The following is a 56,108-nucleotide window of genomic DNA, read 5'->3' as shown; positions in this document are numbered from 1 at the left end:
AAGGGCGTCGCATCCAGATCGTTTTGGTAGGTCATCATGAAAAACTCTACTCCGGTTTTGCCCGGCCCTGTCAGGGTTCAGGTGTTCTTTTGTCTGTCATCCTAAGCGGAGCAGAGAGGATGAGCTGGAATGTGGGAAACGGTCTACTCTTTAGACGTGACAATCTTTTCGAAGTTCCACTTGCTCGTTCTCGCCGGCGTCTTCGCGGTGGTTCCCTCGTTGTGTGCACAGACCCCGGCGCATCTGAAGATTTTTCCGCTGTCTGAGGTGCATCGCGGACTGAAGGGGACGGCGTTCACGGTGTTTGAGGGCGTCGAGCCGGAGTCGATGGAGGTCGAGATTCTGGGGGTGCTGAAGGACAATCTCGGCCCTGGGCAGGACATGATCCTGGCTAGACTGCATGGGGCGAAGGCGGAGTTTACGGGAGTGGTGGCGGGGATGTCGGGATCGCCAGTGTACATCGACGGGCGGCTGCTGGGGGCGCTGAGCTATCGGATTGGGCAGTTCTCGAAGGAGCCGATCGCGGGGATTACGCCGATCGAGCAGATGTTCGAGGTACGGGATGCCGGTGCACTGCCTGGCGCGGGGAGCAAGGCTCCGATTACGGCGAATGGACCGCAGCTTCAGCCGATGGAGACGCCGCTGGTCTTTACGGGATTTACGCAGGAGGCGGTGGATCGTTTTGGCGATCGGTTTCGTGCGTTGGGGATGGTTCCGGTGGCGGGACTGGGTGGGTTGGATCCAGAGGCGAAGCAGCCGGAGCCCCTGGTGCCGGGGTCGGCGGTGTCGGCCGTGCTGGTGCGCGGGGACATTGCGATGACAGGGACATGCACGGTGACATATGTCGATGCGACGCAATTGCTGGCGTGCGGGCACCCGATTACGCAGTACGGCGCGGTGTCGATTCCGATGACGAAGGCGAATGTGGTGGCTACGCTTCCGTCTCCGCTGAACGCCTTCAAGATTGTGAATGCGACGGAGACGGTGGGGGCGTTTACGCAGGATCGGGCGTCGGCGATCTACGGGCGGTTCGGGCTGGCGGCGCACATGATTCCGGTGACGGTGGAGATTGCGGGGGCAGGACCTGCGATCCGAGCGCGGACGATCCACTTTGAGGTGCTGGACAACCGGCAGCTTACGCCGAACGCGATGCTGGTTTCGGTGTACCAGTCGCTGCAGGGAACGAACAACTCGGCGTCGGAGATCAGTTACCGGCTTACGGGCGAGATGCGCGTCTCTACGGCCAAGGGGGAGGCGCTGCCGCCGTTGCAGCTCGACGCGGAGATGGCACAGAACGACTTCAATCCGGCGGCGATCAATGCGGCGCTGTATGTGGGCGAGCGATTCGACAAGGTGTATCAGAACAGCGTGGAGCAGCCGGTGATTATGGGGTTGCGGCTGCATGTGGAGGCTGTGCCTACGCGCCGGACGGCGGTGATTGAGACGGCTCGGCTGAGTGCCCCGGAGGCTCGACCGGGCGATACGGTGGAGGTGGAGACGACGCTGCGGCCTTACCAGTCGGCTTCGCGGCTGGTGCGGTTGCAGGTGAGGATTCCGGCGGGGACGGCTCCCGGGCCGGTGCGATTGATGGTGTCGGATGGGGCTACGCTGGACCGTCTGCTGCTGCCCGCGGCGAGCGCGCAGCACCCACTGGCTCTGGCCGATACGATTGCGCAGATCAACCGCAGCCATGCCAACGACCGGCTGTACCTGACGATGCTGGAGCATGCTCCGCAGGCGGTTCTGACCGGAGGCACACTGTCGGCGGTGCCGCTCTCAATGGCCAACGTGCTGGAACCGCTGAAGGAGGGGCAGGAGATGCGTCTGACGGGCGAGAGTGCCGTTGAATCGTCGTCGATCGAGGTGCCGGAAGCCATTACAGGGTCAAAAGTGCTCACTCTGATCGTGCGATAGGTGACATAATTTTGGAGGAATCTCCCATTCGGCAGGAGAAGATACGGCGAATCCACACCCGGTCTGTTGTAGCATCTAGAAACAGGCGGCGCTGATGGGTTCCTTGTGCGCCGTCCAAAGGATTACCGATACTCATGAATGACATCCATGGCCTGGCAGTTCACGCGGCAGGCGCACACTTGCTTCCTTTCAAGTACGACGCCGGTGAGCTCAAACCGAACGAAGTGGCGATCCGCATCTCGCATTGCGGCGTCTGCCACTCCGATATCCATCTGATCGATAACGATTGGGGTATCAGCAAGTATCCGTTTATTCCGGGTCACGAGATCGTGGGCACGGTGACGGCGATCGGCGCGGACGTTCGCGACCGCAGGGTCGGCGAGCGCGTGGGCGTGGGCTGGCAGGCGGATAGCTGCGGGATCTGCGAGTGGTGCCGGCAGGGCGACGAACACCTGTGCGCGAAGTCGCAACCCACCTGCGTGGGGCGTCACGGCGGCTATGCGGACGGGATTCGCGTGAACAGCCGGTTTGCGATTCCTGTCCCGGAGGTGCTGGAGAGCGAGAACGTGGCTCCCCTGCTGTGCGGAGGGATTACGGTGTACAGCCCGTTGCGCAACCATGGCGTGCGTCCTTCGTCGCGGGTTGGCGTGGTCGGCATCGGCGGGCTGGGACACCTGGGCATCCAGTTTGCCAAGGCGTTCGGCGCGGAGGTGACAGCGCTTTCGACCTCGAAGGACAAGGAAGAAGAGGCACGGTCGTTCGGCGCGCACCACTTCGTGAATACGCGCGATACGGGTGCGCTGAAGGCTTTGGCGGGGTCGTTCGACCTGATTCTGTGTACGGTCTCGGCCGACCAGGACTGGCAGGCCTTCGTGAACGCTCTGCGGCCCAAGGGTACGCTGTGCGTCGTGGGAGCGGCGCCTTCGGCGATGCAGATTCAGCCGTTCTCGCTGATCGCGGGGCAGAAGGCGGTTTCGGGCAGCCCGACAGGAAGCCCGCGCGACTTGCACGAGATGCTAGACGTGGCGGCGCGGCACGGCATCAAGGCCATGACCGAGCGCTTCCCGATGTCGGCGGCGAACGAGGCGATCACCAAGGTGAAGAAGAGCCAGGTGCGGTATCGGGCTGTTCTGACCAACTAGTCTCCCAAAAAAGCAGAAACCCCGGGTTGGACATGCTCTTGTCCAGCCCGGGGTTTCTGCTTCTGCGGGCAGCGGGTATTACACTCAACAACAACATGACCCGAACCCTGACCGCCCTGGCTCTCATTACCCTTTCCGTTGCTGCAACCGCACAGGGCACCAAACTTTGGACGACGGACCGGTACGAGACGCTGGAGCGTGGCACGACCTCCGGGGTGGCGATCCGGAACGATGGGCGGCTGACGCCTGCTCCGGCTACGACGCTCGCGTTTACGTCGAGTGGGAACTACATCTGGTCGGTTGCGGGGGATGCGAAGGGGAACGCGTATCTCGGGATGGGGGGAACCTCTTCGGGCGGGGCTACCGTGCAGCGGGTTGCGGCTGACGGCAAGGCTACGAAGATCTTCGAGGGGAAAGAGCTTGGGGTGCAGGCACTGCGGCTGGCGGCGGACGGGACGGTTTACGTCGCGACCAACCCGGATGGCAAGGTGTACCGGGTTTCGCCTTCGGGCGGACCGCCGATCGTGGTGTTCGATCCGGCATCGACGGCGGAACACTCGAAGTATCTTTGGGATATGGCGGTCTCGGCGTCGGGGGATCTGTATGTGGCGGCGGGAGCTCCCGCCGCGGTGTATCGCGTGACGCAGAACAAGCCGGAGCTTTTGTTCAAGACGACGGACCAGCATATCCGGTCGTTGCTGCTGGCGCATGATGGACAGCTCTGGGCCGGGACGGATGGCGGTGGGGTGATCTATCGGTTCGAACCGAAGACGGCTGGCGCGAAGCCGTTTGCGATGTATGCGGCTACGGAGCGCGAGATTACGGCGCTGACGGAGGATGCGGCGGGGAACGTGTATGCGGCTGCGGTGGGGAGCAAGTCGACGTCTTCCCTGCCACCTTTGCCGGTGACCGGGGCGGTTGGGGTTACGATCAGCTTTGTGCAGCCGGGTTCGGCGGGCGCGGTGGTGGGGAGCACGGTGATTCCGGAGGGTTCGGTGCTGTACAGGATTGCGGCGGACGGGGCCCCGAGCAAGCTGCTGTCGCTGAAGGAAGACGTCGTGTACGGCCTGGCGGTGAAGGATGGGGCGTTGATCGCTTCGACCGGCAATCGGGGCCGGGTGTACGCGGTCGATCTGGGAGCGCCGGGGCGGTTCTCGGATATCGCTCACCTGGAGGCTTCGCAGGGGACGGCGCTGGCTACGGCCCCTCATGGCGATCTTCTGCTGGGGACGAGCAATTCGGGCAAGCTGTATCGGCTGGGCGGGGTGGCCAAGGCTCCGACGTATGTGAGCGAGGTGTTCGATGCGGGCGGGCTTTCGCGTTGGGGGCGTCCGGAGGTGAGGACGGACACGCCGTACACGCTTTCGCTGCGCGTAGGCAATGTTCCGAGTCCCGCGGAGGGGTGGAGCGACTGGATCAAGCTGGACGCGGGCGCGAAGGTTCCGAATGCCCGGTTTGCGCAGTGGAGGCTGGAGCTCGCCCCAACGACGGCGGTGGAGGCTGTGGCGATCAACTATCTGCCGCGCAATGTCGCCCCAGTGGTGGACGATATTGCGGTGCAGACGGGGGCTCGGGTGACTGCGAATCCCGTTGCGACTGTAACAACGGTGCAGATTCCTTTTCCGGCTCCGCCGGCGGCTACGGGCTTTACGGTGCCGATGACGGATACGAGTCCGCTGACGGGACAGAAGGATCGCAGCGCCATTACGGTGCGGTGGGCGGCGCACGACGACAATGGCGACGACCTGATGTTCGCGGTGTGGTTCCGTGGGGTGGGCGAGAACAACTTTCATCTGCTGAAGGAGAATCTTTCGGACCGGTTCTACAGCTTCGACGCAGCGACCTTGCCGGATGGGCCTTACGTCCTGAAGGTGATTGCTTCGGACGGGCCCTCGCATCCAGATCCGGAGACGCTGACGGCTGAGCGGGTGAGTGGGCCGTTCGTGGTGGATACGACGGCTCCGGTGGTGTCGGGGCTGAAGGCGACACGTGCGGCAAAGACCATTGCGGCGAGCTGCGAGGCAACCGATGCAACGAGCCCGATTGCGCATGCGGAGTACTCGCTCGATGCTGGGCCGTGGCAGTACCTGGAGCCGACCGGCACGCTCTCCGACGCGAAGCATGAGGCGTACGAGTTCTCGATCCCGCTGACGGACAAATCCACTTCGAGCGAGCATGTGCTGGCAGTGCGGGTTTACGACCGATACGAAAACATTGGGACCGCGAAGGTGATCGTCCGCTAAGCTGAAGAGGTGCGATTCGAACTCTTTCTTGCAGCCAGGTACCTGAGGGCAAAGCGGCGCCAGGCGCTGGTGGGCGTGGTGACGGCTATCTCCGTGCTTGGTGTGGCGGCGGGAGTGGCTTCGCTGATTATTGCGCTGGCGATTACAAACGGCATGCGGCGCGATCTGCAGGAGCGGCTGGTGGGCTCCACGGCGCATGTGGAACTGATGCGGCCGGCAGCGGATGGGATCAAGGACTGGCAGGATTTGCTGGCCCGCCTGAAGACGACCAAGGGCGTCGTGGCGGCAGCTCCGGGGCTGTACGGGCAGGTGCTGATCTCGCGAGGGGCGCGTTCAGGGGGAGCTCTGATCAAGGGCGTTCTGCCGGACGATGAGCGGACGGTGTCGGATCTTCTGCAGGCGGTGGCGCAGGGGTCCGCGAAGGAGCTTGCCCCGGTCGATGGGCCGCCTACCGGGAACGATGCCACGCCGCCGATTGTGATCGGGAAGGATCTTGCGGAGTCGATTGGGGCTCATCCCGGGGATACGGTGCTGGTGACGAGCCCGCAGGGGGAGTTGACGCCGCTGGGGATTGTGCCGCGGTACCGGAGATTTCAGGTGGTGGGGATCTTCGCTTCGGGGTTTTATCAGTACGACTCGACGTACACGTTTATCCGGCTGGCGGATGCGCAGCGGCTGTTCTCGGAGCCGGATGTGATCTCGATCATCAGCTTCAAGATCAAGGATCTGTACCAGGCGGCGAAGGTGGGCAAGGAGATTGAGGAAGCCGCGGGGCCGGGGTTTCAGACGACGAACTGGATGGAGCAGAATCGCGAGTTGTTCCGGGCGTTGAAGCTGGAGCAGATCGTCACGTTCATCGTGCTGGCGCTGATCGTGTGCGTGGCCGCGCTGAACATTCTGATCGCGCTGACGATGATGGTGATGGAGAAGACGCGGGAGATTGCGGTGCTGATGAGCTTCGGGGTGACCGAAGCGCAGATTCGACGGATCTTCCTATATCAAGGTTTTCTGATCTCGCTGACCGGCACGGCGATTGGGTTGGTTGTGGGGTATGCGCTGAGCTGGGCGGGTGGGCACTACCGATTTATTCCGCTGGACGCAAGCGTTTATTCGATCGCGTATCTGCCCTTTGCGCCGAAGTTTCTGGACGCGGTGATCGTTGCCGGGGTGAGTCTTTCCGTTAGTCTGATTGCAACGCTTTATCCATCCAGGTCAGCCGCCCGGGTACTGCCCGCTGAAGCCCTGCGCTACGAATAGGAGGTTTCCGCTTTGATTACCCTGCACGCCGTTACCGACTTCGCCCTATGCGTTGCCGCCATCATTGCGGGACTGGGGGCAAGCGGCAAGATGATCCAGATGACGCATGAGGTGAACCGCCGGCTGCCGGTAGACGACCGCCTGATGGAGGTGTTCTGGTATCCAGGGCAGGCACGCAAGGTGGCGACCGCGCATCGGCTTTTTTTTCCGGAGAGCAAGCTGCGAAATCGACGGAACATCTTCGCGGTGCTGATGGTGGTGTTCCTGTGTGCGTGGCTCGTGGTGGGTCAATTTTATTTTTAGGGAATCCAACGCATCTCCTAGCACGCACTGTCTTCGGCCAGACCATTCTGGCGGAGGGCTTTCGCGATTTTGACCTTGTCACACTTGCGCTGCATCTGATGTATTAGTCACCCGTCACCGAGAAAGGAGAACTTATGGCCCAACGTCTCAACTACGCAGAACTCATTCCTGAAGGGATGCGTGCGATGCGTGGACTGGAGCACTACCTGAACACGGGTATAGCGCTCGATCGCTGCCTGCTGGAGCTGGTCCGGCTCCGTGCCTCGCTGATCAACGGATGCACGTTCTGCATCAGCCTGCACAGCTATGAACTGGGGCGGCAGAACGAGACCGACGACCGCATTGGGCAGTTGGCGGAGTGGCGCAACTCCGATGTGTATACGCACCGGGAGAGGGCTGCGCTGGCGTGGACGGAGGCCGTGACGGATGTGCATCCGGATCATGTTCCCGATGAGGTCTTCGAGGCGGCGCGAGAGCATTTTTCCGATATCGACCTGGCAAACCTTACGCTGGCGATTGCGAGCATCAACGCTTGGAACCGCATGGCGGTTGCGTTTCGGGCGGAGAGGCCAGCGGCCTCGCCCAAACCTCCGGCAAGTTTGATTGGACAGACGAAGTGACGATGGCAGACAGCACGCTCGAACCCTTCCACGAAAGCCATGGTGTGCCTGTTGTTCTGCGAGCGACGGGGCTTACGAAGATCTATCCTGCGGTGACCGGCAAGGCGGGCGCTGAGGTGGTGCTCTTTCGCGAGCTGGATCTGACGATTCGCTCGGGAGAGATCGTTGCGATCGTGGGGGAGAGCGGAACGGGCAAGAGCACGCTGCTGCATCTGCTGGCGGCGCTGGACCGGCCCACGGCGGGCGCGATTGTGTGCGGGGATGCGGACGTGACGCGGTTTACTGCGGCGGAGGCGGCGCGTTATCGCAATCGCGATGTGGGGTATGTGTGGCAGTTTCACTACCTGCTGCCGGAGTTTACGGCGCAGGAGAACGTGGCGATGCCTCTGCTGGCGCGGGGGATGGGGCGGCCCGCGGCACTGGATCGGGCTGCGGAGTGGCTGGGCAGGGTGGGTCTTGGCGGACGGCTGGAGAACCGGTCGGGCGAGTTGTCGGGGGGCGAGCAACAGAGGGTTTCGCTGGCGCGAGCGCTGGTGACGGAGCCGCGCTTGCTGCTGGCGGATGAGCCTACGGGGGATCTGGATAACCGGACCGCAGAGACGGTGTTTGGGTTGCTGGAACAGCTTCATCGCGATCACGGGCTCACGAGTCTGCTGGTGACGCACAATCTGGAGTTCGCGAATCGATGCGACCGGGTGCTACGGCTGAGGAATGGGTCGCTCGAAGAGGCATCCGCGTAAAATAGCGGCATGCCTGAGTGTCCTCTGCTTGCTCCCGTTACGTTGACGGGCCATCTCGTGCAACTTGTTCCTCTGTCGATGGCGCATGAGGATGATCTGATCGCGGCGACGCGCGATGGTGAGCTCTGGCGGCTTTGGTATACGAGTGCGCCGGCACCCGAGCAGGTGGGCGATGAGATTGCGCGGCGTCTGGGGCTGCATGCGGCTGGGACGATGCTTCCCTTTGCGGTGATGGATGTTGCCACCGGCAAGGCCGTGGGGATGACGACCTATATGAACGTCGATGCGGTGAACCGGCGGGTTGAGATCGGGTCTACCTGGTACGCGCAACGTGTGCAGCGCACAGGGCTGAATACCGAGGCGAAGATGCTGCTGTTTGCGCATGCGTTCGATACGCTGGGGTGCATTGCGGTGGAGTTTCGGACGCATTTTCTGAATCAGCAGAGTCGACGGGCGATTGAGCGGCTGGGGGCTAAGCTGGATGGGATTTTGCGGAACCATTCACTGGCTCCGAACGGGACGCTGCGGGATACGGTGGTTTATAGCGTGATTCAGTCGGAGTGGCCCACGGTGAGGACGCATCTGGAATGGCAGATGGCGAAGCCTCGGTAGGGTTCTCCGAGGATGCGGTGGCGCAACGATTCCCTGCGGGAATCAGTCGACGATCCAACAGCGAAGCTTTTCGGGAGGGCTGAAGCCCTGCCCTTCCGTTTCCCGTCACGGATAGGGAATGCTCGCGCGGAAACCCACATCTCAGAGGCGAGATGTGGGCCGCCCGAATTTGGGGCGGTTCACAGACGTTGGTGTAGTTTTGGGGCTATTTGAGGCCGCGCTGTTTGAGCATGGGGGCGGCTACGGGATCTTTGCCTAGCCAGGTTTTGTACATGGCGTCGAGGTCTTCGGTGTTGCCGCGGGAGAGGACCATCTTCCGGAAGCGGTCGCCGTTGGCGCGGGTCATGCCGCCGTTGTCTTCAAACCACTGGTAGGCGTTGTCGTCGAGGGACTCGCTCCAGAGATAGGCGTAGTAACCGGCTGCGTAACCGGTGTTCCAGATGTGAGCGAAGTAGCTGGAACGGTAGCGCGGGGGGACTTCCTTGAGAGCCAGCTTCGTTTTTTCGAGAGCTGCTTTTTCGAAGGCGTCTACGTCCTGGAGCGGCAGGCCGGGTGCGAGGGTGTGCCACTGCATGTCGAGCTCGGCGGCGGCGAGGAGCTCGGTAAGCTGGTAGCCCTCGTTGAAGGTAGCGGCCTTCTTGATCTTCGCGGCGAGCTCGGCGGGCATAGGAGCGCCGGTTTTGTAGTGCTTCGCGTAGTTGGCAAAGACGGACGGGTACATGGCCCAGTGCTCGTTGAACTGCGAGGGGAACTCAACGAAGTCGCGGGGGACGTTGGGGCCGGAGAGGCTTGGGTACTCGGTGTTGGCGAAGATGCCGTGGAGGCCGTGGCCGAACTCGTGGAACATGGTGGTGACGTCGTCGAAGCTGATGAGCGCGGGCTCGCCGGGGGCGGGCTTGGCAAAGTTGGTGACGTTGTAGATGACGGGGATGGTGCCGAGGAGTTTGGACTGGCCGACGAACTCGTCCATCCATGCGCCGCCGTTCTTGTTGTCGCGCTTGAAGGGGTCCTGGTAGAAGAGGGCGAGGGTTTTGCCGTCGGCGTCGAAGACCTCGAAGACACGCACGTCAGGTTGATAGACGGGCAGGTCGTGGCGCTCCTTGAAGGTGATGCCGTACATCTGGTGGGCGGCGTAGAAGACGCCGTTCTCGAGGACGTTGCGGATCTCAAAGAAGGGCTTTACCTGGGCTTCGTCGATATCGTATTTGGCCTTGCGGACCTGCTCGGAGTAGAACTCCCAGTCGTAGGGTTCGAGCGCGAAGCCTCCGTGCTGGGCGTCGATGAGGGACTGGATCTCGGCGGCCTCGCCGTGGGCCTTGGCGGTGGAGGCGGGGACGAGGTCGTCCATGAACTTGAGGGCGGCTTCGGGGGTCTTGGCCATCTGGTCTTCGAGGGACCATGCGGCGTAGCTTGGCTTGCCGAGGAGTTTGGCTTTCTCGGCACGGAGTTGCGCCATGCGGGAGATGGTGGCGCGGGTGTCGTTGTCGCCACCGCGCTCGGTGCGGAGCCAGGAGTGCTCGAAGAGTTCGGCGCGGGCAGCGCGGTCGGACATCGACGCGAGGCTGGGCTGCTGGGTGGTGTTGATGAGCGGGATGACGTAGCCGTCGGTGGAGCGGGCCTTGGCGGCTTCGGCGGCTCCGGCGATCTGGGCATCGGTGAGGCCGGCGAGTTTGGATTTGTCGGCGGTATGGAAGGCCGCAGCCTTGGTGGCGGCGAGGAGCTTGGTAATAAAGGCGTTCTCGAGGGTGGACTCTTCCTCGTTGAGCTTCTTGAGGGCGACCTTGTCGGCGTCGGAGAGGTTGGCTCCGGCATGCACGAACTGGCGGTAGTCGACTTCGACGAGACGCTTCCCTTCCGGGGTCAGTTTGAGGGTATCGCGCTGCTTGTAGATCTTCTCGACGCGTGCGAAGAGTTTGGCGTCGAGGTAGATGGCGTCCTGGTGGGCGGCGAGCTTGGGGGCGATCGCCTCCTGGACCTTCTGGAGGGTGGGGTTGGTGTTGGCACCGGTGACGCCGTTGAAGACGGCCATGACGCGTGAGAGGAGCTGTCCGCTCTTTTCCATGGCGACGATGGTGTTCTCAAACGTGGGCGCGGCCGGGTTGGCGGCGATGGCCTGGATCTCACGCTTCTGCTGGGCCATGCCCGCTTCGATGGCGGGCTGGTAGTCCTCATCCTCGATCTTGTCGAAGGGCGGCGCCTGATACGGGAGGGTGCTCTTGGCGTAGAACGGGTTTGCGGGACTGAGGGTCTGTGCTTCTGCTGTGCCTGCCAATATGGTGCTCCCTGCCAAAATTACCCCCATCCACGAACGAAGACGCATCATGCTGTGCAACCTCACAGGGGTGATTGTAGAGCAATGGGGTGGTTACCAGTCTCCTCCGGCACCGCCTCCGCCGGAGGAGCCGCCGTCGAAGCCGCCAAAGTCGCTGCTGCTGGAGGAACTGGAGGAGTCGTTGCTGGAGGAGGAGGAAAAACTGCTGCGAGAGTCGTCCTCTGAGGGCATGGACGTAAGGATGGGCATGCCAAGGCTGTGTTTGACGGCGCCAAGGGTGGGTTGCCTCCGTCGCAAGCTGACCACGATCACGATGGCCAGGAAGACTCCCCCGCAGATGCCGCAGGCGAGAAAGATCGGCCAAACGGGCGGAGAGGGAGGGGCGGGAGGGGTGGGGGGAGCATCGGTGGGATTCGCGGAGATGGCGGCGGCGATCTGGTCGACGGCGATGGTGATGGCTTCGCGGTAGTGGGCGGTTTTCAGGAGGGGGACCATCGTGCGGCCGATGTCTCCGACCTTCGCGTCGTTGAGCGGTCCTTCCAGGCCGTAGCCGACGTTGATCCAGCGTTTGTGGTCGTCGATGGAGAAGAGCATGAGGACGCCCTTGTCCGTGCCCTTGCTGCCGACGTGCCAGGCGTCGGAGATGCCCTGAGCGAATTCCTGCGCGGTGTCGCCTTCGAGATGGTGGATCGTCACGACCGCAATCTGCATGCCGGTCTTCTGGTGGATCGCCGTACACTGGGCCTCGATCTGCGCCTTTGCTCCGGCGTCCAGCACACCGGCAAAGTCGCTGACGTAGCCGGTGGGTTTCGGCAGCCCACGTACGGTTTCGGCCCGGAGGGGGGCGGTCAGGACCAAGAGAATTGCCAGTATGCGCCACATGGCCCCCATCGTATCGCAGAACCCGTTATTCTAGAGAGCGTGGCTATCTCAGCAACCTCCGAGCAGATCGTCTCCGCCAAAGCGAAGACCCAGAAGGCACATACACTTCTGTCGGACTATGTTGTCCTTTTCAAATTGCGTGTCTCCGTGATGGTCGTGATTACGGCTGGAGCGGGTTTTTACCTGGGTAGCCTTCGGAGCGGGATTTCACCGTTCCACGCGGGACTGTTCGAGGCGCTGGCCGGGATTACGGTCGTGACGCTGGGTTCGAGCGCACTGAACCAGGCGCTGGAGCGCAAGACCGACCTGCTGATGCGTCGCACCGCCGACAGGCCGATGGCCGCGGGCCGGATTGGGCTGGCGCATGGGCTTACGGTTGGCTTTCTCGCTGTCTTTCTGGGGTCGCTTTACCTGGCGATCCAGACCAATGTGCTGACCGGCACGCTGACGCTGCTGACCGCGATCGCCTATGTGGCGATCTATACGCCGCTGAAGCGGGTGACGGTGATCAACACCTTTATCGGTGCGTTTCCGGGGGCGTTACCGCCGCTGATCGGCTGGACCGCGGTGCGCGGCGTGATTGAGTGGCCGGCTGTCGCGCTGTTCGCGATTATGTTCGTGTGGCAGTTTCCGCACTTTATGGCGATCGGCTGGATGTACCGGGATGACTATGCGGCTGCGGGAATCCGGCTGACGCCCACCAACTCCGATATTCGGTGGGCGGCGCGGTCGACTGTGATTCAGAGCTTGTTTTATGCGGTGCTGATGGTGCCTGTGGCGATCTGGCCTACGTGGCTGGGGACGACGGGTATGCCTTATGCGGTGATCGCGACTGTGCTGTCTCTGGGGTATCTGTACTACACGCTTCGCTTTGCCACGATTACACGGAATCCGGAGTCGCCGGAGAGTCGCAAGCTTGCGGTCGCGCTGCTTCGCTGCTCCGTGATCTACCTGCCGTTACTGCTTGGCGCGATGATGTTGAACGCGCAGGGCCGCCTGCTGTTTTAAGGGATGAGAGACTAAAGACACGCCATGACCAAAGAACGCACGCTCATTCCACCGAACCGGACGCATCCGTCGTTCATCGCGGCCATCATCGGCATCTCGGTGATCGCGAGCCTGTTTCTCGCGTGGCTGGTCTACTACCACCAGCCGAGCGATGTCGCCGGGACGCACCTGGCCTTTCTGCCTGCGCTGAACGCCCTGCTGAATACATGCTGCACGATCGCGTTGATCCTGGGGATACGGTACATCCGGCGGGGGGCTCTGGTGCAGCACCGCAACAGCATGTTCACGGCGTTCCTGTTTTCGTCGCTGTTTCTGGCCTCGTACATTACCAACCATGCGCTGCACGGCGACGCGAAGTTTCCGGGACACGGCGTGGCGCGGTTTGTCTATCTCTGGATCCTGCTGCTGCCGCATATTCTAGCTTCGGTGATCGCTCTGCCGATGGTGCTGATCACGTTCTTCTTTTCGTTGACGGGGCGGTTTCCGCTCCATCGGAAGATTGCGCGGTACACGTATCCGATCTGGCTGTATGTGTCGGTCACGGGTGTGATTGTGTATGCGATGCTGGCGGCCTACCGTTGACGATGCGCTCGGACACCCGCACCCTTCTTCGTACCGGACTGGGAATCTTCCTTGTCGGCGTTGTCTCGGCGGTGCTGATGAACTTTGCCTTCGGGGGCGTGACCAAGCAGGGTCCGCACACGAATGCCGGGTGGCTTTGCCTGATGATCGCGATGGGATGCCTGCCGACCGGAACGCTGACGCTTCTGCTGGCGCTCTTGAAGCTTTCCGGCGACCGCAAACGCTAAAACGCCCCTGAACGATGACGGTGTTGCAACCAAAACGGGATTTGGTGCGCCTCGCGACCGGTTTCGGCCCGATATTCTCAGCATCCCATCTGCTATCCTCAACCTCTAAACACGCAGTATCGGAGTATCCAAACATGGCAAAAGGCGTCAACAAAGTTCTTCTTCTCGGCAACGTCGGCAAAGACCCCGAGATGCGCGCTACCCCCGGCGGCATGACCATCGCCCAGTTCACGCTGGCGACTGCGGATCGCGCGAAGGATGCGCAGGGCAACTGGGCCGACAAGACCGAGTGGCACAACCTGGTCGCCTTCAATCGCACCGCCGAGGTCGTCCGCGACTACGTCAAGAAGGGCACGCAGCTCTTCATCGAGGGCAAGATCCAGACGCGCTCGTGGGATGACAAGGAGTCCGGCCAGAAGAAGTACCGCACGGAGATCCTGGTGAACGAGTTGACCCTTCTGGGCTCGAAGTCCGGCGGATCCGAGGGTGGAGGATCGTCGAGCTACTCGCGCTCCAGTTCCTCCAGCGGCGGTTACTCGCAGAGCCAGCCGGTCTCGGCACCGGATTATGGTGACACCGGGATTACAGACGACGATATCCCCTTCTAAAGGTCCGGATCAGCCGACTCTCCTCCCCTCGGATAAAAGCCGCGGGAGGAGAGTCGGCTTTTTATGTCAGGATACCTGCCCTGGAAGCCTCCTCCAGATAGGCAAACTCGGTTGCAATGCTCTTTCTCGTGCGTGAATATTACCGCACCCTCCCCTGCCAGCAACCTCCGGGTCTCCAACGCGCTAAACTAAGGCCTATGATCGACGAATCTACCTTCCGTCGTGAGTCCGACCGGGCTCTCGAAAGCCTCAAGCAGTCCCTGATCACCGCCGGCGACGCCTCGGGCATCTTCGAGTTTGAGGACAATAACGGCGTCATGAACATCATTTTTGAAGACGGGTCGCCGAAGTTTGTGGTGACACCAAATACTCCGATCCGACAGATCTGGATCTCCGCACAGGCCACCAGCTACAAGCTCGAGTTTGACGAGGCCACGCAGAACTTCATTCTTCCCAAGACCGGCGAGGCGCTAAAGCCGCTGACGCAGCGTCTGCTCCGGGAGCATCTGCAGGACGCGGAAATCATTCTCCCCTGAGTCGCTCTTCTGTCAGGAAGAGCGACAAAATCCTGTTATAGTCTCAACTTATAAGCAGCGCACAGCCTAGGCTCCCCCGAAACCGATCGCCCACCACGACCTGGAATCTCCTACTCATGCGCCAAACGATCTCCGTTGCCATCATCACCTTGAATGAAGAGGCGAACCTTCCCCGTACGCTCGCGAGCGTCGGTTTTGCCGACCAGATTGTTGTGATGGACTCCGGCTCGACGGATCGCACGGTCGAGATTGCAGAGTCCTTCCATGCAACGGTCGTGCATCAGCCGTGGCTCGGCTTTGCCGCGCAGAAGAATGCGGCGATTGCGCTCTGCACCGGAGACTGGGTGCTTTCGCTAGATGCCGATGAGGAACTTTCGCCTGAGCTTCAGACGCAGATCAGGACGTTCATCCCGACGAATCCGCGTGTGGATGCCTACTACCTGAAGCGACGGAACCTGTTTCTTGGCCGCTGGATGAAGCACGGAGGGTTCTATCCGGATCCGAAGCTTCGTCTGTTCCGCCGGAACGCGGTCGGGTTCGACCAGACACCGCAGTTCGGCGACCGGCTGGTTCATGAGACGATCTCATTTTTCGGGGCTTCGGACACGCTGGACTTCGATCTGATCCACCATGCCTATCCGACGCTTGAGGACTATATCGAGCATATGGACCGGTATAGCACGCTGGGGGCGCAGCACCTCCTGCTGAGTCACAAGGACTCGCGCAACCCGCTCGTCTTCTTTTTCAACGTCTTCATTATTCCGAACCTGACGTTTGTCTGGAACTTCGTCTTTCGCCTGGGGATTCTAGACGGGCGTGAGGGGCTCCTGCTGCATCTTTACCAGGCGACGTATACGAGCTGGAAGTACGCGAAGGCCTGGCAGATCGCACGTAAGACTTTGGACGAAGACGCTCGCTAACCACGGCTGCTCCGTGGCATACTCGGCATTCATGAAAAACTGGCTCCCAGTCGTCGTTCTTTCGCTCAGTGCTTCTGTCGTTTCGGCTCAGACCAACGTTACGGTCAACTGGGCGAAGACCATCGCAACCTCTCACGCTACGCCGACGCTTCAGGTTGTGGTGAACCCGCAGTTGCTGCGCGGGGCGAAGCTGCATGATTCCACCTTCTCCTCCCTGCATGCGCTGGGAGCGGACTATGTGCGGTATGTGCCCTGGCTGCCGTATCCGAAGCAGGCTGTTGCTGAGTTGCAGGCTCCTACGGCCAGTGCGACGTCGTGGGACTTTACGCATATCGACCCGACGCTTGATGACTTCATGCAGGCGCAGGCCGGGCACTCGGTGGTGATGAACTTCTCCACCATTCCGGCTTGGATGTACAAGACCGACAAACCGGTGACATATCCGGATGACCCGAACCAGGTGTTCTGGCATTACACGCAAGGCAACGATCTGCGGGATCCTTCGATGAAGGAGGCTGCGGCGTATTTTGCGCGGCTGGTGGCCTGGTACACGCAGGGCGGATTTACGGATGAGTTGGGCAAGCGGCATGAGTCCGGACACCATTATCACTTCGCCTACTGGGAGGTGCTGAACGAGATCGAGTTCGAGCACAACTGGACACCCGAGGCTTATACGCGCTTCTACGACACAGTCACGGCCGCGATCCACGCGGTGGACCCATCGATCAAGTTCATGGGGTTGGCGCTTGGCGCCCCCAGTACGCATCCGGAGATGTTCGAGTACTTTCTGAACCCGGCGAACCACCGTGCGGGCGCTCCGCTCGATTTCATCACGTATCACTTCTATGCCGAGCCGACGGCGGCGCAAGGTATCGGCGACTGGCAGTACACCTTCTTCGATCAGGCAGAAGGCTTTCTGCATACAGTGCGGTTCGCGGAGCTGATTCGTAAGCGGCTTTCGCCAGCGACGCGTACCGACCTGAATGAGCTGGGCATTATTCTGCCTGAAGACGGCAAGGAGATCGGCAATCCTGGATACGTTGCGCCTCCGCCTCCGGACGCTTACTGGAACCTGGCGGGGGCGCTGTATGCGTATCTTTACGTCGAGCTGGCACGGATCGGGATCGATGTCGTTGGCGAATCGCAATTGGTCGGGTATCCAAGCCAGTATCCGAGTGTGAGCATGATGAGCTACGCGACGACCAAGCCCAATGCGCGGTACTGGACGCTGAAGCTGCTGCACGACCACCTGGGCGACGGCGATCCGATGCTGGAGACCGGAGGAGGTTCCAGGGATCTTGCCGTTCAGGCATTTCTGCATGGAGGCCACCGCACGATTCTGTTTGCGAACAAGCGGAACCATCCGTTGCAGATCGCTTTGCCCAAAGAGGCCGCTCATGTGGCGTATGTGGCTCCCTCGACCGGCGAGGGGCCGGTCGGCGAACGGGACCTTTCCTCGCCGGCCCTGACCCTGGAGCCGTTTGAGGTCGCTATCGTGACATTGAAGTAGCGCCGTATACTCATCGCGTGATGCATACGACTCCAATCCGCGTGCTGGTGGCCAAGCCCGGGCTCGATGGGCACGACCGTGGCGCGAAGATCATCGCACGGGCGCTGCGCGATGCGGGCATGGAGGTTATCTACACCGGGCTGAGGCAGACGCCGGAGATGATCGTCTCGGCTGCGCTGCAAGAGGATGTGGACTGCATTGGGCTTTCGATTCTTTCGGGAGCGCACAATGCGATCGTGCCGCGGATTACGGCGCTGCTGCGCGAGGCGAAGGCGGAGGACATTCTGCTGGTTCTGGGAGGCACGATTCCAGAGGCGGATATCGCGGGGCTGAAGGCGGGTGGAGTGGCGGCGATCTTCGGGCCGGGCACACCGCTGGAGACGACGATTCAGTTCATTCGCAAACATACGAAGCCGCGTACGCTGGCATTTTGAGCAAGGAAAAGCGGCCACCGCGCGGTGGCCGCTTTTTCTTCGATGAGAGTTACCAGGGCAGCGTGTCCTGCATGTGGAAGAAGCCGCCGCTCGGGCCGTCTTCGGGCAGGGTTGCGAGCCAGACTGAGGTCTTGGCACCGTCGGGGATCTCCATGGGTGCGGCGTCGGTGCCCATGTCGGTCTTGACCCAGCCTGGATGGGCGGAGTTGACCTTGATGCTGGTGCCGGAGAGTTCGTGCGCGAGGTGGATGGTGAAGGAGTTCAGCGCAGCCTTCGAGGTGTCGTAGGCGAAGGTCTTGGCGTCATAGATCGGCGAGCCCTTGGTGGCGTGCAGGGTCAACGAACCGAGAATGCTGGACAGATTGACGATGCGGCCGGCGCTGCTCTTCCGGAGCAGGGGCAGAAGGGCCTGAGTGAGCGCGATCGGTGCGAGGACATTGGTCTGGAAGGTCTGCGACAACATCTCCTGACTCGTGGTGCTGGTGCGGTTGCTCAACCCCATGCCATCCAGCAGGACTCCTGCGTTGTTGATGAGGATGTCGAGCTTGCCGAATTCCTTCTCGATGTAGGCCGCAATCGCCTCGCGATCGCCTGCGTTGTCGACATCGATCTTGACAGCACGCACATCCAGCCCGGCGGCCTTCAGCGGAGCCGCTGCGGCTTCGCCCCTGGCCAGGTCGCGTGAGCCCAGCAGGACGGTGATCCCCTGCTCCGCGAGCTGCTTCACTGTCTCAAGACCAATCCCTTTATTTGCCCCGGTTACTAGCGCTACGCTCATTGCCTGTCTCCTTGTGCCGTTCGAAAGCGGCTACAGAGATGGGATGAGAGCGGCGCGAAAACGCTCCGCATATTTCTCCGGGAGAGAGCGCTTTTTCATGTCCTTGCCGACGACGACGTGGACGGTATAGCCCTCGCAGAGGAGGGTCTCGTCCGCAAGACGCACAATCTCATAGCCAAACTTCACGACAGCGCCACGAGCGCCGGTGACGCGCGTGCGTACGATGAGTTCGTCGTCGTAGCGGGCCGGTGCGCGATAGCGGCAGTTTGCCTCGACCACCGCGATGCCGCAGCCTTCTTCGCGCTCCATCTCCTTGTAGTCGAGGCCCATCTGCCGCATCAGCTCGGCTCGTCCTACCTCAAACCAGACAAGGTAATTCGCGTGATAGACCACACCCATCTGATCCGTCTCCGCATACCGGACGCGGATACGGGCCTCGCCGACGACTGCATGTTCACTCATCCGTCGATTTTACCGAACGTTCCCGCCTAGCCCCAGACCGGCTTCCGCTTCTCGAGGAACGCGGCCACGCCCTCCTTGAAGTCATGGGTACAGCGGGCTTCGGCGTTGGCTTTCATGGACGCTTCGAGCGCCGCATCGAGCCAGGCCTTGTTCTGCGCGGCCAGCAGGGCCTTGGTCGCGCGCATGGACTCGGGACTGTTCGCTACAAGCGTCTTCGCAATCTCAGCTACGCGGGAGAGTAAGGCCACGGGTTCGACGATCTCCGTGACGAGCCCGAGCCGGAAGGCCTCTTCGGCGGCGAAGAGTCTGCCGGTCAGAAGAAGGTCGCGCGCGCGCTTCTCGCCAATCTGCAGGATGAGATAGGCCGAGACGAGGGCGGGCACGAAGCCGATGCGGGCCTCGGTGTAGCCGAACTTCGCCTCGGGTACGGCGAGGGTGAAGTCGCACATCGTCGCAAGGCCTGTGCCGCCGGCGAGCGCGAGCCCCTGCACCGCCGCGATAGTCGGCTTGGGGAGTTCGTACATGGTCCGAAACATTGCGGAGATACGGGCCGCGTCCGCGGTATGCTCGGCTTCGGTCTTGTCGTTCATCCCTTGCAGGGACGCGAGATCCAGTCCGGAGCAGAAGGCGTCACCCGCGCCGGCCAGCACGACGACACGGCAGGCGGGATCCGACGACGCATCGTGGAGCGCGCGGATGAGCGCCTCCTGCATCTCGACCGTGAGAGCGTTCTTGCGATCCGGCCGATTCAGCGTAATCGTCCGAACACCTTCGGTCTCATCGACCAGGATCGTCATTGCACTTTAGCTCCAAACTTCTTTTCGATATCTTTGGCTGCGGCCAGGAGCCCGTCGAGAGGGCGCATCGGGCCGATCTCCGCGCCGAGGGCCTTCAGCTCTGCGATCAAGAGTTCGGTGGGCAGATTGCCGACCAGGGCATCCTGCGCGAAGGGACAGCCGCCAAAGCCGCCGATGGCTCCATCGAAGCGGCGGCACCCGGCGTTGTATGCAGCGCGGACCTTCGCGGCGGCATCGGCCGGACGCGCGTGGAGGTGTACGCCGATCTCGACGCCATCGTGCACCGCGAGGACATCGCTGACGACATCGGCGACGATCTTCGGCGTGGCGAGACCGACGGTATCGGCGAGTGAGATCTGACGGACGCCGAGGTCGACCAGGAGATCGCAGGCCGCTACGACCTCGTCGATATCCCACGGGTCGCCGTAGGGGTTTCCGAAGGCCATCGAGATGTAGGCGACGGTGTCGATGCCCTGCTTGTAGCCGAGCGTCCCGATCGCCTCAAGGGCTTCGAGCGCTTCTTCCGGGGTCTGGCGCTGGTTGCGTTCGAGGAAGGTGGGGGAGACGGAGTAGGGGAAGCCGAAGGCCTGCACGGACTCGGTCTTGATGGCGCGTTCGGCGCCCTTCTCGTTGACGACGATGCCGATCAACTCGACGTCGTCGGGGGGATCCAGATAGCGGAGGACGACCTCCGAGTCGGCCATCTGCGGGACGGCTTCTTTCGAGACAAAGCTGACGGCGTCAATGTGCTTGAAGCCGGCGGCGATGAGGACGCGCAGGTAATCGGCTTTTACTTCGGGGGGGATCGCTCCGGGCAGTCCCTGCCAGGCATCCCGCGGACACTCCACAATCTTGACCAACTCCGTCATCCTCTCTCCGTAGACCACCGCACTACTATCTCATTTCAACGCCTGGTATGGCGACGGATGGCCCAGAAGATGTCGACAAAGAAAGACGACAAACACACCAAGACTGTGAGGACCCAGCAAAGAGCGATCACTCGTCCTGTCAGGGTCGTTTCCGGTACCCAGTCGCATGGAGTGAAAGCAACGAATCCATCCCGTGCAGGCACGGAAGCCTTCGCTGCGATCGGATGAGTCTTGCGGTATGTATCGCAGGGCTCGTTCATGCTTCGTGCTTCAAAATACAAAGGCACAAAGAGCAGGGCCGAGAGCACGAAGAAAAGGATCGTCTGCCTGGATAGAAAACCGAATAGGATCACTGTTCTCAGATAGCTCAAGGTATTCTTTCACTCTTCCAACCGCCGCTGCCCTCGCTTGAGCCGGCGCCAGTTCACAAAATCCCCGATGCCTCGCATCAGGAAGGTTACGACGAACGCGCCTTCCGCGATGCACGCCGATTGCATATAGATCGTCTGCCGGGGATACCATTCCGCGCATGGGACGGCGACCGACTCGGCGCCCATCTCGACGGTCTGGGTCGGCTCCTCTTTCGTATCGCCATGCAGATAACGATAGCAACTGTCCGGGTGCCATGCGTCCCACATCGCGATGCCGCTGCCCAGAAGCAATGCGAACAGAAATGTCCATAGCGTGATGCGCGAGATCATGTCTGCATCACTCCGGGGTTGTACGTTGGCACATCGCTGTTCAGGGACGCGGCTTCGAGAGCCGTGATCAATACCTCGCGGGTCTTCGATGGATCGATCAGGGCGTCGATCCAGAGGCGAGCTGCACCGTAACGGGGATCGGCCTGGGCGTCGTAGCTGGCTTTGATCTCTTCGTAAAGAGCCTTTTTTTCATCTTCGGTGAGGACCTTGCCGCCACGCTCCATCTGCGCGGTGCGGATGCTGGCGAGCGTGCTGGCGGCACTGGCGCCGCTCATGACGGCGTAGCGCGCCGTGGGCCAGGCAAAGAGGAAACGGGGGTCGTAGGCCTTGCCGCACATCGCGTAGTGGCCTGCTCCGAAGCTGCCTCCAAGAATGACGGTGATCTTGGGGACGACGCTGGTGGAGACGGCGGAGACCATCTTCGCGCCGGCCCGGATGATGCCCGACCATTCGGCGTCCTTGCCCACCATGAAGCCGTTCACGTCATGCAGGAAGAGGAGAGGTACGAGGCTCTGGTTGCAGTCCATGATGAAGCGGGCGGCCTTCTGGGCGGCGTCAGTGTAGATGACGCCACCAAACTCGGTGCGTTTGGTTCCGGCTGCGGGGCCCATCGCGACGGTGGTGCTCTGGTTGCTCTTCTGGTTGGCTACGATGCCGACGGCGCGGCCGCCGATGCGACCGTAGCCGCAGACGAGCGTGCGGCCGAAGTCGGCCTTATACTCGTCGAACTCCGAGCGGTCGAGGAGGCGGGCGAGGACTTCGCGCACGTCGTAGATGTTACTTGCGCCCGGGACTGGATCGAGCAAACCGAGGAGGTCTTCGGCCGGGAAGGCCGGGCCATCCGTGGAGGGGTCGAAGGGAATCTGCGAGAAGACGCCGTGGGGATCGCGCTTGCCAAGCTTGCCGACGAGAGAGCGGATTCTTGCGAGGCAGCTTGCGTCGTCCTTCTCCTTGAAGTCGACGGTGCCGGAGATCTCGGCGTGCATGGAGGCACCACCAAGTTCTTCAGCGCCCGTTACCTGGCCGATCGCGGCCTGCACCAGGGCGGGACCGGCGAGGAAGAGGCCTGAGCCTTCGGTCATCAGGACTGTGTCGGTCATGACCGGCAGGTAGGCTCCGCCGGCGACGCACATGCCCATGATGGCGGTGATCTGGGGGACGCCGAACGAGCTCATCACGGCGTTGTTGCGGAAGACGCGACCGAAGTCGTCGGTGTCGGGGAAGACCTCGTCCTGGAGGGGGAGAAAGACGCCGGCGGAGTCGACCAGGTAGATGGTCGGGATGCGGTTTTCGAGGGCGATGGTCTGGGCGCGGAGAACCTTCTTGGCGGTCATGGGAAAAAAGGCGCCGGCCTTCACGGTGGCGTCGTTGGCGACGATCATGCAAAGGCGACCCTCTACTCTGCCCAGCCCGGTGACGACTCCGGCGCCGGGGGCTCCGCCGTACTCGGCGTACATGCCGAAGGCGGCCCAGAGGCCGAGTTCGAGTAACTCTGTGCCTTCGTCGATGAGGCCGGCGATGCGCTCGCGGGCGGTCATGCGGCCCTTGGCTCGCTGTGACGCGGCGGCTTTTTCTCCTCCGCCTTGCCGGATCGTGGTCTCCTGCTCCGCGACGGCTCCCATCAGAACGGCCAGTGCCGCTTTGTTCGCCGCAGCCTTCGCGGCAGTCGGATCAAGCTTCGAACTCAGTGCATTTTCAAACGACATTCGTTTTAACCCCGGAAACTCGCGAAGCATAGCATGTCCCTTTTATACTCGGCTTCATGTACGAGACGCCGGCCTCGCACCCGAAGAAACACCACAAGGCCAGTTGGATTCCGACCGTAGCTACGGTCTACTCAGTGGTATGGTTCGAGGCTTCGCGAAATAACTACGCTCATTACGACGTTACCTTCTCGTATCGCGTGAACGGCGAACTGGAAACCGGCCACTTTACCGATTACACCAGTGAAGCCGACAGCTACCTGAAACGTGGTGATGAGATCGAGGTGCTTTACAACCCTGCGAATCCTTGCAAGACGTATTACCCATACGTCCACACCGCTACGAAACGCCGCTTGATCGCCTGTGGATTAGGCTTCGCACTCGGTGCGGTCGCGCTCATTCTCTCTCTGTTGCATGGGAAGTCCGGCAGGTAGCGAGACTGCTACCCCAGGACCATCCGGTTCAGCCACGGCAGATACACCACCAACATGACGATGATGCCCATGAGGCAGGCGAGCGCGAAGCTGTGCAGGAAGACGAACCGCAGGATGGTTCCTTCCTTACCGTAGATGCCGGTGGCGGTGCTGGCGATCACGACGCTCTGCGGCGCGACCATCTTGCCCATGACGCCTCCTCCGGAGTTGGCCGAGGCCATCAGGGCGGGTGAGATGTGCAGCTGCTGGGCAGTCAGCTTCTGCAGGCTGCCGAAGAGCACGTTCGAGGAGGTGTCGGAGCCCGTCGATGCGGTTCCGAGCCAGCCGACGAGCGTTCCGAAGAAAGGGTAGAGGAGGCCGGTGCGGGCGAAGGCCAGGCCGAGCGTCGCGTCCAAGCCGCAGAAGCGGGAGACGAATCCAAGTGCCATGAGGGCCGCGATCGTGATCACAGTAAAGCGGGTGTTGAGCACGGTCTGCCACAGGACCTCGCCCACCACCTTGACCGGCAGGCGCATGGCAAAGGCGGCGATCAGCGCGGCGATGAAGATGCCGGTGCCGGTCGCGGAGAGCCAGTTGAAGGCGAAGACCGCAGCCTCTGCCGCGGCGGTGGGGACGGCTGGGGGCATGCGGAACACGACGTGATCGAGGCCGGCGATGACCCAGCGGACGGCGCTGAAACCGTCGAGCCAATGGCCGAAGGCCGGCGTGCCCCAGATGGTGACGCAGAGCATCAGGATTGCCCAGGGGGTGCCTGCTGTGAGCACACGCCTTCCCTCCCCTGCGGTCTTGACCACAGCGTCGCCTGTGACGTCTTCGCAGCGGGCGTTCAGGATCCGCTTCGGCTTCCAGACACGCAGGAAGAGGATGAGGGCTGCGATCGAGAGCAGAGAGGCGCTGAGATCGACGAGCCACGGGCCGTGGACGCGGGCGACAAAGAGCTGCGTCGCCGCAAAGGTTCCTCCAGCGACGAGAGCGGCAGGCCAGACTTCCAGCATCGCTTTGAAGCCGGCGAAGGTCCAGATGACCCAGAAGGGGACCATGACGCAGAACGGCACGAGCAGGGCTGCGATCACGCGGGTGAGGATGAGGGTGTCGATGCCTGTCACGCCGTGGAGGGCGGTGACCGGAATTCCCAGCGCGCCGAAGGCCACCGGAGCTGTGTTGGCCAGAAGAGCCAGGCCTGCAGCTTGCAAAGGCGCGAAGCCCAGGCCGAGGAGGAGGGTGCTGCAGACCGCTACGGGAGTTCCAAAGCCGGCGGCGCCTTCGAAGAACGCTCCGATTGAAAAGGCGATGAGCAGGAGCTGCAGGCGGGAATCGCCGGTCACGTTCATCAGGCAGTCCTGAAGCATCTGAAAGCGTCCGGCGCGCACGGTAAGGCCGTAGAGGAAGATGACTGGGAAGATGATCCAGAAGATGGGGAATAGACCGTAACCCGCGCCGTATGCTGCTGCCTCCGCCGCGAGCTTTCCGGGCATATGAAAGGCGAGCATGGCGACCAGAAGTACGGTTCCAAGACCCATGAGAGCCGAGAGGTGGGCCTTCATCCTGACGACCGCCATGCAGGTGAGGAGCACAAGGAGAGGAAGCGCGGCCAGCGCGGTCGAGACAAGCCAATGCCCTGCCGGATCGTACCGCTGCTGCCAGACCGGAAGCTCCAACGCCAGACAAAATGTATTCATATCGATGCAGGCTATTATCGGGGGACACGGCGGGTCTGGCAAACAGATAAACTGGAATGAAGCCCATGCCTCTCCAAGACCAACTCGACCGCATTACTCAGAACACACGGGCTCTCGTCCAGGCCGAGCGCCTCGCCGTCTCCGAAGCCGCTACCGCCGCACTCTTTCAGACCGGCATTGAAGACCGGATAGCCCCTGTAGGTTCCATTGCTCCCACGTTCACGCTTGCGGACGCGCTGACCGGCAAGCCGGTTCACCTGGCCGATGTGCTTTCGCTGGGACCGGTGGTGTTGAAGTTCTTTCGCGGGCGCTGGTGTCCTTATTGCGTGACGGAGCTGGAGATCTGGCGCGATCTCTATGCCGACGTGCGTCGTCGCGGGGCGTTTCTGCTGGCGATCTCGCCCCAAACTCCGCGGCAGAACGACTTTACGCTGCAACAACACGAGCTGCCGTTTCCGATTCTGTCGGACCCGGGCGCGCAGGTCTCGCATGCTTACGGGCTGGCCCATACGATTCCCGTCCCCCTGCGGAACTACTACCGGTCGATCCTGGTCAATATTCCTTTTGCAAATGCAGGCCTTACGTATGACACAGCTACAGAGGCCAGTTGGACGCTGCCCTTGCCGGCTACGTTTCTTGTCAGGCAGGACGGTACGATCGCGTTCGCCGAGGCGCATGCGGACTTTCATGTGCGGCCTGAGCCAGCGGATGTGCTTGCACTCCTCTAAACGCAGAAGAGCCCGCTCCGGAATCGAAGCGGGCTCTGATTGTCGTTCGCGAGCGAGGTCTACTTATTCGCCCGGTACTTCTCGATCAGACGGTTGGTCGAGGTGTCGTGCTTCAGCTCTCCTGTGCCTTCGAGCTCACCGAGGATGCGCGTTGCCAGCACTTTGCCCAACTCCACGCCCCACTGGTCGAACGAGTCGATGCCCCAGATCGTTCCTTGCGTGAAGACTGCGTGCTCGTAGAGAGCGATCAGAGAGCCAAGCACTGCGGGTGTCAGCTTTTCGGCCAGAAGGATGTTCGATGGGCGGTTGCCCTCGAAGACCTTGTGCGGCACCAGAGCTTCGGGGACGCCCTCTGCCTTGACCTCTTCGGCGGTCTTGCCGAAGGCCAGGGCTTCGGCCTGCGCGAAGACGTTCGCCATGAGCATGTCGTGGTGGCGTCCGAGCGGGTTCAGCGTCTTGTAGAAGCCGATGAAGTCGCAGGGGATGAGGCGCGTTCCCTGGTGAATGAGCTGGTAGAACGAGTGCTGGCCGTTCGTGCCGGGCTCGCCCCAGTAGATCGGGCCGGTCTCGGTTTCGACGTGCGTTCCAGCGAGTGTGACGTGCTTGCCGTTCGACTCCATCGTCAACTGCTGGAGGTAAGCCGGGAAGCGCTTCAGGTACTGCTCATAAGGCAGCACGGCCATCGTCTGGGCATCGAAGAAGTCCGTGTACCAGACGGTCAGCAGCCCAAGCAGTGCGGGCAGGTTGTTCTCAAAGGGCGTGGTGCGGAAATGCACGTCCATGGCGTGGAAGCCGGCGAGCATCTCCCTGAAGGCATTGGGGCCGATGGCTACCATGGTCGAGAGGCCGATGGCGGAATCCATGGAGTAGCGTCCGCCGACCCAGTCCCAGAACTCGAACATGTTCGCCGTATCGATGCCGAACTTCGACACCTCCTTAGCGTTGGTTGAGATGGCGACGAAGTGCTTCGCGATTGCGGCATCGTCCTTGAGCGAGGCGAGGGCCCACTCGCGAGCAGAGTGCGCGTTGGTCATGGTCTCGAGGGTCGTAAAGGTCTTCGAGGCGACGAGGAAGAGCGTCTCATCCGCGCTGAGATCTTCGACCGCTTCAGCAAAGTCCGTGCCATCCACGTTCGAGACGAAGCGGAAGATGATGTCGCGCTGGCTGTAGTGCTTCAGAGCCTCGTACGCCATGACCGGACCAAGATCGGAGCCGCCGATGCCGATGTTCACGACATTCTTGATCTTCTTGCCGGTATAGCCCTTCCACTCGCCCGAGCGGACACGATCGGCGAAGTCGGACATCTTGTCCAGCACCGCGTGTACCGGCGGAACCTGGTCCACGCCATCGACGAAGATCGACTCGCCCTTGGGAGCGCGCAGGGCTACATGCAAGACAGCGCGATTTTCCGTGGTGTTGATCTTCTCGCCGGTGAACATCGCTTCGATGTGCGTCTTCAGTCCCGACTCCTCTGCCAACTGCACGAGCAGCTTCAGCGTCTCGCCGGTCACGCGGTTCTTCGAGTAGTCGAGGAAGAGGCCTGCCGCCTCGGCCGTAAACTTCTCACCACGCGAGGGGTCTTCGGCGAACAGCGTCCGCAGATGCACCTCCTTCATCGCTTCCGCGTGCTGTGCCAGGGCCTTCCATGCCGAACGCTCACTCAGGGGGGTCGCTGCTGTCGTCATTCCGTTGCTCCTTGAATCGTTGTACATCTTCACCAGACTACTATCCCCGCCCCCAAAGGGGTGTGAACGACCCATCATTCCGGGCGATCTTGTGTTGAGGAACTCCCCGCTCTCCGAGGCAGGGCGCGGGGGAGACGGCCACGTCTTGCCAAGGCCTGCCTGTGCGTTTATCGTAGTAAGTGTCCGGCTACCGAACCGGGCACCCCAACAGGGCCCAAGCAGTCCCACCGCAAGACCGAACCAGCAAGGAAGCAAACGGATGCCTCTCCCCCTTACGCCCGCCGCTCCCACCGCAGAGAAGCCAGAGCTCCCCGCACCTCCAGCAACGCCTGCAAGCTCACTCGACGTTTACACCGGCGACCCGAACTTCATGACGTCGCTTGCACGTGGATTGATCGTCATCCAGGCCTTTTCACAGGCCACGCCGCAGATGACCATCTCGCAGCTCTCGGTCAAGACCGGTCTTTCGCGCGCCGCAGTCCGCCGCTGCCTCTACACCCTTACCAAGCTTGGATTCGCCGGCGCTGAAGATGGTTCGCGTTATTCACTGCGTCCGCGCCTGTTGACCCTCTCCCAAACGTACACGACGTCGAACTCCCTCTCGAGTGCGGCGCAACCTATCCTGGAGCGCATGTCGGCAACGCTGCGCGAAAGTTTCTCGGTGGCCACGCTGGACGGGGATGACATCGTCTACATCGCCCGAACCGCGGGCACGCGTGTGATGGCTGTCGACCTGCACATTGGATCGAGGCTTCCCGCCTACTGCACCAGCATGGGACGCGTTCTGCTCGCTTACCTGCCGCCCGATGAGCTAGAAACGTATCTGGCCCGCGCCGTTCTGACGCCGCACACCACCCGGACCATCACGTCGGTCGAGAAGCTGCGTCTGGCTCTGCGCAACGTGCGCCGCAACGGCTATGCGCTGGTCGATCAGGAACTGGAAGTCGGGCTTCGCTCGCTGGCCGTGCCGGTGTATGGGCCATCCGGACGGGTCGCCGCCACGGTAAACCTCTCCGGCAACGCGCCACGCATGCCGGTGTACGACATGCAGACCCGCTTCCTGCCGTATCTGCGCAACGCCGCGCTGGAGCTGGGAGCGTTTCTACGCTAGCCTTTCAAGGCAGAAGCGAGACGTGCGCTGCGACGATGCGCCAACCTTCCGGCAGCCTAACCCACACCTGTGACTGACGCCCGCGAACCAGCTTCGCGGGCGTTTCGCGTTCGAACTCCAGTGTGACGCTGCCGTAGTCTTTACCGAAGGTGACGATGTCCAGCCGGACGACCTTCCGCATCAGTCCCACGGCGGGTCTTGCCTTGCGAAAGGCCTCGATCTCTTCGATCCCGTAGAGGTTCTCGGTTGCTCCGAAGCGCATCGCGAACTCCGAAGCCCAGAACATCTTTGTCAGGATTTCGACATCATTCTCCACCAGCGCCGTCTCGTACAGCGGATAGAGCGCTGCAAGCTCCGCGTGGACTTCAGGGTCGTTGACGATCAAAAGAGGCTCCTCTCGGGCAGAATGGACTTGGCCAGCGCCGCGCTTACCGTCACCATGGGCCTGTTGACGACCTGGCTCAGACGCAGCTTCATCGCCACCGAGCAGAGCACATAGGCCTGCACCGGCTCGAATCCCCAGCGCACCACCAAAAGATCGATCATCCGCGATGTGGCGGCCTGTGCCGTAGCGAAGGCGTCGGTGCCGGATTCAACCACCACCCAGGCGGGACCATCTTCACCGGTGCGCGGTGCGGCCTCGATGACCGGACCGGCCAGTGTCTTGTTTTTGTGCAGCGCAAATCGCAGCGTGACGTCCGCCGGGCACTCCATGCCGTTGATGCAGACCTCGCCATCTCCCTGCGCGGCGTGGGCATCGCCGCAGGAGAACAGGGCGCCGTGGACCATCACGGGCAGATACAGCGTGGCTCCGGCGCTCAGCTCGCGCACATCCATATTGCCGCCGAAGGCTCCGGGCGGGCGCGTGCGGAACTCACCGGCGTCTGCCTGGGCGACTCCCATGACGCCGCAAAAAGGACGCAAGGGCACGACCGCAGGGGCGAGCGAGCGTGAGACGTCTCCCTCCAGATGCCAATGGAAGAGATAGGGCTCGGTGAAGCGCTCGTCGAGAAATCCGAGTCCCGCGATGACGCTTGTCCAGGCCCAGCCCTTGTGCGCGACATCGAGCACATCGATCTGCAGGACGTCGCCGGGTTCTGCCCCTTCGATCAAGACCGGGCCGGTCAGAGAGTGGATCTTGGTGCGGTCAATGGCGAGGAAGTCCGCTACCGTCGACCCCGGTTTGACCTGGCCGCCGCTGGCGTCGGTGCATTCAAAGAGGACTGTGTCGCCCGGCGCGATGGACAACCGGGGCAGCAGGTCCTTGTTCCAGACGGAGTGTGTGGGTTCCGCCGCGAGACGATGCGTCGTCAAATCGCCACCACCATCTGGACCTCGACGAGAGCATTGCGTGGCAGCGAGTTCACGCCGATGGCGGCTCGGACGTGCTTCCCTGACTCACCGAAGACCTCCTCGAGAAGATCGGAGAAGCCGTTGATCACCTTTGGAGGATCGGGAAAGCCATTCACGGCGTTCACATAACCGTTGACGCTGACGACCTGCTTGATCAGGTCGAGCGACCCCAGATGCTTCTTCAGCACGGCAAGCTGCGCGAGGGCGCAACCCCGCGCGGCGGCGTATCCGTCTTCGACAGTCTTATCCGCTCCGACCGTGCCGGTGATGACCCCGTTTTCGTCCTTCGAAATAACGCCCGACAGATAGACCAGGGAGCCGACGGTCTTCGCCGGGATATAGTTCCCTCCCGCCGACGACGTCGCCGGTAACACCAAACCTCGATCCGACACTACTTTTTCAAACGACATTGCGATCTCCTATGGCTCCGTACTCTATCACGGCGCAAAAATCTCTATGGCCCGCCTGCGACTTCCCGGCTACTATGCCTTATGGAGCGACAATGGAGCCTTTCCCACCTGCCTGCGTTTTGCGTGCTGCTCCTCTCTGCCTGCCTTCCGGCCTTTGCCCAGCGTCTTACTCTGCAGCCGACTCGGCATTCCCCCGACGATCTTGAGGTTACAGGACTTACGCTTTCGCCCGGGTATCTGACACGGGCTGCGTTGCTGCGTCTGCCGCAGTCCACCACCATCGTCGACCACGATCCCGACTTCCCCGGGCTCAGCTTCCATGTGAGCGGCGTGCGCCTGGAGACACTGGCCAAAGCTCTTGGCGTTCCAGCAAAAGACGATCTTATCGACGCCCAGTGTACGGACTTCTACCGCTCCCATTATCCGGCGGACTATATTGCCCGACATCATCCCATCCTGATCCTGAGCATCGAAGGCAAAACCCCGGCGGCTTGGGCCAAGGCGGCCCATACGGACGATCCTGGCCCTTACTTCGTCGAGCACGCGGACTACACTCCGAGCTTCCAGGTCCTGGGCCATAGCGATCAGCGGCAGGTTCCGACCAACGTCGTTCGTCTGAACATCTCTTCCACGGAAGCCACCTACGGCCCCATCACACCGCCTGGGCCGGCAACGCAACAGGTGGATCAAGGGTTCACGATCGCCAAACAAAACTGCCTCCGTTGCCATGCCGAGGGGTCGGTCGGGGGAAGGAAGTCTCACTTTACCTGGCAGATGCTCGGCGCGATTGCAAAGAATAGCCCCAACGACTTCTCACGATACATCCTGAACCCCACCAGCGTGAACACAAGCGCCACCATGCCGGGCAATCCTTCCTACGATGAAGCTACCCGCGCCGCTCTCACCGCTTACTTCCAGGCCATCGCCCAACAGGAGCCCACACGCCGATGATCCTCCGTCTCTCGAAGTGCATCCTTCTGGCCGGCGTCTCGTTCTTCTTCACCCTGGTCGTCTTCAACAATCTCGCGGACTACAACGCCAACTACCAGTTCGTCCGCCACATCCTGATGATGGACACCATCTTCCCCAACAGTCCGAGCCTGTGGCGAAGCCTCCAGAGTTCCACTCTCCACACGCTCTTCTATCACTCCATCATTGCCACGGAGGCGGTCATTGCTCTCGTAAGCTGGTGGGGAACGATCAACCTGCTCCGTGCCATCCGTGCGACACCCGCCGCCTTCCAGCAGGCGAAGTCGGTGGGCACCGTGGCGCTGACCCTGGCTTGCAGCCTATGGCTCGTCGCCTTCCTGACGGTGGGCGGAGAGTGGTTTCTCATGTGGCAGTCGCATGGCTGGAACGGGCAGGAAGAGGCCTTCCGCATGTTCACAATCTGCGCCTTCGTCCTTGTCTACCTCACCTTGAGTGAGCCCGAGATCCGCCTATGACGCTGAAGCCCATCGCCTTCTGCCTACTCGTTGCGCTTACCGGCTGTAAGCCCAAGCCGCCCGCGAACGGTCTGCTTCCGATCACGCTCCAGACCGACTGGTATCCGCAGCCGGAGATGGGTGGCTTCTACGAGGCGCAGCTCCAGGGCCTGTACAAACAGGCCGGCCTCGACGTCACGATCGCTCCGGGTGGCCCGACAATCGTCGGCGAGCAGATGGTGGCGACCAACACCGCGCAGTTCTCGATGGGATCGTCGGACAAGGTGCTGACCTCGGTGTCGCAGGGGATTCCCCTCGTCGCCGTGGCCGCCACCATGCAGCAGGACCCGCAGGCGCTGATGGTGCATGCTGCATCTCCGGTGAAGACCTTCGCGGACCTGGAAGGCAAGACGATCGCTGCGAAACCGGGATCGACATGGTTTCAGTATCTGCTCAGCCGCTTCAACCTTAAGAACGTCCGCGAGATCCCCGCTACGTATTCGGTGGCGAACTTCCTGCAGGATCCGAACTATATCCAGCAGGCGTTCGTGACGTCCGAGCCCTACTTCGCCAACAAGGCGGGATCGCAAGTCCGCACGCTGCTCATCAGCTCGACCGGCTACCAGCCCTACCGCGTGATCTACACCTCGCGACGGTTCCTCATGCAGCATCCCGACGCCGTGCAGAAGTTCGTCGACGCCTCCATGGCGGGATGGAAGGCGTATCTCGCAGACCCGGTGCCGGTGGATGCCGAGCTCCAGAAGCTGAACCCCGCGCTGAATATCGAACAGATGAAGTTTTCCGTGGAAACACTGAAAGCAAACCACTTCGTCGATGGAGATGGCACTCCGGACTCGCATCTCGGCCACTTTACGCACCAGCGTTGGGACGCCCTCTATCAGCAGCTCCTGGACCTCAAGGTCATCACGCACCCCATCGACCCAAGCACCGCGTACGTGACGCGCTTCGCCCCCTAAACGCAACCAGGTTCGTGGCTCCCCTCTCACCGTCCGCTCACGGGCGGCGTGCTTTTTCGTCTTACAAGCAGACCGCGAGATGCGTCTTCGACGAAATCGACACAATATTTTCGTGAAGAGAACCCGCAATTGGAAAAACAGCGTCTAGACTTGTGACACGCTGAGCGGGTCGAAACAAGTCACCTATTTAGAAAAGGATGCGTCGCTATCTATACTGCACAGCCGCCCGCCCACAGAGGCTCCCCGACGTCTTTCTCGCTTCGCTACTGCCTCCTTGTCGTGATTCTCCCGCTTCTTGCGATTCCGGCCTTCATCGTTCTCGGCCGGTCGGATTTTTTCCTTCACCACGGTGCCAGCGTCTGGGTTCAGTCCAACGATGCGGTCTTTGACATGCACGACCGTGACTGCGACGTTCTCGTCTTCGGCGATTCTACCGCCATGACGGGCATCAACCCCGATGTGGTCCAGAGCCACACGGGCTACAAGACCTGCAATATCGCCGTGACCAATGCCGTCCTCGCCGTCACGAATAACCTGGCGCTCGATTCGTTCCTGGCACACAATGCGCGGCCACGGATTCTGCTGGTGCAGCTCTCTCCCGACGACTTCCAATCCTCCAGCCACTCCTGGCACCAGACGATCTACGCGGAGGGCCTGCTCGAGCTGCTTCGGCATGGTGCGCCCTCGGTCGTCCGTCGCACCCTCGTGACCCATCCGCAGGAGGCCGTGGCCTTCGCCGGGTACGCGGCTGGTTTTACCGCCTACTATTCCATCAAGGACGTCTGGTTTCACGTCACCCATCTTCGCTCGGAAGAAGACAATGTCCGGGTACGCAACGGCTTTTTTACCCCACCAGCCAAAGCGCGTACCTTCTGCGATCCCAGCGAGGCCTTCGCCGATCCGACCGAGGGAGCTTTCTCCCGCTCCATGGTGCAAAAGCTTCGTACGGATTACGGGGAGCGCAGTGGCCTTGTACTCGTGAACGTTGCGCCCATTCCCTCCTGCGACCAGAACCTGGCGGCCTATGAGGCCGAGTTGGATGGTGTCACCAGCAACTCGCTGCTTCCGTTGCCGATCGGTCTGTTCAACGACGGACGTCACTACACCGCGATGGGTTCGACCGTTGTTTCGCGCCTGATCGCCAACGAACTCAACGAGCAGGTCAGCCAGAACCCCGACCTCGACGAACGCGTCTTCGAAGGCTCCGTCAGCCCAGCTCTGCGCCGGACGAGCTATAAAGCTCCCGGCAAATCGCCCTCTCCCGTGCGGGAACACCGCCAGGGAGAGTAAGGACGAGCTTCACCAACGGAAGATTTTCAGTCCTGCTTCAAAACGCCATGCTCTTCAATTCTTTCAAGTTCATCTTCGCCTTTCTCCCCATCACCATGCTGGGCTTCCATCTTCTGGGCCGGTATGGGCGGCGTCCTGTCATCCTGTGGCTGGCGGTCATGTCCGTGGTCTTCTATGCCGTGTGGAACCCGGTGTTTGTGCTCTTCCTGCTGGGCTCCATCATCGTCAACTATCTGGTGGCCCGTCTCATTGCCAGATCACCGGATGGCTCACCAGCGCGCCGCCGGCTGCTTGCTGTGGGCATCGTCCTGAACCTGTTGCCGCTCTTCTATTTCAAGTACCTGTTCAAGACCCTCCTCCTGGCAAACTGGCTTCACCTGAGCCACGCCACGCCGCATCCCATCCTGCTTCCGCTGGGCATCTCGTTCTTTACCTTCACGCAGATCTCCTACCTGGTCGACCTTGCGCAGGGACAGGCCGAGCGGCAGGATTTTCTCTCGTACCTGCTCTTCGTCACGTTCTTCCCGCACCTCATCGCCGGGCCGATCCTCCACCACAAGGAGATGATGCCCCAGTTCGGCCGGGAAGAGTCCACGGGAGCCCCGGCACGGCGCTTTTCGCTCAACCCGAACGACGTCTCGCTTGGTCTGACCTGGTTCCTGATGGGTCTGACGAAGAAAGTGCTCATCGCCGACAAGCTGGCACCCACGGCCAACCTGGCCTTCGCCCACGCGGGCAAGCTCGATGCCGCCAATGCCTGGACCGGACTGATCGTCTATTCCATGCAGCTTTACTTTGACTTTTCGGGTTATTCCGATATGGCGCTTGGACTTGCCCGCATCTTCTCTATCCGCTTCCCGCTGAACTTCGATTCGCCCTACAAAGCAACCAGCGTCACCGAGTACTGGCAGCGCTGGCATATGACCCTGACCCGGTACATCACCCTGTATCTTTACAACCCTCTGCTACTGGCTGTGCAGAGGCATCGTTTGGCAACCGGCAAGAAGATCTCGCGCAAGGCCCTCGCGACGCCCGGAGGCTTCGCCGCGATGGTCGCCTACCCCACCCTTGCCACGATGCTGGTCACCGGGCTCTGGCATGGCGCGGGGCTGCAGTTCCTGATCTTCGGCCTCATTCACGGCGTGTATCTGACCGCGAACCAGGCGTGGCGCCACTTTCGCCGTAACACCGCACCTGCCGAACAGCCTATGGGAATCCTCAGGCTCAGCATGATGGCTGGCGTGTATCTCCAGGTATCCTTTGCGCTTATCTTCTTCCGGTCAGACTCGCTGCCAGCTGCTTTCGGCCTGATCGGCGATCTTGCGGGCCACCACGGGCTGGGTCACGTCGGCTCGCTGCTCGAAGGTTCGCTGGCCTTTGCCCTGTTTCCCATCGTCTGGTTCTTTCCGAACACGCAGCAGATACTGGGCCAGGAGACCGGCCCTCACGGCTTCTCGCCCGTTGCCGGAGCAGCGGACGGCATGAATCCCGTGCCCGCACCGACCCTGCTCCGCAGCTTCCGGTGGGCTCCCACGCTGAGGTGGGCGCTAGTTATGGCCGTACTCTTCTTCGCGGTCCTCGCAAACCTCGGGACGAACGCGCCCTTCCTCTACTTCCAGTTCTAGGCGATAAAACGGGCTCACGGGAGACCGTGAGCCCGCCACTCCAGCAAGGCAGTCTTACGCCTCCGGAGCCACGCACCGCACGAATCCAGCCGCTCCCGAGACGGTCACCGTTCCGATCGGGCAGATCACGGCTTGTCCGGGAACCAGCTCAACCTCGGATCCATCCGCGCCGTGGACGACCGCCTTGCCCGACAGCCCCACCAGACAGCCGATGCCGGCAAATTCGACCACTGTCTCCGCGACGATCTCGAACCGATCCACGACGAAGTACCGCTCCTCGATCAACCGGACGAATCCATCCATCGGCCGCGGAGCCCGCTTTCCGGCGGTGGTCTTCAGCTTCGTGACCGCCAGTCCCTGCTCCAGGTGCATCTCACGGGGACGCCCGTAGTCGTACAGCCGGTAGGTAATATCGGAGGTCTGCTGCACCTCGAGCAGGGTCACGCCGGGCCCGATGGCGTGGACCGTGCCCGCGTCGACGAAGACCATGTCGCCGACGGAGACAGGCACCATCTCAATGAGGTCTTCCATCGTGCCGGCAGGACCGGAGGCGCGAAGCTGCTCGAGGGTAACGCCAGGCTTGATCCCCAGGGCGACGGTCGCACCTGGATCGGCGTCGAGCACATACCAGCACTCGGTCTTACCGCGCGCCTGCCCGATCGCCTGGGCCTCGGCGTCGTTGGGGTGTACCTGTACGGAGAGCTTCTCCTCCGGAAAGAGAATCTTCACCAGCAAGGGAAAGTTCGGCGCTACTTCGGCCAGCATCTTGCCTCTGTCGTCGCCGGTCAGGATGACGGACTCAGGACCGCTGAGCCATGCCTCACCGATCAGTTCCTTTACCTCTACATCGGGATACCACGGAGCCAGCGTCCGCCGCCCCCAGATACGTTCACTGAACTTAGGCTCAAGCCGAAACGGAGTGTTTATCGAAGTCATATCTCCAAGGATACAACCGGCGCTAGTCATCATCGTCCTTCCTGGGCTTCTTCCTCTTCTCCTTGAGCATCGCCGGCGCGGCCTTGTCGCCCATGGCATCCTGCCAGAGGATCAGGTTCAGCTTCTGCGTGTCCGCCCGGTCCGCGTGGCGGAAGTCCATCTTCGCCGAAGCCTTCTGCCCGGCCTCGGCAACCGCTGTCGCCGCCTTCGCAGGGTTAGCCGTGTAGATGAGGTGGTTGTCCCGGTTGCGCCAGTCCACCTCAAAGGGAGGCTGATCGCCCGCACCGGTAAACGCCGTCGACATGAGCGACGCAAAGGCGTCGTTGTTGTTCATCGGAGGCAGGCCGAGCACAGTCTCCATGGTGCGGATCATCGAGACTGTTGAGTAAAAGCGGCTATCGACCATGGGAGCCTTCTGCGCGTACTTGCTCACAATCAGCGCCACGCTGCGGTGCGCGTCGACGTGGTCGGCACCGGCCTGCGCATCGTCCTCCAGAATGAAGAATGCCGTGTCGTCCCAGTAGGGCGAGTGCGATACGGCGGCGACTGCACGCCCGATTGCCAGATCGTTGTCCGCGACAGAGCTCTTCGGGGTGGGTCCACCCGCGGTCGTCCCCGCGGTGTGATCGTTTGCCAACCGGAGCATCACGAAGTTCGGCATCGTGTCGTTCCCTGCCTTGCGATCCGCGACCCACTGTTTGAGGTGCCGTTCAAAGACCTCAGCGCGAATCTGGTCCGGGATGCGCAGATTGAAGTCCGGCTGCTCCACGGCGAAGTGACCGACAAGCTCAGGCTTCGTCGCCTTGTTGGAGGCCATCAGTGGAATAGCCCACGGCCACTTGTTCACGCCGCCGCCCCATGCCTCCGGCATGGCACCCCCCGGCTCAACCTGGCTTGGGCTGCATGCGCGCATGGCGCCCGGCATGGCGCCCGCCTGCGGATCGACCGCCCTGCTCCAGTTCTTGTCGCTGCAGAAGATCGAAGAGATGTATTCGCCAAAGTGGTAGAGCGTCTTTCCATGCGCCGCCAGATTGCCCCAGAGATATCCGCTCTGTGGTTCGTTCACATCCGCGATCTTCTGCTCCAGCGGATAGCCGTCGGCGACCACACCTTCATAGTCGTAGGTGCGCGAACTGCCTCGATAGCTCTGCTGCCACGTCTTCTCCAGGTAGTCCGTCCCAATGGCGGCGTTCGACCAGACGTGCCCATCGCCCGACACCTCACCCGAGTCAAAGAAGTTGTCGTACACGCCGAAGCGCATTGCCATCGCATGCTGATTCGGCGTGATGTCCTCGCCGTACATGGTCAGCGATTTATCGCCGTTGCCCACCGGGAGATCGCCGAACTCCTGGTCGTACGTGCGGTTCTCCTTGATGATGTAGATCACGTGCTTGATGGGATTCGTCCCTGCGTGAAACGGAATGGTCTCGGCCGCAGCCTTCAGCTTGTTGGAGGCGACGACCTCGGCGGTATACGCCGGCAGCTTCGCCTCAGCAGCCTTCAAGTCAATCGTCGCCAAAGAACCATGCAACAGCGTAGCGATGTAGGTGCCTGGGCCTGGCCTGACCGGCTTCATGCCCGGAACCTGCCGCTGCGGAAAGTTATTTGGGCCGGTACCGCGGCCCTTGTCGGTCGCGAGGTAGAGCGTCTCGCCCGTGCCGGAAGAGACGGTAGCAAGCGACATCGGCATCCACTCCGTGGGGATGAAGCCCATCGGCTCAACCATTCCGTGCGACGCCGCCTTGCGTGTCATCTTTGTGGCGTCCAGCACAGCCACGGCGTCCGAGCCGAGGTTCGCGGCGTAAACTCTCTTTCCATCCGCCGACACCGCCACCGCAGAAGGCTCCGCTCCGAAGTACGTCTGTCCGGGAAGGCGCAGGTCGAAGAATCCGCGCGTGGCAAACGCCCCCTTGGCCAGGTCGATGACCCCGACCGCATCGCGATTGGAGAGAGCGACATAAAGCGTGTTGCCGTCAGGGCTCAGCGCGAGGTCGCAGGCGTGGGAGCCGGGCTTCACGGGATTGAGAGGCTTCAGCAAATCCACCTTGCGCCCCACCCGCTTCTTCTCAAGATCCAGCTCGACGACCTCGCTCGCGTTCCAGAGCGCGACGAACGCTCGCTTGCGATCCTTCGAGACTGCCAATGCAATCGGGAACGTCCCGGGCACCGCATCACTCTCGGAGAGGTCAAACCGATGCGTGATCGCTCCGGTGGCGGCTTCGATCATCAGGACGTCGTCCGACAGGTTATCCGCGACCAGAAGGGTGGAGAGATTTCCATCTCCTGGCAACACCGCAATCGCTGCTGGAAAAGGCACACCCATCGCTCCGTCCACACCACCGATCAGCTTGGTTCGCCGATTGCCGGTAAGCTTTTGTAAGGGAATAGGCAGAAACCTCTCCGGCGTCACCTTTCCCGCGTCGAAGCCGTAGACAACCACACCGCTGCCGGTATTGTCTTTCCCGTCGCCTACGGGGTTGGACGTCGAACCCATGCTTGCGTAGAGGTGCTTCCCATCGAGGCTGAATGCAAGGCCTGAATACAGAGTCTGCTTCGCCTTCTCGGGTGTTCGGGCATCCGGAAAGTCCTCGATCTTGCCCGTCTGCGTGTCCAGAACGGCGATCGACTGTTCGTACTTCGATTCGTACGCGCCATACCCCGCGTTGACGGTGACCACATACCGTTTGTCGGGCGAAACCGCCATCGACATCGGCAGAGAGTTGATCTTCTGCGGAGCCCCCGGTACCACGCCAAGCGTCTTCGAGCTGGGCAGGTCAATCTCGTGCGCCTGTCCGTATAACGAGGGTGTGAGAAAGAGCGCGGCCAGGGCGAGTGATCCGGGAGAGAGGGTTCGGACGGAGATCATGCCAAGTAAGGTATCAAAGCGACTGTAAGGGACCATTACAAAAGTCTTACAACGGGCCCTCTCGCATCCTGTTAGCGTTGTCCTCAGCAGTACATGAGGACGAAGAAAACAACTATGAGCCCTACACTGACGACCCCCGGTAAGAAGCAAGAGACCCAGTTCGAGACCCCAGAGCAGATCGCCGCAATGAGCGAGTTCAACAACACCACCACCCGCGTTCGTGGCGTGGCCTTCGACGGCAAGAGCGTGCAGACCATGGCCGGCGTCAACGTCGCCCAGGAGGTTGCCAAGAAGGTGAAGCAGGACCTGCGCATGGGCCGTGAGCACCAGCAGGGACGCGTCAACTGGATCACGACGATCGCGATGGGCTTGTTCCATGTCGGTGCCATCGCTGCTCTCTTCTGCTTCTCGTGGAAGAACCTGGCCGCCTTCTTCATCATGTACTTCTTCGCGATCAATGTCGGCATCGGCATGGCCTACCACCGCCTGCTGACCCACCGCGGCTACAAGGTTCCGAAGTGGCTTGAGTATTTTGTAACGGCCTGCGGCTGCCTCGCGCTTGAGGGTGGACCGATCTTCTGGGTGGCCACGCATCGCGTGCATCACCAGAACTCCGACCATGAAGGCGACCCGCACACCCCGCAGGACGGTACCTGGTGGGCACACGCCGGCTGGATCCTTTCGGGCCGCGCCATGCACTCCGAGACCGCTCTGCTGGGCCGCTACGCTCCTGACCTTACCCGCGACAAGGGTCACGTCTGGCTCTCGAAGTATCACTATCTGCCGCTTGTTGTCACCGGTCTGGCGCAAATTGCCATCGGCTGGGCTCTGACCGGCCACTTCCTCGGTGGCATCACGATGATGCTGTGGGGAACGTTCCTCCGCGTTGTGGTTGGCCTGCACGCGACCTGGTTCGTCAACTCTGCGACGCATCTCTATGGTTCCAGGCGCTTTGAGACTCGCGATGACTCGCGCAACAACTGGTGGGTCGCGATCCTGACCGGAGGCGAGGGCTGGCACAACAACCACCACGCCCATCCAGTGAGCGCGCGTCACGGTCTCGCCTGGTATGAGTTCGACATCAACTACTACGGCATCTGGCTGATGGAGAAGATGGGTCTCGCGAAGAAGGTTCAGGTCGCGAAGTTCGATCCCGCCGACCCTAAGCCCGCTGGCGCCAACTAAAGAAAGCACTTAGCAAAGAAGCGAGCCGCACCGATCCTCATCGGCGCGGCTCGTTTTCTTTGCTACGATGATCCATCCAAGGAGCCGAGATGAACACCTTGTTTGCGATCGTTTTGCTGGGCGGGCTGATAGGTCAGGATCGCCCGAAAGAAGCTACAGGCCTTTGTAAAGACGGGACTTACACCACATCCGCCGTGAAGACAGCGGCGTGTCACGGGCATAAGGGGATCCACACCTGGTATGCGGATGCTCCAGCCTTAACTCCCTTCGATTCAGGGCGATCTGGCATTGCGGAGGAACGGGCAAAACTGCTTGCGCAGCCACCCGCTGCCGGCGGCGGTCCGGGGCTGGTGTGGCTGAATGGGACGGGCAAGGTGTATCACTGTCCGGCGTCGTCTTTTTATGGAAAGACGAAGACAGGGTCGTACGTAACCGAGGCCGATGCGAAGGCGAGAGGGGCTCATCCGGCGCGCAACAAGCCTTGTGTTTAGAGGAGCTTACTTCTCGTCGCCAATCCCCGTGTAGAGGGTGCTGGCCGGAGCGCCGCTGGGGTTGGCGAGGGGGAGCTTGAGTGTCATGGTCGTTCCGAGGCCTGGGCCGGGGCTTTGGGCTGTGACGTTTCCGCCGTGCTGTTTGGCGATCGTCTTGACCAGGAAGAGGCCCAGACCGGTGCCTTTGATCTTGTTGAGCGAGCGTCCTGGGACGCGGTAAAACCTTGTAAAGATGCGCTTTAGCTGTTTCGACTCGAGACCGACCCCCGTGTCGGTCACCTTGAGCGACATCCAGGTGTAACGGGTGATGGAGAGGGAGACGCGGACGTGCACGCCGTCGGGGGAGTATTTGACGGCGTTGTCGAGGAGGTTGCGGATGGCGGTACGGAGGTCTTCCGCGATGCCCTGGACGTAGAGCCGGACGGCTCCGGAGGTTGGTTCGAGGATGATGGCGTCGTGGGGCAAGTGGTTTCTTTGCAGTGTGATAGCGACACAATCGGCGACCAGCGGCTCGACTTCGAGGACGGCCCGGTTCTGCTGGCGCTGCCGCTGGCCTAGTTCGCCGGCCTTGAGGACCTGCTCTACCGTGGCTAGGAGGCGCTCGGTGTCGGAGAGCATGATGCCGTAAAACTCCTTTTGCTGCTCGGCTGGAACCTTGCGGCGCTGGAGGGTTTCGAGGTAGAGGCGGATGGAGGCGATGGGGGTTTTGAGCTCGTGGGTGACGGCGTTGAGGAAGTTGTCCTGGCGTTCGTTGCGGCGTATCTCTCTGATAAGAAATACCGTATTCAGGACGACGCCAGCGACGAGGACGGCAAAGAGGATGATGCCGACGACGAGGTAGGCGACCTGGCTCTTGTGCAGGACGATCCATCCGACGTTCAAGGTGATCGTCAGGCCGGTGAGGAAGACACCCAGCGTGATGAAAAAAGCGATCGCACCGCGTCGTCGGTTGAAGTTCATGTTCCGAAAAGTATAGCGTCTTCGGGGTTTGTGGTTGATTCTGGGTGCTTGTGGTGATGTTCCGGTTTTCTTTGGTTTTTGTGCCGGTTTCTTGTGGAATTCCCTGCGATTTTCCGGGCCGTAGAACGTGGGCAAATGTCTGGAAGATGTGGTTCTCGCACTGGATTTTGCGTGGATGGTGCGAGCTAGGGCTTAAGGTCTAGGTTTCGCTCGGCTTTTGACCGGCTTGCACTAAACTTAATGGGTTGATGACCTGCGGCGATTCCCTCGTCGTGGGCTTTGGAGGCTTTGGTTTATGTCCGTGATGCAGACATCGCACCCTTACCCGCACTGGATGTTGCGGGAGATCCATGAACAGCCCGCGACCCTGACTGCTACGCTGGCCCGGTATGTTGCCGACGGAAGGTTTCGCGAGGACACCTGCGGGCCTCTGCGGGCCTGGCTGAAGGATGCGGGCAGCGAGATCGTGATCTGCGCGAGCGGATCGAGCCGGCACGCCGGGATGGTTGCCGAGATCCTGATTGAAGACGCGAGCGGGATCGCCGTGGACGTCGAGTACGCGAGCGAGTACACGTACCGGGCCGAGCGCGCGGTGAAGAATGCTGCGGTGATGGTGGTGTCGCAGTCGGGCGAGACGGCGGATACGCTGGCGGCGCTGCGTCGCGCGGTGGGAGCCGGCCATCCTACGCTGGCGATGACCAATGTGGATGGGTCGACGATGGCTCGGGAGGCTACGGCTTCGTTTCCGACCGAGGCCGGTCGCGAGAGGGCGATTCCGGCGACCAAGAGCTTTACGGCCCAGTTGTTGAATGTGTATCTACTTTCGCTGCTGGCGGCCGAGGCCAAGGGTACGGAGCTGCCTACGGTCGGGCTCGAGGAGCTGGCCAAGGTCCCGGGGTTGATTGCGGAGCAGCTTGCGGGCTGGGAAGAGAGTGTCCGCGAGGTTGCGGCACGGTACAAGGAGGCTACGAGCTTCCTGTTCCTGGGACGTGGCGTTCACTATCCGGTGGCGCGTGAGGGGGCTCTGAAGCTGAAGGAGTCGGCTTACCTGCATGCGGAGGGGTATCCGAGCGGCGAGCTGAAGCATGGACCGAATGCGCTGGTGAGCGAGGGGATTCCGCTGGTGATGCTGGCTACGGTGGATCGGCAGGATGCGGGTTCCATCGAGCGCTATGAGAAGGTCGTAGCCCTGATGGAGGATATGCGGAAGCAGGGTGCGGATATTCTTGCGATCTGCAACACGGCCGATGCGGTGGTGGCTAGACTGGCGACCAACGTGATTGAGGTGAAGGAGACGCGCGAAGGGCTACTGCCCATCTGCGAAGTGGTGCCGCTCCAGTTGCTGTCTTACTTCATGGCGATCAATAACGGGATCGATGTCGATCATCCACGCAACCTGGTGAAGGCCGTGGTAGCCGAGTAAAAGCGCGTTCACGGATATTAAGGGATGAGGTTGAGACGAAGGCTTCCGCCCCAGGGTGGAAGCCTTCGTTTTGTGGCGAGAGATGCCGTTTGTCAGGGTGCCTCAGGAGTTTTGTCTGTCCCGCAGCAACTTTTCCATCTGCGCTGCGGGCAACGGTTTGGAAAAGAAGTATCCCTGTCCGTAGCGGCAGCCGAGGCCGATCAGGCGGTCCCGCTGTTGCGCGGTCTCCACGCCTTCCGCGATGACGCACATATTGAGTGAGGCACCCAACTGGATGATGGAGCGAGCAATGGCGAGGCTCTCTTCACTCTCTTCGAGGCTGCGGACGAACGACTGATCGATCTTGAGCGAGTGGAAGGGGAGTCGATGGAGATAGTGGAGAGACGAGTAGCCCGTTCCGAAGTCATCCAGATCGAGACGAACACCGAGACCCCGCAGCGCATCCAGCTTCTGCTTGGCGAGCTCCATATTTCCGATCAGGGCGCTCTCCGTGACTTCGAGGGTGAGATTGGCAGCGACACTCGATCGTTCTTCGAGGACTCTCCGTATGGCCTCGAGGAGGGTTCGATCCTGGAACTGCCGGGTGGAGAGATTGACCGCCATGTTGGTGGACGAGGTGACGATCCCCGCTTCCGTCCACGACTGGAGCTGACGCATCGCTTCCTCGAGAGTCCACTGTCCAATCTCCACGATCAGTCCATTGTTCTCGGCATTTGGAATGAACTCAGCAGGTGAGATCATGCCCCGGGTGGGATGACGCCAGCGCACCAAGGCTTCAAAACCCGATATCTGGCCGGTGCTTAGAATGACTTTCGGTTGATAGTGGAGGAGGAGCTGCTGCTCGGTGACGGCGCTGCGCAGATCCGACTCCAACTCCAGCCTGCGCTGCGTGCGCTCGCGCATGTCAGCCTGGAAGACGATGGGCGTCTCCGACTCTGCATCCTTGGCCTGATGCATCGCGACATCGGCATCTTCGACGATCCGTTCGGCGCTCGTATAGTCGCGTTGACACATGACGATCCCTATCCTGGCGGTGACGGAGAGGGTTTGTCCTTCGGACTCTACGGGAGCACTGAGGATCACCTGAAGGAGGTTCGCATAGGTGACGACATCCTCCACGTCACGCACGCCTCCCAGCAGAATGGCGAACACGACACCGCGCATGCGTGCCACCACGCTGAGGGAGGTGAAGTCGTCCGCGGGCGCCACGATGCGATTGGTGCCTGAGGGGGAGAATCCGTCCTGGATGCTATTGCCGGCAAGGGTCTCCTGCAATCGGCGGGCGATCTCGACCAGGATCCTGTCCCCTTCCCGATGTCCGAAGGAGTCGTTGATGTGCTTGAAGTGGTGCATGCCGATCTTGATGAGGGCGAACGTTTTGTTTCTCGGGCTCTCCGCATCGAGCCGATACTCGAGGTGTTCCAGCAAACAGCTACGCGTGTGAAGACCGGTCAGGGGATCGACGCAGCGGTATTCCGTGATGTCGCTCATGGAGCCCGTCATGCGGATGATTGCGCCGTCCTGGTTGCGTACGATGTTGCCTCGGCTGCGCATCCAGTGCCATGTGCCGTCTGCGTGCGCGATGCGATATTCTCCCTCGAAGTCGGAGTCGTGGCCACTGGCGAGGATGGCTCCCTCCCGATCCCGGCGCAGGGCATCTTTGGGATGGAAGCGATCGAACCAATGCGCGATGTCGCCGAAGTGTTCGACTGCGGGGAGACCAAGAATCTGTTGCCAGCTCGCGGAGAAAAAGGCCTTTCCGGTCTGTACCTCCCAATCCCAGATGCCGTCCCGGAGGCTTGGCGTCGCGAGGCGGTAGCGTTCTTCCTTCAACCGGGTTGCCGATTGCAGCGCATGTGCCGCCGTCACATCGCGGAAGAAGACGACGAGGCCGTTCGTGGCGGGATGAATGGAGACTTTGAACCAGGTGTTGGATCCCGGGTAAAAGTCCTCAAAGTCGATGCGGACACGTTCCCGGGCGGCCCGCCGCAGGTGACGTTCGAAGGGTGTGCCAAGAGCCTCCGGAAACGCTCTCCAGAGGTTCCTGCCCAGCACGTCTCCTCTTGCATCGGTAAATCGATTCGCGTTCTCGTTCTGGAAGGTAATCTCCCAATCGTGGTTGAACAGAACGATGGAGTCCAGGGTGCTTTCGAGGATCTCATTCGCATGTTCCGCGGCGACGCGGAGTTGCTCCTGCGAGTGGGCGAGTTCCATTGCCACGATCCGTTGTTCCAACAGATTGGAGGTGAGGCTCGCGAAACGGCTGAGCGACTTCCGGTCGCTGTCTGCGAACTCGGTGCGGGCGACGAAGTCGAAGATGCAGAATGTACCGATCTTGTATCCATCGCTGCTCAGCAACGGAGCTCCTGCATAGAAGCGAACGTGGGATTCCCCCAGCACGTGGGGGTTGCGGGCGAAGCGAACGTCCGTCGTGGCGTCCAGGACCACCATGGTTTCTGTTTCCAGCAGGAGATGGCCGCAGAAGGAATCGTCGCGCGATGCCTCACGCATCTCCGCCCCGAAGCTGGACTCGATGAACTGCCGGTTCTTCCCGATCAGAGTGATGAGACAGAGCGGTGCATGAAAGAGGGAGGCACCGATGGTGGTGAGTTGATCGAAAAGAGGATCGACAGGGGTGTCCATGATGCTGTACCGGGACAGCGCCGCGAGCCGTTGCTCCTCCTCGGCGGGGAGAGCGGCTGGAATCGACTGGTACATGTGATCGATCAAATGCGTCCGAGCTCCGCGATCCTAAAGCTTGCTCTACTTATTGACGCAGCTATCGAGAACCGAGATTCCAGAAGTGGCTGAAAATAGAATGCCTTTGCATCCCCTCCTCGTAAACTTCACGGTATCAACATCGCGGACGCAGCCTTCGAGCGACGTCTGGTGATGGTAGATTCATCTTGCAAAGCCAGTTTTCGAGCGCACCGCGATGAGAATGCGAGACGGTTCGGGCGTCCGGCTGTCTGCACGAACCGATCTGGCCCCCTGGTGGCGGACGATCGCCGGACCAGCCAAGGACCAAAGAGCCGAGGACCAAGATGGAGCCGCCACGCGCCACCGGAGTTCCCGTTTTCTATCTCACCGGGCGGCAGCCGCTGCGGCCAGGAGCCGTGCTGTTCGCGATCATGGTGGCGGCGGCTGCGCTCTCGTCGGTGCTGTATGCGCTGGCTCACAACGGACATCTCTCGCGGAGCTCGGATGATTCCGGGGCGGCGCGCTCGGCGGGTGAGCGGGGGGCTGCCGAGGACAAAGACGACCCGAATCAGATCGACACGATTGTGCTGGGGGATCCTGCGGACGCTCCTGTGCCCGGGCGGAAGGGCGACCATGTGAGCAGCGTTCACCCGACGATCCTTGTGCGTCTGCCGCGGTTCGGTGAGCAGGTGGGGCTGATCCCAGACTCGGCGGCCGGGCGATTGCTCTATGGATGGCTTGCCGCCTTCAACACGGCGAATCAGGCCTCGCTTGGCGATGTGCTGCCCAATGTTGCGGGAGGCTCAGCGGCAGCGGCACAGATGGAGCTGAGGCAGCAGACCGGAGGGTTCAGCCTGCTGTCCGCGAAAGAGGTGCAGCCTGGAGTGCTGGTGTTTCGGCTGCGCGACCAGACGCCGCTGGCGACCGAGGTTCTCGGGACCCTGCAGGTGCGTTCGGGGAGCAGTCCCGCGACGATTGCGAGCTTCAGTCTGCGGGCGGTTCCGTCGCCGCGGCGTGATGCGACGGTGCCGGCACCTGCGCGGTGAACGGACGGCGGATGGTTCATGCCACAAACGGCGAAGCGCGTTACTCTGTTACGAAGTGAACTATCACGATGGCGCGCGTTGTCGTGAGGAAGCTTTTTCAACGTGGGATTAGTTTAGCCATAGAGGGAGAACGAGATGAAGCACATAGCGATCGCGGGGCTTTGCCTAGCCATGTCCGCGAGCGGAGCATGGGCACAGGTGAACGTAGGGGAACAGAAGCCCGAGGCCAGCCTGCCCTTCAAGATGGAGCAGGTCACGACGTTGAGCCTGCCGTGGAAGATTGCTTTTCTGCCCGATGGCCGGATGCTGATTACCGAGAAGGTAGGCGGTTTGCAGCTTGTGACCCCGCAGGGAGCGAAGACCCCGATTACGGGCACGCCAGCCGTTCTATGGCGCGGCCAGGGCGGGATGCTGGGTGTTTATCTGTCGCCGCACTATGCAAAGGACCACTTCGTGTACCTGACGTACTCCGAGCCGGGTGAGCCAGGTGGTTCGAGCCTGGCGCTGGCGCGGGCACAGTTGAAGATCGGCACGGATACGGCGAGCCTGGAGGGGCTGCAGGTGATCTGGCGCGATGGCGAGCGGGGCGAGGGCGGTCAGTTCGGCGGCGTGGTTGCGTTTGCTCCGGATGGCAAGTCGCTGTTTCTGACTTCGGGCGATCGTCAGCGCATGACGCCGGCGCAGGACCCGAACCAGCCACTGGGCAAGATTCTGCACCTGACGCTGGATGGCAAGCCGGCTCCGGGGAATCCGATGGCAGGCAAGACAGGGACGCAGACGGTGACGGTGATCGACCCGCCCGCGGATACGGAAGAGGCGAAGACGGCTCCCACGGTGAGAACGTACACGTTTCCCGGGCCGAATCTGACTCCGGCGGAGACGTGGGCTTCGGGCATTCGCACGCCGTATGGACTGGCGTTCGCGCCGGATGGCCGGTTGTGGGAGCTGGAGCATGGTCCGCGCGGCGGCGATGAGCTGAACCTGATCGAGCCGGGCAAGAACTATGGATGGCCGCTGGTCTCGTATGGCAAGAACTATAACGGGGTGGCGATTCCGAGTCCGGATACACGGCCCGACCTGGCGAAGCCTGTGCTCTATTGGGTCCCGGTGGTCGCTCCGGGCAACCTGATGTTCTACAAGGGGACGCAGTTTCCGCAGTGGAACGGCTCGGCTCTTGTGAGCGGGCTGGCCGCGAAGGCGCTCGTTCGCCTCACGTTCGATGGCAAGGGCGGCGCAAAGGCGGTGGAGCGTTGGGATGTCGGGCACAGGATCCGGGATATCGAGGTTGCGCCGGATGGCTCGCTGTGGATGATCGAGGATGCCAAGCCGGGTGCTCTGTATCATCTGACGCCGCAGTAAAGGGCGTCTCCAGGCGTTGCGGTCCACCGTTGCCGATGAACGGTGGACCGCGATCTTCCACTCTTTACAACCAAGAAGAGCGATGACGATATGGACCGGAGATTGAACGGAGTGTGGGGCGGGATGTGCGCTTTGCTGTGCGGGCTTGGGCTTTCGACGGCAGCCTATGGGCAGGCTCTGCCGGATGGGACCGGCAAGGCGGAGTTCGTCCACAACTGCACGGCGTGCCACCGCGCGGATATGGTGACTGCCGCGAAGAAGACTCCGGAGGAGTGGAAGAAGAGCGTCTTTGAGATGGCGTCTCGCGGTGCGGACGGAACACCGGAGGATCTGAACAAGGTCGTGGTGTATCTGGTGGCGCACTATGCCAAGGATGGGTCTGGACAGGCTGCTGCGACGCCAGCCGCTGGACACGATGCGCTGAGTTCCGCAGAGCTGAATACGGTGAATGGGCTGATTGCCGACAATGGCTGCGTGATCTGCCATCGCATTGAAAAGCAGGGTGGCTATATCGGGCCGGAGTTGAATGGGGTGGGAGCGCGACGCACGGCGGTTCAGATCCGGGAGGCGATCGTGCATCCGCATCCGACGCTTGCTCGGGAGAACAGGCTGGCGACGATCACCACGGTCGATGGCAAGACGACGATGGGTCGTATGGTGAGCGAAGACGAGCACACCGTGCGCGTGATCGACACGTCGGGAACGACTGTCAGTTACTCCAAGCCGGAGCTGCGTTCGTTGACGGTGGTCGACACAAACCCGATGCAGTCGTATGAGAAGAGGATTGCTCCGGAGGATCTGCCTGTGCTGGTGCGCTACCTCAGTTCCCTTCCCGCTGTGGAGGAAAGCTCCAAGAAGTGATGGGTTGGCGGGCTAGTTTTCGGTCGGCTTGGTGATGGTGTCGACGATGAGGTTGGGCACGTCCTCATGAACTGCTTCGAGCTTGAGGCCGAGCTGCTCCTGCACCGCGGTGAAGATGGAAGGCCAGCTCTCCGGATCGCGTGCGGACCACTCGCGGCCGAACTGGAGGGTGTAGTTGTAGGTGCCGGTGAGGCCGGTCTTGTCCACGACGGGTGCTTCGACCATCGCGCTGAGGGCTGCGGTGATGGCACGCAGGGGGGCGCTCGTTCCGACGAACTCGAGGCCATGCTGCGATCCATGCGTCTGGACGTTGGAGGGCGGAGGGGGTGGCGACGGCTCTCCATCGGCTGGCGGAGGGGGCGTGGGCACCGGCTGCATCTTGACACCGCCTTTGAAGATGACCAGGTTGTAAATCGCGCTGTTGCGGGTTTCGAGATGCGTCTTGAGGTCCATACGCTCAGCCAGGAGGACGCGGATGGCGTTCCGCTTCTCGAGACGGACCTCGTTTTCGGGGAGCTTGGCGAGTCGGGCGTCAGCGGCTTCGTCGGAACGGGCCTGGATGTCGTAGAAGGTATTCGCGACCCAGTCCGGAGCGCCGGCGATCGGAGCGTCGAAGCCGTAGGCGATCTGGAGAAGGGTCTTCATCGGAAGGTTCGTGGCTTCGAAGCGGCTGGAGTGTGCCGGACTGGAGACGGAGACGTGGAAGTTGGGGCCGGGCGGCGGAGCAAGGCGGATCGTGGCCACATCGAAGGTGAGCGTGGGCTTGTAGCCGGGTTCGTCCAGGATGGGAGCCTGCGCGTGCAGGAACGGGCCCGACAGGAAGACGAGCGAGGTCGCGAGCAAACCGATAGGGCGCTGAACCATGCGGAACATGAGCGTAGGACTCCTTGTAGAGGATGATACGGGCGAGTGCGTGGCCCGGTTCACCGATTCATACGAAAACGATTTGCTCCGATGTACACTCGCTCTGTGTCGCCGGAGACAGATCCGGCTACGTCGTTTTTCGAGGAGGCTTCATGGCTTCAGTTACTGGCTTTGGTGGTGCGTTTGTCAGGGCGAAGGATCCGAAGGCGCTGTATGCGTGGTACGAGCAGCATCTCGGTCTCGTGCTGACCGATGGATACTTTGCGTTTCCCGCAGCGGGGCAGCGCGCGCCGATCATCTTCTCCTTCTTCGGCCAGGGCGATGCGTACTTTCCTACGGCACAGAAGGCGATGATCAACCTGCAGGTGGATGACCTGGATGGCGTGCTGGACAGGCTGATCGCAGCGGGCGTCACGGTCGACCCGCAACGCACGAGCTACGATTTTGGGAAGTTTGGCTGGTTCACCGATCCGGAAGACAATCGCGTGGAGCTATGGCAGCCCATCGACGCGGAGTAAGGTTGTGTTGTCCCGGACCTGTCGCTGACGTCAGGGTTTGAACGGCTGAATGTCTTTGGCCTTTCCGGAGAAGAAGGGTGCGGCTGGGTCAGGGTTGAGGGCTTTGAGGCCGGCAACCACAGCGGCGGCGTTGAGCTCGGCCCCAGCACGGCTGGTGTGGGTATGGGGGTCGGCGAACATGGGCTCGACGGCGGCTTCGCCGAGGGCGTCGTACTGGCGCGCAATGATCTCGTTGAGGTCGATGAAGGCGATGTGCTGCTCGGTGGCGATGGCCTTCGCCCAGCCACCGTAGGAGTCGGCGTTGCGGACGACCTTGCCGTTCTTCCAGGTCTTGCGCGGGATGGGTGAGCAGAGGATGGGAGTAGCTCCTGCATTGATGGTATCGACGACATACTTGCGGAGGTACCAGCCGTAGGAGTGGACGGTCTCATTGATCTTGAGGATGGGATTGTAGATGTCCTTTGTTTCGTCGCCGATGCCTTTGATGGTGCCGCGTGCGCGTGCGGGATCATCGAGTGGGCCGTCGTCGTTATGGCCCCACTGGAAGAGAATAATGTCGCCGGGTTTGACGAGGGCGAGGGTCTCCTGCCACTGGCCTTCCATGATGTAGGAGCGGGAGGAGCGGCCGCCGATGGCGCGGTTGTCCACGTTGATTTTGGTGAGGTCGAAGAGGTCAGCGAGGGGCTCTCCCCAACCCCACTGGCCGCCGGCACCGTCGGCCTTGCCGTTGCGTACGGTGGAGTCGCCGACGAGGAAGAGTGTGGGGAGTTTTGGATTGGCGGGGGGCTTGAGGCCGATGCGGGCGTGAGCGGCGGGATCGGTCGTGGAGCCTTCCATGGGTACGGTTTTGGGGTCTGTTTGAGCACGGAGGAGGGCGGGCAGAAGAAGGACGGCGAGGAGAAGGGTGCGGGGGCGCATGGTTGAGGTTTACCGGGCGGCGGGGGTGGCGTCAAGCGAAGGGGCTATGCTGTTGGCATGACTTGGGTGCTCTGGGCGGTTTTGTCGGCGGTGTTCGCAGCGGGTACGGCGGTTCTGGCGAAGGTTGGGGTGGAGGGTGTCGACTCCAACCTGGCGACGGCGGTGCGAACGAGTGTGATTGTGGTGTTTACATGGGCCATTGCGATTGGATTGGGGAAGCATGGCGGGCTGGGCTTGATTGGACGCCGGAGTTGGGTGTTCCTCGTGCTTTCAGGGGTGTGTACGGGCCTTTCATGGCTTTGCTATTTTCGGGCTCTGCAGATGGGGGAGGCGAGCCGGGTGGCTCCGGTGGACAAGCTGAGCGTGGTGCTGGTGATCCTGTTTGCGGCGGCGTTTCTGGGTGAGAGGCTGACGTGGATGAAGGCGGTGGGGGGCGTGCTGATTGCGGCGGGGGCGGTGGTTCTGGCTTTGGCTTGAGGGTTATGTGGCGGTTCAAGCCCACATCTCAGAAGCGAGATGTGGGGCACCCGGGTTGGTGGCGCGGTTAGTCTTCCTTTGGTTGGGAGGCTTTGTCTACTATGAGGACTTCTACCGGGCCTTTCGATGGGTTGAGTTTTAAGCCTAGCTGCTCTTGTACAGCGGTGAAGAGGGATGGGCCGGACTCCTGGGTGGCGTCTTCGGTTGCAGCGGGATCTTTCCAGGCGAGGGCGATGTCGTAGAAGCTGGCGAGGCCGGTTTTGTCGATGATGGTGCGGTCGAGGATGCGGCCGAGGTTGGCGCACAGGTCGCCGATACGGACACCGGTTGCGTCCAGCGTGGTGCCGATGACGGAGGTGCTGCCGCGGCCGTTGTGGCCGGGTTTGATGGGCTCGGGCTTGTCGGATGGTGGGGGCGGCGGGTTTTCGATGAGATGTGGGCCTGGGCCGGTTCTGACCAGTTCGTAGACGGGGAGGGTGCGGCTCTCGGTGTGGGCCTGGACACCGAAGCGGTCGGCGAGGAGTTGCAGGTAGATGGCGCGGCGCTGGGCGCGGGTCATGTGCTGGAGGTAGTTGGCGTCGTCGGAGAGGACTTTGGCGCGGATGTCGAAGCGGTCGGACTCGGCCCATTTGGGCAGATTGAAGATGAGCGTGGCGCGGAGGCCGTAGGTGTTGGAGAGGAGGTCCCTGACGGTGGCGTCGCGGATGGTGATGGAGTCGACGGCCATGCTGATGCGGAGGCGGGTGTCGGAGGAGTGGCTGGGCTTTACGGTGGAGACGAGTTCGTATGCGGGTGGAGTGCTTTGTGCTGAAGCCGCAACGGACAGGAGCGCGCAGGCGACGAGGGTTCGAAGGGGATGCATGGGAGGTTATACGAGGTATACTGGAAATAGTTCTTTGTAGCGCTCCAACGCAATGTTGGGCCAGCTCCAGATGGGGGCGTCACGGCTTCGACGGGATTGCTTGTGGCAGAGAGGCATGCCGGGGTGTGGACACCCGTAATCGCTCACAAAACTATAAGTGCCGAACCTCAATTCGCGCTTGCTGCTTAATTAATTAAGTAGCCGATCGCTCAGGCTTCGCCTACGGGCTTGTACCGATCGTCGCACAGTAGGCTGGTCAACGCTGTTCCGTCTGTACGGCAATGACGAGATCGATCAGGCTGGTCGTCGCCGCGTCTTCGCCCGTTCTAAGCGTCGATGACGAGACAAAGATGAACTCGGGAAAAGCATGAAGGCTCTCTGTTGGAAGTTTTTTCGGACGTGGGTTCGACTCCCACCGCCTCCACCATAACTCAACTACTCTAGAATCAACAACTTATCGAAATGACGTAGATTTTTGTACAGCGTTTGTACAATGGATTCAGCCGAGTGATCGCCAGATCATCCGGCTGGAGGCGTTTATGCTGTCTGTTTATACGCGTCACTCCGCCGATTGCCCCCGCGTACAGGATGGATCCTGGAAGCGGTGCAAGTGCCCGAAGTGGATTTGGGGAACGCTCGATGGAGAGTTTGTCCGGCGCAGCGCAAGGACACGCAGCTGGGAGCAAGCCGAGGAGTTCCGTCGCAATCTCGAGCAGTCACCGACAGCGCCACCCGTTCCCTCCCCTTCTCTCCCGGTGTCGGAGGTTGCGCCGACGCAGTTGACTTCCCCGCATCGTTCCATGCAAGCTTCGCCGCTTGCCGCTTATGGAATGCCTCCCCAGAAGAAACGAATCACGATCCAATACGCGCTCGAGAAATATCTGACCGACGCGAAGAGCCGGGGCCTGGAGAAGGCTACCCTTTCCAAACTCGACACTACGTTCAAGAAGCAGTTCCTCCCGTGGGCGATCGGTGAAGGTTTTGAATATCTCGATGAGATTGATCTTGATGCCGCTCAGAACTTCCGCTCCACCTGGACGGATGGCGCGCTCGCCAAATCAAAGAAGCAGGAACGTCTCATTGGTTTCTTCTGGTCTTGTGTGCGACGTGGATATATCACCCAGAACCCTGCGCTTGAGATGGGCAAGATCAAGGTCATTCATGTACCAACCGACTATTTCCCCCGGGACGAGTTCGACAAGATCGTCGATGCGACCTATGTGTATGGCGATCCCCGCGGCGGGTTCATCCCGCTCGAGGATCTGAGACTGCGCCTCCGCGCCATGACACTGTTGATGCGCTGGAGCGGTCTACGCATTCGAGACGCGGTCACTCTGGAGAAGCCTCGTCTACAAGGGGACAGTCTATTTCTGTATCAGGCCAAAACCGGCACCCCTGTCTATGTGCCTCTCCCTCCGTTTGTCGTCAAGACGCTCAATGAACTTCCACCCGGCGCAAGGCCTAACCCGCGATATTTCTTCTGGAGCGGCAACGGAGAGCCGAAGAGCGCCGTCGCGAACTGGCAGCGGGCGTTCCGTCGGCTCTTTGAGATCGCTGCGATCAAAAAGCTGGATGGCACCCTCAAACGGTGCCACCCCCATATGTTTCGGGATACATTCGCCGTTGAAAATCTGTTGGCTGGGATCCCGATTGACCAGGTTTCGCTCCTTTTAGGTCACGCCTCAGTCAGGATCACAGAAAAGAGCTACGCTCCCTTCGTTAAAGCACGGCAACTGCAATTGCAAGAAAGCGTGCGCAATGCCTGGCAGATTGCTTCCCTGTGATCGCAGTCTATTAGGTGCCAACTGCAATCGCGGGCAGGGATCGAATCGCTGACCTCCTCGTTGCGAAAACTTGAATTATCTAATTTTCAACAACTTAGCGCAACAAAACAACGCGGATTTTAGCCGAAAACAACCCGCCGAAACCCTTATTATTCCTTTAGTATTCCCTTATTGTTCACGTGCTGACCCGGAATCCCTCTGCGGCTCGGACGGTAACCCCGGCGTTCACCGACGTGTTTCACCCCGTAGAGCCATTCCAGGCACGATTCGGTTTGGTAAGGACCTTCTAAGAGATGCCGTGCTTGGCACATCTGGACTCGAAGAAGGGCATGAGTAAGGATTCCCGCGCAGCCGGCGAGCGGAGGCCGGAAGCTATGCTGGATGAGGGGTCGGGGAGAAACCGGTAAGGTTTCTCCCCGCGCGATTTTGGCACACGAGAAGCCGAGGGACGGTGACTTTCCGCCCCTCGGTGAAAGGAAATACTAGGCTACCTTCTTAGCACTCTTCGTTGCGGGCGATGGCACCTTCTTTGCCTTCTCCTTCGCGGCGAACTCCTGCTTCACCTGAGGGCAATGGCTTCGGTGTCCACCTTGTAGGCCGTGGCAGCTTCCTGAGGATCACGGTGGGACTGCCACGCGAGGATGCCAGCAGGATGCTCGCCTCGACCAGCAGACGTGAGAACGTACCTTCATCCGCTCGGCGAACGAAGGTCGTCAGGGTCTTGCCAATGCCTCCATCATCCCGCTTCTGGCGGATGCCGTGCTGCCTTGCCAGCATCTCGACGCGGTTCGAGTCCATGACACTAATCAGCTTCTCAAGGACGAAAAGCAGGTCACGCTTGAGCAACCGAACGGGAACGGAAGCGCTCACCGCAGCGAGGACACGGAGGCCGGTCGTGTTGGCGATGGCCTGTTCCTTGCGCTGCATGTCCTGCTCGGCCTTCCACTTCTCATCTTTGCCGCTGTTTGGCTGCTCCGGATGATGGACGGGCATTTGGGATTGGCACACACCTTATGGATAGT

The 56,108-nt window shown here is 61.4% G+C and carries 56 protein-coding genes and 1 other RNA gene (2 of these 57 cut by a window edge); 34 read left to right on the top strand and 23 right to left on the bottom strand.

Going from position 1 to position 56,108, the window contains the following annotated elements; all coding sequences use genetic code 11:
* Nucleotides 1-38: the 5' portion of a VWA domain-containing protein gene (locus tag BM400_RS12225; protein WP_245781847.1), read on the bottom strand. It extends 1,159 nt beyond the left edge of the window; the window shows 38 of its 1,197 coding nt (coding positions 1-38); its start codon is at nt 36-38; its stop codon lies off the left edge, out of view.
* A gap of 118 nt (nt 39-156) precedes the next feature.
* Between BM400_RS12225 and BM400_RS12220 the strand changes: the two genes are divergently transcribed.
* The 8 genes from BM400_RS12220 to BM400_RS12185 all read left to right on the top strand — a co-directional run bounded on the left by BM400_RS12220 (nt 157) and on the right by BM400_RS12185 (nt 8,831).
* Nucleotides 157-1,914, top strand: coding sequence for a SpoIVB peptidase S55 domain-containing protein (locus tag BM400_RS12220; protein ID WP_245781846.1), 1,758 nt, complete (start codon nt 157-159; stop codon nt 1,912-1,914).
* 134 nt (nt 1,915-2,048) lie between these two features.
* Nucleotides 2,049-3,056 carry an NAD(P)-dependent alcohol dehydrogenase gene (locus BM400_RS12215; protein WP_089839416.1) on the top strand — a complete coding sequence of 336 codons (1,008 nt, stop codon included), beginning with the start codon at nt 2,049-2,051 and terminating at the stop codon, nt 3,054-3,056.
* Nucleotides 3,057-3,151: 95 nt separating this feature from the next.
* Nucleotides 3,152-5,299: a ligand-binding sensor domain-containing protein gene (locus tag BM400_RS12210; RefSeq protein WP_089841848.1), complete on the top strand. Its 2,148-nt coding sequence runs from the start codon at nt 3,152-3,154 to the stop codon at nt 5,297-5,299.
* Between the two features lie 9 nt (nt 5,300-5,308).
* Complete coding sequence (locus BM400_RS12205) at nt 5,309-6,556, top strand: FtsX-like permease family protein (protein WP_089839415.1); 1,248 nt, start codon at nt 5,309-5,311, stop codon at nt 6,554-6,556.
* A 12-nt stretch (nt 6,557-6,568) separates the two neighbouring features.
* A complete protein-coding gene (locus BM400_RS12200) occupies nt 6,569-6,859 on the top strand; it encodes a hypothetical protein (RefSeq protein WP_089839414.1) in 291 nt (96 codons plus the stop codon).
* A gap of 134 nt (nt 6,860-6,993) precedes the next feature.
* Nucleotides 6,994-7,479, top strand: a complete 486-nt coding sequence (locus BM400_RS12195) for a carboxymuconolactone decarboxylase family protein (RefSeq protein ID WP_089839413.1) — start codon at nt 6,994-6,996, stop codon at nt 7,477-7,479.
* A 2-nt stretch (nt 7,480-7,481) separates the two neighbouring features.
* Nucleotides 7,482-8,219: an ABC transporter ATP-binding protein gene (locus BM400_RS12190; protein WP_089839412.1), complete on the top strand. Its 738-nt coding sequence runs from the start codon at nt 7,482-7,484 to the stop codon at nt 8,217-8,219.
* A 9-nt stretch (nt 8,220-8,228) separates the two neighbouring features.
* Complete coding sequence (locus BM400_RS12185; RefSeq protein ID WP_089839411.1) at nt 8,229-8,831, top strand: GNAT family N-acetyltransferase; 603 nt, start codon at nt 8,229-8,231, stop codon at nt 8,829-8,831.
* Nucleotides 8,832-9,036: 205 nt separating this feature from the next.
* Here the strand turns inward: BM400_RS12185 and dcp are convergent, their stop codons facing one another.
* Entirely contained in the window at nt 9,037-11,103 is a 2,067-nt protein-coding gene (dcp, locus tag BM400_RS12180; RefSeq protein WP_245781845.1) for a peptidyl-dipeptidase Dcp, read from the bottom strand.
* A 93-nt stretch (nt 11,104-11,196) separates the two neighbouring features.
* The gene (locus BM400_RS12175; protein WP_245781844.1) at nt 11,197-11,985 is read right to left on the bottom strand and encodes a TPM domain-containing protein; all 789 of its coding nucleotides are present in this window, start codon (nt 11,983-11,985) and stop codon (nt 11,197-11,199) included.
* A 39-nt stretch (nt 11,986-12,024) separates the two neighbouring features.
* Between BM400_RS12175 and cyoE the strand changes: the two genes are divergently transcribed.
* From cyoE to BM400_RS12135, 8 genes are all read left to right on the top strand, one after another.
* Complete coding sequence (gene cyoE, locus BM400_RS12170) at nt 12,025-12,993, top strand: heme o synthase (protein ID WP_245781843.1); 969 nt, start codon at nt 12,025-12,027, stop codon at nt 12,991-12,993.
* Nucleotides 12,994-13,017: 24 nt separating this feature from the next.
* The gene (locus tag BM400_RS12165) at nt 13,018-13,575 is read left to right on the top strand and encodes a DUF420 domain-containing protein (protein ID WP_089839409.1); all 558 of its coding nucleotides are present in this window, start codon (nt 13,018-13,020) and stop codon (nt 13,573-13,575) included.
* A gap of 2 nt (nt 13,576-13,577) precedes the next feature.
* Nucleotides 13,578-13,802, top strand: a complete 225-nt coding sequence (locus BM400_RS12160; protein WP_089839408.1) for a hypothetical protein — start codon at nt 13,578-13,580, stop codon at nt 13,800-13,802.
* Nucleotides 13,803-13,936: 134 nt separating this feature from the next.
* Nucleotides 13,937-14,410 carry a single-stranded DNA-binding protein gene (locus BM400_RS12155; RefSeq protein ID WP_089839407.1) on the top strand — a complete coding sequence of 158 codons (474 nt, stop codon included), beginning with the start codon at nt 13,937-13,939 and terminating at the stop codon, nt 14,408-14,410.
* A gap of 197 nt (nt 14,411-14,607) precedes the next feature.
* Entirely contained in the window at nt 14,608-14,946 is a 339-nt protein-coding gene (cyaY, locus tag BM400_RS12150; RefSeq protein WP_089839406.1) for an iron donor protein CyaY, read from the top strand.
* Nucleotides 14,947-15,062: 116 nt separating this feature from the next.
* Nucleotides 15,063-15,866: a glycosyltransferase family 2 protein gene (locus BM400_RS12145; RefSeq protein WP_089839405.1), complete on the top strand. Its 804-nt coding sequence runs from the start codon at nt 15,063-15,065 to the stop codon at nt 15,864-15,866.
* Between the two features lie 31 nt (nt 15,867-15,897).
* Nucleotides 15,898-17,376: a GH39 family glycosyl hydrolase gene (locus tag BM400_RS12140; protein WP_089839404.1), complete on the top strand. Its 1,479-nt coding sequence runs from the start codon at nt 15,898-15,900 to the stop codon at nt 17,374-17,376.
* A 20-nt stretch (nt 17,377-17,396) separates the two neighbouring features.
* Nucleotides 17,397-17,810 (top strand): cobalamin B12-binding domain-containing protein, encoded by a 414-nt coding sequence (locus BM400_RS12135; protein ID WP_089839403.1) that lies wholly within the window; start codon nt 17,397-17,399, stop codon nt 17,808-17,810.
* A 49-nt stretch (nt 17,811-17,859) separates the two neighbouring features.
* Here the strand turns inward: BM400_RS12135 and BM400_RS12130 are convergent, their stop codons facing one another.
* From BM400_RS12130 to BM400_RS12100, 6 genes are all read right to left on the bottom strand, one after another.
* The gene (locus BM400_RS12130; RefSeq protein WP_089839402.1) at nt 17,860-18,588 is read right to left on the bottom strand and encodes an SDR family oxidoreductase; all 729 of its coding nucleotides are present in this window, start codon (nt 18,586-18,588) and stop codon (nt 17,860-17,862) included.
* A 30-nt stretch (nt 18,589-18,618) separates the two neighbouring features.
* The gene (locus BM400_RS12125) at nt 18,619-19,050 is read right to left on the bottom strand and encodes an acyl-CoA thioesterase (protein ID WP_089839401.1); all 432 of its coding nucleotides are present in this window, start codon (nt 19,048-19,050) and stop codon (nt 18,619-18,621) included.
* Between the two features lie 26 nt (nt 19,051-19,076).
* Nucleotides 19,077-19,847 (bottom strand): enoyl-CoA hydratase/isomerase family protein, encoded by a 771-nt coding sequence (locus BM400_RS12120; protein WP_089839400.1) that lies wholly within the window; start codon nt 19,845-19,847, stop codon nt 19,077-19,079.
* On the bottom strand, nt 19,844-20,716 hold the full coding sequence (locus BM400_RS12115; RefSeq protein ID WP_089839399.1) for a beta/alpha barrel domain-containing protein: 873 nt from the start codon (nt 20,714-20,716) through the stop codon (nt 19,844-19,846). Before BM400_RS12115 ends, BM400_RS12120 begins: the two co-directional genes overlap by 4 nt.
* A 380-nt stretch (nt 20,717-21,096) precedes the next feature.
* Nucleotides 21,097-21,417, bottom strand: a complete 321-nt coding sequence (locus tag BM400_RS12105) for a hypothetical protein (RefSeq protein WP_089839397.1) — start codon at nt 21,415-21,417, stop codon at nt 21,097-21,099.
* On the bottom strand, nt 21,414-23,123 hold the full coding sequence (locus BM400_RS12100; RefSeq protein WP_089839396.1) for an acyl-CoA carboxylase subunit beta: 1,710 nt from the start codon (nt 23,121-23,123) through the stop codon (nt 21,414-21,416). Before BM400_RS12100 ends, BM400_RS12105 begins: the two co-directional genes overlap by 4 nt.
* Before the next feature lie 56 nt (nt 23,124-23,179).
* Between BM400_RS12100 and BM400_RS12095 the strand changes: the two genes are divergently transcribed.
* The gene (locus tag BM400_RS12095; RefSeq protein ID WP_089839395.1) at nt 23,180-23,554 is read left to right on the top strand and encodes a DUF3592 domain-containing protein; all 375 of its coding nucleotides are present in this window, start codon (nt 23,180-23,182) and stop codon (nt 23,552-23,554) included.
* Between the two features lie 8 nt (nt 23,555-23,562).
* On the opposite strand, the gene BM400_RS12090 is transcribed toward BM400_RS12095, so the two are convergent.
* The gene (locus BM400_RS12090; protein ID WP_089839394.1) at nt 23,563-25,233 is read right to left on the bottom strand and encodes an L-lactate permease; all 1,671 of its coding nucleotides are present in this window, start codon (nt 25,231-25,233) and stop codon (nt 23,563-23,565) included.
* A gap of 65 nt (nt 25,234-25,298) precedes the next feature.
* On the opposite strand from BM400_RS12090, the gene BM400_RS12085 reads away from it, so the two are divergent.
* Nucleotides 25,299-25,961, top strand: coding sequence for a peroxiredoxin-like family protein (locus tag BM400_RS12085; protein ID WP_089841839.1), 663 nt, complete (start codon nt 25,299-25,301; stop codon nt 25,959-25,961).
* A gap of 59 nt (nt 25,962-26,020) precedes the next feature.
* Here BM400_RS12085 and pgi read toward each other — a convergent pair whose 3' ends face one another.
* Nucleotides 26,021-27,646 carry a glucose-6-phosphate isomerase gene (gene pgi / locus BM400_RS12080; protein ID WP_089839393.1) on the bottom strand — a complete coding sequence of 542 codons (1,626 nt, stop codon included), beginning with the start codon at nt 27,644-27,646 and terminating at the stop codon, nt 26,021-26,023.
* 259 nt (nt 27,647-27,905) lie between these two features.
* Between pgi and BM400_RS12075 the strand changes: the two genes are divergently transcribed.
* Nucleotides 27,906-28,757 carry an IclR family transcriptional regulator domain-containing protein gene (locus BM400_RS12075; RefSeq protein ID WP_089839392.1) on the top strand — a complete coding sequence of 284 codons (852 nt, stop codon included), beginning with the start codon at nt 27,906-27,908 and terminating at the stop codon, nt 28,755-28,757.
* Between the two features lie 4 nt (nt 28,758-28,761).
* Here BM400_RS12075 and hpxZ read toward each other — a convergent pair whose 3' ends face one another.
* From hpxZ to BM400_RS12060, 3 genes are read right to left on the bottom strand one after another with little or no spacing between them, the layout of a single operon-like run.
* Nucleotides 28,762-29,142, bottom strand: a complete 381-nt coding sequence (hpxZ, locus tag BM400_RS12070; RefSeq protein ID WP_089839391.1) for an oxalurate catabolism protein HpxZ — start codon at nt 29,140-29,142, stop codon at nt 28,762-28,764.
* Nucleotides 29,139-30,071 (bottom strand): acetamidase/formamidase family protein, encoded by a 933-nt coding sequence (locus tag BM400_RS12065; RefSeq protein WP_089839390.1) that lies wholly within the window; start codon nt 30,069-30,071, stop codon nt 29,139-29,141. Before BM400_RS12065 ends, hpxZ begins: the two co-directional genes overlap by 4 nt.
* Entirely contained in the window at nt 30,068-30,520 is a 453-nt protein-coding gene (locus tag BM400_RS12060; protein ID WP_089839389.1) for a RidA family protein, read from the bottom strand. Before BM400_RS12060 ends, BM400_RS12065 begins: the two co-directional genes overlap by 4 nt.
* Before the next feature lie 81 nt (nt 30,521-30,601).
* Between BM400_RS12060 and BM400_RS12055 the strand changes: the two genes are divergently transcribed.
* From BM400_RS12055 to BM400_RS12035, 5 genes are all read left to right on the top strand, one after another.
* Nucleotides 30,602-31,471: a c-type cytochrome gene (locus BM400_RS12055; RefSeq protein WP_141223909.1), complete on the top strand. Its 870-nt coding sequence runs from the start codon at nt 30,602-30,604 to the stop codon at nt 31,469-31,471.
* A complete protein-coding gene (locus tag BM400_RS12050) occupies nt 31,468-31,965 on the top strand; it encodes a DUF2165 family protein (protein ID WP_089839387.1) in 498 nt (165 codons plus the stop codon). Before BM400_RS12055 ends, BM400_RS12050 begins: the two co-directional genes overlap by 4 nt.
* Nucleotides 31,962-32,921: an ABC transporter substrate-binding protein gene (locus tag BM400_RS12045; protein ID WP_089839386.1), complete on the top strand. Its 960-nt coding sequence runs from the start codon at nt 31,962-31,964 to the stop codon at nt 32,919-32,921. The genes BM400_RS12050 and BM400_RS12045 overlap by 4 nt, the downstream gene beginning before the upstream one ends.
* Before the next feature lie 279 nt (nt 32,922-33,200).
* Nucleotides 33,201-34,211, top strand: coding sequence for a hypothetical protein (locus BM400_RS12040; protein ID WP_175529005.1), 1,011 nt, complete (start codon nt 33,201-33,203; stop codon nt 34,209-34,211).
* Between the two features lie 47 nt (nt 34,212-34,258).
* Nucleotides 34,259-35,836 (top strand): MBOAT family O-acyltransferase, encoded by a 1,578-nt coding sequence (locus BM400_RS12035; RefSeq protein WP_089839385.1) that lies wholly within the window; start codon nt 34,259-34,261, stop codon nt 35,834-35,836.
* Nucleotides 35,837-35,890: 54 nt separating this feature from the next.
* On the opposite strand, the gene BM400_RS12030 is transcribed toward BM400_RS12035, so the two are convergent.
* The gene (locus tag BM400_RS12030; protein ID WP_089839384.1) at nt 35,891-36,772 is read right to left on the bottom strand and encodes a type I phosphomannose isomerase catalytic subunit; all 882 of its coding nucleotides are present in this window, start codon (nt 36,770-36,772) and stop codon (nt 35,891-35,893) included.
* A gap of 22 nt (nt 36,773-36,794) precedes the next feature.
* Nucleotides 36,795-39,638 carry a bifunctional YncE family protein/alkaline phosphatase family protein gene (locus BM400_RS12025; protein ID WP_245781842.1) on the bottom strand — a complete coding sequence of 948 codons (2,844 nt, stop codon included), beginning with the start codon at nt 39,636-39,638 and terminating at the stop codon, nt 36,795-36,797.
* A 255-nt stretch (nt 39,639-39,893) separates the two neighbouring features.
* Between BM400_RS12025 and BM400_RS12020 the strand changes: the two genes are divergently transcribed.
* Entirely contained in the window at nt 39,894-40,823 is a 930-nt protein-coding gene (locus BM400_RS12020) for an acyl-CoA desaturase (RefSeq protein ID WP_175529120.1), read from the top strand.
* A gap of 89 nt (nt 40,824-40,912) precedes the next feature.
* The gene (locus BM400_RS21700; protein WP_141223908.1) at nt 40,913-41,314 is read left to right on the top strand and encodes a DUF3761 domain-containing protein; all 402 of its coding nucleotides are present in this window, start codon (nt 40,913-40,915) and stop codon (nt 41,312-41,314) included.
* 6 nt (nt 41,315-41,320) lie between these two features.
* Here the strand turns inward: BM400_RS21700 and BM400_RS12015 are convergent, their stop codons facing one another.
* Nucleotides 41,321-42,274 carry a sensor histidine kinase gene (locus BM400_RS12015; protein WP_089839383.1) on the bottom strand — a complete coding sequence of 318 codons (954 nt, stop codon included), beginning with the start codon at nt 42,272-42,274 and terminating at the stop codon, nt 41,321-41,323.
* 295 nt (nt 42,275-42,569) lie between these two features.
* Between BM400_RS12015 and BM400_RS12010 the strand changes: the two genes are divergently transcribed.
* A complete protein-coding gene (locus BM400_RS12010; protein WP_089839382.1) occupies nt 42,570-43,697 on the top strand; it encodes an SIS domain-containing protein in 1,128 nt (375 codons plus the stop codon).
* Between the two features lie 102 nt (nt 43,698-43,799).
* Here BM400_RS12010 and BM400_RS12005 read toward each other — a convergent pair whose 3' ends face one another.
* On the bottom strand, nt 43,800-46,427 hold the full coding sequence (locus BM400_RS12005; RefSeq protein WP_089839381.1) for a sensor domain-containing phosphodiesterase: 2,628 nt from the start codon (nt 46,425-46,427) through the stop codon (nt 43,800-43,802).
* Nucleotides 46,428-46,741: 314 nt separating this feature from the next.
* Here BM400_RS12005 and BM400_RS12000 point away from each other — a divergent pair, with 314 nt between their 5' ends.
* From BM400_RS12000 to BM400_RS11990, 3 genes are all read left to right on the top strand, one after another.
* Nucleotides 46,742-47,443 (top strand): hypothetical protein, encoded by a 702-nt coding sequence (locus tag BM400_RS12000; protein WP_089839380.1) that lies wholly within the window; start codon nt 46,742-46,744, stop codon nt 47,441-47,443.
* A 135-nt stretch (nt 47,444-47,578) separates the two neighbouring features.
* On the top strand, nt 47,579-48,802 hold the full coding sequence (locus BM400_RS11995) for a PQQ-dependent sugar dehydrogenase (protein ID WP_089839379.1): 1,224 nt from the start codon (nt 47,579-47,581) through the stop codon (nt 48,800-48,802).
* 90 nt (nt 48,803-48,892) lie between these two features.
* Entirely contained in the window at nt 48,893-49,663 is a 771-nt protein-coding gene (locus tag BM400_RS11990) for a c-type cytochrome (protein ID WP_141223907.1), read from the top strand.
* A 12-nt stretch (nt 49,664-49,675) separates the two neighbouring features.
* Here BM400_RS11990 and BM400_RS11985 read toward each other — a convergent pair whose 3' ends face one another.
* Nucleotides 49,676-50,536 (bottom strand): TIGR03435 family protein, encoded by an 861-nt coding sequence (locus tag BM400_RS11985; protein ID WP_089839377.1) that lies wholly within the window; start codon nt 50,534-50,536, stop codon nt 49,676-49,678.
* Nucleotides 50,537-50,679: 143 nt separating this feature from the next.
* On the opposite strand from BM400_RS11985, the gene BM400_RS11980 reads away from it, so the two are divergent.
* Nucleotides 50,680-51,045: a VOC family protein gene (locus tag BM400_RS11980; RefSeq protein ID WP_089839376.1), complete on the top strand. Its 366-nt coding sequence runs from the start codon at nt 50,680-50,682 to the stop codon at nt 51,043-51,045.
* 30 nt (nt 51,046-51,075) lie between these two features.
* On the opposite strand, the gene BM400_RS11975 is transcribed toward BM400_RS11980, so the two are convergent.
* Nucleotides 51,076-51,963 (bottom strand): rhamnogalacturonan acetylesterase, encoded by an 888-nt coding sequence (locus tag BM400_RS11975; RefSeq protein WP_245781841.1) that lies wholly within the window; start codon nt 51,961-51,963, stop codon nt 51,076-51,078.
* A 57-nt stretch (nt 51,964-52,020) separates the two neighbouring features.
* Between BM400_RS11975 and BM400_RS11970 the strand changes: the two genes are divergently transcribed.
* Nucleotides 52,021-52,440 (top strand): EamA family transporter, encoded by a 420-nt coding sequence (locus tag BM400_RS11970; RefSeq protein WP_089839374.1) that lies wholly within the window; start codon nt 52,021-52,023, stop codon nt 52,438-52,440.
* A 67-nt stretch (nt 52,441-52,507) separates the two neighbouring features.
* On the opposite strand, the gene BM400_RS11965 is transcribed toward BM400_RS11970, so the two are convergent.
* A complete protein-coding gene (locus BM400_RS11965; RefSeq protein WP_089839373.1) occupies nt 52,508-53,302 on the bottom strand; it encodes a TIGR03435 family protein in 795 nt (264 codons plus the stop codon).
* Between the two features lie 72 nt (nt 53,303-53,374).
* Here BM400_RS11965 and ssrA point away from each other — a divergent pair.
* Nucleotides 53,375-53,729: a transfer-messenger RNA gene (gene ssrA / locus BM400_RS11960) on the top strand.
* Nucleotides 53,730-54,102: 373 nt separating this feature from the next.
* The gene (locus tag BM400_RS11955; protein ID WP_175529004.1) at nt 54,103-55,086 is read left to right on the top strand and encodes a tyrosine-type recombinase/integrase; all 984 of its coding nucleotides are present in this window, start codon (nt 54,103-54,105) and stop codon (nt 55,084-55,086) included.
* 495 nt (nt 55,087-55,581) lie between these two features.
* On the opposite strand, the gene BM400_RS22545 is transcribed toward BM400_RS11955, so the two are convergent.
* Together BM400_RS22545 and BM400_RS11950 are read right to left on the bottom strand one after the other, a co-directional pair.
* A complete protein-coding gene (locus BM400_RS22545; RefSeq protein WP_245781840.1) occupies nt 55,582-56,013 on the bottom strand; it encodes a hypothetical protein in 432 nt (143 codons plus the stop codon).
* Nucleotides 55,953-56,108, bottom strand: the final stretch of a protein-coding gene (locus BM400_RS11950) for a ParB/RepB/Spo0J family partition protein (RefSeq protein WP_245781839.1). The gene runs 894 nt beyond the window's last position; 156 of the gene's 1,050 nt are visible here — the last part of the coding sequence; its start codon lies beyond the right edge, outside the window — the gene reads right to left on this strand; its stop codon occupies nt 55,953-55,955. Before BM400_RS11950 ends, BM400_RS22545 begins: the two co-directional genes overlap by 61 nt.

The organism is Granulicella pectinivorans, from assembly GCF_900114625.1.
Taxonomy (GTDB): Bacteria; Acidobacteriota; Terriglobia; order Terriglobales; family Acidobacteriaceae; genus Edaphobacter; species Edaphobacter pectinivorans.
The sequence above is the reverse complement of the archived record's forward strand: the minus strand, read 5'-3'. Positions and strand labels throughout refer to the sequence as shown.

Bases quoted from the DNA above. Each gene is read 5' to 3' on its own strand.
- BM400_RS12185 (WP_089839411.1), top strand. From the start codon at position 8,229: ATGCCTGAGTGTCCTCTGCTTGCTCCCGTTACGTTGACGGGCCATCTC.
- BM400_RS12055 (WP_141223909.1), top strand. From the start codon at position 30,602: ATGGAGCGACAATGGAGCCTTTCCCACCTGCCTGCGTTTTGCGTGCTG.
- BM400_RS11975 (WP_245781841.1), bottom strand. From the start codon at position 51,963: ATGCGCCCCCGCACCCTTCTCCTCGCCGTCCTTCTTCTGCCCGCCCTC.
- BM400_RS12090 (WP_089839394.1), bottom strand. From the start codon at position 25,233: ATGAATACATTTTGTCTGGCGTTGGAGCTTCCGGTCTGGCAGCAGCGG.
- BM400_RS12100 (WP_089839396.1), bottom strand. From the start codon at position 23,123: ATGTCGTTTGAAAATGCACTGAGTTCGAAGCTTGATCCGACTGCCGCG.
- BM400_RS12105 (WP_089839397.1), bottom strand. From the start codon at position 21,417: ATGATCTCGCGCATCACGCTATGGACATTTCTGTTCGCATTGCTTCTG.
- BM400_RS12130 (WP_089839402.1), bottom strand. From the start codon at position 18,588: ATGAGCGTAGCGCTAGTAACCGGGGCAAATAAAGGGATTGGTCTTGAG.
- BM400_RS12215 (WP_089839416.1), top strand. From the start codon at position 2,049: ATGAATGACATCCATGGCCTGGCAGTTCACGCGGCAGGCGCACACTTG.
- cyaY (WP_089839406.1), top strand. From the start codon at position 14,608: ATGATCGACGAATCTACCTTCCGTCGTGAGTCCGACCGGGCTCTCGAA.
- BM400_RS12050 (WP_089839387.1), top strand. From the start codon at position 31,468: ATGATCCTCCGTCTCTCGAAGTGCATCCTTCTGGCCGGCGTCTCGTTC.
- BM400_RS12010 (WP_089839382.1), top strand. From the start codon at position 42,570: ATGTCCGTGATGCAGACATCGCACCCTTACCCGCACTGGATGTTGCGG.
- BM400_RS12160 (WP_089839408.1), top strand. From the start codon at position 13,578: ATGCGCTCGGACACCCGCACCCTTCTTCGTACCGGACTGGGAATCTTC.
- BM400_RS12210 (WP_089841848.1), top strand. From the start codon at position 3,152: ATGACCCGAACCCTGACCGCCCTGGCTCTCATTACCCTTTCCGTTGCT.
- BM400_RS11970 (WP_089839374.1), top strand. From the start codon at position 52,021: ATGACTTGGGTGCTCTGGGCGGTTTTGTCGGCGGTGTTCGCAGCGGGT.
- BM400_RS12165 (WP_089839409.1), top strand. From the start codon at position 13,018: ATGACCAAAGAACGCACGCTCATTCCACCGAACCGGACGCATCCGTCG.
- BM400_RS12085 (WP_089841839.1), top strand. From the start codon at position 25,299: ATGCCTCTCCAAGACCAACTCGACCGCATTACTCAGAACACACGGGCT.
- BM400_RS12135 (WP_089839403.1), top strand. From the start codon at position 17,397: ATGCATACGACTCCAATCCGCGTGCTGGTGGCCAAGCCCGGGCTCGAT.
- BM400_RS12125 (WP_089839401.1), bottom strand. From the start codon at position 19,050: ATGAGTGAACATGCAGTCGTCGGCGAGGCCCGTATCCGCGTCCGGTAT.
- BM400_RS12015 (WP_089839383.1), bottom strand. From the start codon at position 42,274: ATGAACTTCAACCGACGACGCGGTGCGATCGCTTTTTTCATCACGCTG.
- BM400_RS11980 (WP_089839376.1), top strand. From the start codon at position 50,680: ATGGCTTCAGTTACTGGCTTTGGTGGTGCGTTTGTCAGGGCGAAGGAT.
- BM400_RS11995 (WP_089839379.1), top strand. From the start codon at position 47,579: ATGAAGCACATAGCGATCGCGGGGCTTTGCCTAGCCATGTCCGCGAGC.
- BM400_RS11955 (WP_175529004.1), top strand. From the start codon at position 54,103: ATGCAAGCTTCGCCGCTTGCCGCTTATGGAATGCCTCCCCAGAAGAAA.
- BM400_RS11985 (WP_089839377.1), bottom strand. From the start codon at position 50,536: ATGTTCCGCATGGTTCAGCGCCCTATCGGTTTGCTCGCGACCTCGCTC.
- BM400_RS12035 (WP_089839385.1), top strand. From the start codon at position 34,259: ATGCTCTTCAATTCTTTCAAGTTCATCTTCGCCTTTCTCCCCATCACC.
- BM400_RS12030 (WP_089839384.1), bottom strand. From the start codon at position 36,772: ATGACTTCGATAAACACTCCGTTTCGGCTTGAGCCTAAGTTCAGTGAA.
- BM400_RS12140 (WP_089839404.1), top strand. From the start codon at position 15,898: ATGAAAAACTGGCTCCCAGTCGTCGTTCTTTCGCTCAGTGCTTCTGTC.
- BM400_RS22545 (WP_245781840.1), bottom strand. From the start codon at position 56,013: ATGCAGCGCAAGGAACAGGCCATCGCCAACACGACCGGCCTCCGTGTC.
- BM400_RS12045 (WP_089839386.1), top strand. From the start codon at position 31,962: ATGACGCTGAAGCCCATCGCCTTCTGCCTACTCGTTGCGCTTACCGGC.
- BM400_RS12115 (WP_089839399.1), bottom strand. From the start codon at position 20,716: ATGACGGAGTTGGTCAAGATTGTGGAGTGTCCGCGGGATGCCTGGCAG.
- BM400_RS12120 (WP_089839400.1), bottom strand. From the start codon at position 19,847: ATGACGATCCTGGTCGATGAGACCGAAGGTGTTCGGACGATTACGCTG.
- BM400_RS12175 (WP_245781844.1), bottom strand. From the start codon at position 11,985: ATGTGGCGCATACTGGCAATTCTCTTGGTCCTGACCGCCCCCCTCCGG.
- BM400_RS12000 (WP_089839380.1), top strand. From the start codon at position 46,742: ATGGAGCCGCCACGCGCCACCGGAGTTCCCGTTTTCTATCTCACCGGG.
- BM400_RS11965 (WP_089839373.1), bottom strand. From the start codon at position 53,302: ATGCATCCCCTTCGAACCCTCGTCGCCTGCGCGCTCCTGTCCGTTGCG.
- BM400_RS21700 (WP_141223908.1), top strand. From the start codon at position 40,913: ATGAACACCTTGTTTGCGATCGTTTTGCTGGGCGGGCTGATAGGTCAG.
- pgi (WP_089839393.1), bottom strand. From the start codon at position 27,646: ATGACGACAGCAGCGACCCCCCTGAGTGAGCGTTCGGCATGGAAGGCC.
- BM400_RS12060 (WP_089839389.1), bottom strand. From the start codon at position 30,520: ATGTCGTTTGAAAAAGTAGTGTCGGATCGAGGTTTGGTGTTACCGGCG.
- BM400_RS12195 (WP_089839413.1), top strand. From the start codon at position 6,994: ATGGCCCAACGTCTCAACTACGCAGAACTCATTCCTGAAGGGATGCGT.
- BM400_RS12025 (WP_245781842.1), bottom strand. From the start codon at position 39,638: ATGATCTCCGTCCGAACCCTCTCTCCCGGATCACTCGCCCTGGCCGCG.
- BM400_RS12075 (WP_089839392.1), top strand. From the start codon at position 27,906: ATGCCTCTCCCCCTTACGCCCGCCGCTCCCACCGCAGAGAAGCCAGAG.
- BM400_RS12155 (WP_089839407.1), top strand. From the start codon at position 13,937: ATGGCAAAAGGCGTCAACAAAGTTCTTCTTCTCGGCAACGTCGGCAAA.
- BM400_RS12145 (WP_089839405.1), top strand. From the start codon at position 15,063: ATGCGCCAAACGATCTCCGTTGCCATCATCACCTTGAATGAAGAGGCG.
- BM400_RS12190 (WP_089839412.1), top strand. From the start codon at position 7,482: ATGGCAGACAGCACGCTCGAACCCTTCCACGAAAGCCATGGTGTGCCT.
- BM400_RS12020 (WP_175529120.1), top strand. From the start codon at position 39,894: ATGGCCGGCGTCAACGTCGCCCAGGAGGTTGCCAAGAAGGTGAAGCAG.
- BM400_RS11990 (WP_141223907.1), top strand. From the start codon at position 48,893: ATGGACCGGAGATTGAACGGAGTGTGGGGCGGGATGTGCGCTTTGCTG.
- BM400_RS12095 (WP_089839395.1), top strand. From the start codon at position 23,180: ATGTACGAGACGCCGGCCTCGCACCCGAAGAAACACCACAAGGCCAGT.